We start from the raw sequence: 46,939 nt of genomic DNA on the forward strand, positions 1-46,939 counted from the left end.
AGCGCCCCGAGCACCTGACGGCTCGTCACCAGCACCGTACTGTCCGGCACGGCCGACAGCACCGGCCGGATCTGGGCCTCCGAGGCGGCGTCGTCCAGGACGATGAGCATCTTGCGGCCCTCGGTGCGCCGGTGCAGCAGTTCCGCGAGTTCCGCCTCGGACAGCGGCAGCGGATCCGCGCCGGAGTCCGTTCCCGCCGCTGCTCCTGCCCGCGGCCCGCGCAGTCGGCGCAGCAGCGTCGCCAGGGCGGCCCTCGGCTCGACGGGCCGCCCGCCCGCGTCCCGCAACGTCACGAGGACCCGTCCGTCGGGGAACCGGTCTCCGGCGTCATGGGCCAGTCGCACGGCCAGCGCCGTCTTCCCCGCGCCCGCCCGGCCCGACAGCACCAGCACCTTGTTCCGTACCGATGGATCGGACGCCAACAGCCGCTCTCCGTAGGCGAGTTGGCCCTTGCGCCCGGTGAAGTCCGACACGGCGGGCGGCAGCCACACCGTGGGCCCCGTGTCCCGGCCGCCTTCCGCGGCCCTGCCGGATCCGCCGACGCCGGATCCGCCGACGGGAGTGAGCCGGTGCGCGGGCTCGCGGTGCCAGGCCAGCGAGGGGTCGGAGGCCAGGACCCGCTCCAGCAGCCTGCTCAACACCGGGCCCGGCTCCACCCCCAGTTCGTCGATCAGCGACCGCCGCGCCTGGTGATAGACCTGGAGGGCGTCGGACTGCCGACCGCAACGGTAGAGCGCCACCATCAGATGGCAGTGCAGCGTCTCCCGGAGCGGATGTTCGTGCGCCAGGGCCATCAGCTCACCGACCAGTTCCTGGTGCAGCCCGAGCCGCAGTTCGGCGGAGATCCGCTGTTCCAGCACCTCCGCGCGCAGTTCGTTCAGTCTGATCGCGGAGGTCTCCAGCGAGGGCCCGTGCGGCACGCCCGACAGCGCGGGCCCCGTCCACAGCCCGAGCGCGCGGCTCAGCGCCTGCGCGGCGGCCCCGTACTCGCGGCGGCCGTACGCGGCCCGGCCCTCGGCGCGCAGCGACTCGAAGACGGTCAGATCCAGGTCCTCCGGGGCGATCCGCATCAGATAGCCGGGCGGCCGGGTCAGCAGCGGCTGCACCGGTCCCGTCTCCACCGCGGCCTCGCCGCTGTCCGCCAGCAGGGCCTTGCGCAGTTGGGACACATACACCTGGAGGGTGGTGGTGGCCGTGCGCGGTGGCTCCGCGCCCCACAACTCGTCGATCAGGGCATGGGTCGACACCACCGTGTTGCTCTGCACCAACAAGGTGGCCAGGACCGCGCGCGGCTTGGCCGCGGACGGCGTACGAGGGGTCATGCGCACGGGGCCGAGCACGCGGTATCTCATCGCGCGGCTCAGCAGTCCTGGAGCACGGACGCGGAGATACCCGCCACGACCCGGCTGCCCTGGAGGAACGACAGCCTGAGGCCGATCACCGGTCGGCCCGCCTCGTCGCGGGACACCCGCCCGTCCGTACGCCGTCCGTCCTCGCGCACCGTGCAGCGCAGCGGCAGGCCGGGCTCGGCGAAGCCGCGGAACGTGGCCTGCCAGCGGGACAGGACGGCGTGCGAGGGGACGAAGCCGCGCAGCTCCGCGGCGGCGAGCAGCCCGACCTGGCGGGACACCTCCAGGAACAGCATCGGCGGCATCTCGTCCGGCGCGTCGGGGGCGTCGAACCGCAACTCGGCGGCTGCCCCGGCGTCGACGGCGAAGGCCAGCCCCTCGCCGCCGTCCGCTCCGGTGCGCTCGGGCAGTCCGATGAGGACGTTACGGCTGTCCTCGTGCCCCACCTGTTCGGGCAGCGGTGCGCCAGGGGAGACCGGGACACCGTCCCCGGCCGCCTCGCCCTGTCGCCGCCAGGGCACGCGATGGCTGTCGTAGACACTCTGGGCGAGGAAGACCAGCCGCGCCGACGCGGCGCCGCAGCGTTCGCCGTCGATGAAGACGGCGGCCTGGCACTCCAGCCCGCGTGGCACACCGCCCGCGACGTCGAGTGGTGTCATCGCGAGTTCGAGCGCGATCCCGGCTTGTGTGTCGCCGCGGCGCCAGGCGTCCAGGGACGTGATCGTGGCACCGGCGGAGGCCACCACGGGGCGCAGGCCTCCCGGCACTCTGAAGTAACGGCGCGCGGCGAACAGCATCGCCTGGCGCAGTGACTCCATGGGGAACAGCAGGTCGTGGTACGGCGCGGCGGAGTCGCCGAACAGCGGGTGTTCTTCGGGGAGTTCGGCGGAGAAGGCGAAGTTCTGCCGTACCGGTGCGGCCATCTTGAGGAGGAACGCCTCGGGGCTGGCCGGTCGGTGGACCAGGTGGTGCGGTCCGAGGAAGGAGGGGGACGGCGCGGTGAAGGTGGTCATGGGGGGTCCTCTGCGGCGGTGTCCGGGTCGAAACGCGTGCGGGGGACGTGCGCTTGACGGGGTGCACACTGCCCGATTCCGCTGAAGGACCGGGGAAGCCGTACTGAAGAGTAGCCAGGCGGCGCCCGCTCCCCCCGACACGCGGCCCGCCTCGACCGAACCCCCACCGCGGTGCCGTCAGTGCAGCCAGTCCGCGTTCCGCGCGATCCTGATCGCGTCCACGCGGTTACGCGCGTTGAGCTTGGCGACGATGACGGTCAGGTAGTTGCTCACCGTCCCCGCCGACAACCGCAGCATGGAGGCGATCTCCCGCGCCTCCGCGCCTTCCGCCGCCAGCCGCAGTACTTGCGTCTCCCGGTCGGTCAGGGGACTCTCGGACTCTCCCCAGGCGGCCAGCGCCAGTTCGGGGTCGACGGCCCGGTATCCCGCTGCCACCCGCCGTACGGCGGAGGCGAGTTCGGCGGACGGGGCGTCCTTGAGCAGATAGCCGGCGACTCGGGCCTCCAGGGCCCGGCGCAGGGTGCCGGGGCGGCCGAGGCTGGTGAGGATGAGGGTGCGGCACTGGGGGAGCAGTTCGCGCAGTCGTGTGGCGGCCGACAGGCCGTCGAGGCCGGGCAGATCGATGTCGATAACGGCCACGTCGGGCCGGTGCTCGAGCGCCATGTCGACGATCTGGTCCCCTCGTTCGACCTCGCAGACCACATCGAGGTCGTCGTGGAGATTCAGCAGGGCGACCAGGGCGCCGCGGACCATGTTGACGTCCTCGGCGATCAGTATCCGGATCACTGGGCTTCCCTCCGCGGTGCGTGAGGGCCCGGATCGCGGCGAGGTGTCGTGATCCGTACCGTTCTCGAAGCGGTGCGCGATCATCTGCACGGCCTTTCGCCTATATGTGCGCCATCCCGCGTGAATGATAAGTCAACGGCGGTGCGGAAATCAGGCCGCGGTAACCACGAATGTGCAGACGCTCAACTCTTTGTACGGACCTATCAGTTCTCCCCGGGGGCATGGGTATGTCGAAAATCCAACCCTGACCCATTCGTTCCCGGAAGTGCCGCATACGAGAACGCTGATTTCGCCCTGCGTGTTACCGAGTTCGGGTCCGCTCCGGTCGATCGGGATCGGTATGCGGGCCGTCAGGGGCGTCCGCGGCTCCCCACCCGCCCTGCACAAGCGGCTCTTTAGAGCACCCTCGCAGGATTCGTGCGAACAGCACGCGTCGGCGTCGGGCCGACAGTCTCGGAGAGGTCAGCGATGCGCGTTCTTTTCACCATCTTTCCGACAACAGCACATCTCTATCCGGCCATCCCGCTGGCATGGGCGTTGCAGAGCGCCGGTCATGAGGTCGTGGTGGCGAGCCCCGAGGGTGTGGTCGACCCGAACGTGATCGACCACATCACCTCGGCCGGCCTCACCGCGGTGTCGCTGGGCGGCAAAGAGGAACTCACCGCCTCGCTGGCGCCGTTGATCGCCGGAGCGGGCCCCGACCGGCCCACCCTGGCGCTCGACCCCGACGACGAGAACGCCTGGCGCACGACCCGGGCCGTGCTCGCGGGCATGTTCCACGCGTACTACCCGCCGGAGTCGGTGCCTGGCGGACGTCGGCCGGTCCTGGACACGCTGGTGGAGTTCGCCCGCGAGTGGCGCCCGGACCTGGTGCTGTGGGACCCACTGGCACCGACCGGGGCGATCGCCGCGCGCACCTGTGGCGCGGCCCACGCACGCCTGCTGTTCGGCATGGACAACATCGGCCTGATCCGCGCCAGGACCCGGCAGGAGTCGGCCGATCCGACCTCCGGCCCGACCGAGGACCCCTGGATGTCCTGGCTGGGCCCGGTGCTGGAGCGGTACGGCCTCGACTTCACCGAGGAGACCCTGGTCGGCCAGTGGTCCCTGGACCTGACCCAGTCCCGGATGCGCAACCCGCTGGACCTGACGTATGTTCCGGTCCGCCGGGTTCCGTACACCGGGGCCGCCACACTCCCCCCGTGGCTGCACGCCCGGCCCGAGCGGCCCCGCGCGGTGCTCACCCTCGGGGTGAGCCGCCGACTGCTCGCCGGTCGGCACAGCGGCTTCCCGATGCGGGAGTTCTTCGACTCGGTGTCCGACCTGGACCTGGAACTGGTCGCCACCTTGAACAGCGAGCAGTTGGACGCCGTGGGCACGCTCCCGGACAACGTCCGCGCCCTCGCCTACGTACCGCTCGACCAGGTGCTGCCCACCAGCTCGGCGATCATCCACCACGGCGGTGGCGGGACGTTCGCCGCCGCCGTCGCGTTCAAGGTGCCGCAGTTGGTCGTGCCGCTCCCGATGTGGGACGAGACGGTCACCGCGCGGTACGTCGTCCGCCGCGGCGCGGGACTGGCCGCCGACCCGGCGGCGATCGACGTCGACAGCATGCGCAAGGACCTCGTCCGGCTGATCGAGGAGCCGTCCTTCCAGCTCGGGGCCCGAGCCCTGTACGAGGACATGCTGGCCGCCCCGGCGCCGAAGGACGTCGTCCCGGTCCTGGAGCGGCTGACCGCGGAACACCGCGACTGAGCGGCCCGGCCCGCCGGACCTTCGCAGCACGTCGAGTTCAGACAGAGAGGGCGAGCGAGCCGTGCGCATCGAGGAGACCGGCATCCCCGGCACCTATGTGATCGAGCCGGAACATCTGCCCGACGACCGGGGTGTGTTCTACGAATCGATGCGGTCCGACGAACTGGAGCGGTCCGCGGGGGTCCTCTTCCGGCCCCGTCAGATCAACTACTCGGTGTCCCGACGGCACACCCTGCGCGGCATCCACAGCGTGAGCATCCCTCCGGGACAGGCCAAACTCGTCACCTGCGTCCGGGGCGTGCTGCGTGACATCGTCGTCGACCTGCGGGTCGGTTCGCCCACGTTCGGCGCGCACCGCGTGACCGAACTGGACGCCGCCTCGGGCCGGTCCATGTACGTACCGGAGGGCGTCGGCCACGGCTTCCTCGCACTCACCGACGACACCTGTGTCTGCTATGTCGTCTCCACCACCTACGTCCCCGGCACACAGATCGACATCAACCCGCTCGACCCCGACCTGGACCTGCCCTGGGAGTGCGCCGGGACACCGCTGATCTCGGACAAGGACGCGCACGCGCCCCTGCTGGCCGAGGCCCTCGCGGCGGGCATGCTGCCCGACTTCGACATCGCCTGACCGGGCGTCCCTCCCGGTCCGCCGGTCTCCGCGCGGCCATGAACCGCGCACCGGGCCCGAAGGCATCAACACGTGAATCGAGAGGACCTCCCATGAAGGCTCTGGTGCTGGCCGGCGGATCGGGCACCCGCCTACGGCCGTTCAGCTACTCGATGCCCAAGCAACTCATCCCCATCGTGAACACACCGGTCCTGGAGTACGTCCTCAGGAACATCCTGGACCTGGGCGTGACCGAGATAGGGGTCGTCGTCGGCGACCGCGCCCACGAGATCCGCCAGGCGCTCGGCGACGGATCGCGGTTCGGGGCCTGCCGGTTGACCTACCTCCAGCAGGACGCCCCGCTCGGCCTCGCCCACACCGTCACCATCGCCCGCGACTTCCTCGGTGACGACGACTTCGTGATGTACCTCGGCGACAACATGCTGCCCGAGGGGATCACCGGCATCGCCGAGGAGTTCGCCGCACACCGTCCCGCCGCCCATGTCGTGGTGCACAAGGTCCCGGACCCGCGCGCCTTCGGCGTGGCCGAACTCGGGCCGGGCGGCGAGGTGTTGGGCCTGGTCGAGAAGCCGGAGCAGCCGCGCAGCGACCTGGCCCTGATCGGCGTGTACTTCTTCACCGCCGCCATCCACGAGGCGGTCCGGGCCATCGAGCCCAGCAGCCGAGGCGAGTTGGAGATCACCGACGCGATCCAGTGGCTGGTGGCGTCCGGCGCGGACGTGCGGGCCGGTCAGTACGAGGGCTACTGGAAGGACACCGGGGACGTCGAGGACGTGCTGGAGTGCAACCGGCACATCCTGGAGAGCCTGCGGCCCGCCATGGACGGCGAGGTCGACGAGGCCAGTGTGCTGACCGGCCCCGTCGTCGTGGAAGCGGGGGCACACATCGTGCGCTCCCGTATCGAGGGCCCGGTGGTCATCGGCGCGGGCACGGTCGTCGCGGACAGCCACATCGGCCCGCACACCTCCATCGGACGTGACTGCGCGGTCACCGGAAGCCGGCTGGAGTACTCCATCGCCCTGGACGGGGCGTCGGTCACCGGCGTCCAGGGGCTGCGCAGTTCCGTCATCGGCCGCTCCGCCCGCGTCGGCACCGTCGGGCAGAGCACGGACCGCTACCGCCTGGTCGTCGGAGACCACACCCGAGTGGAAGTCGCGGCATGAGGATCCTCGTCACCGGAGCCGCGGGGTTCATCGGCTCCCACTTCGTCCGCAACCTCCTCGCCAACAGCTACGCGGGGTGGCAGAACGCGCGGGTCACCGCCCTGGACAAGCTCACCTACGCGGGCAACCGGGACAACCTGCCCGCCTCGCACCCGCGCCTGGAGTTCGTCCGGGGCGACATCTGCGACCCCGGCCTGCTGCGCGACCTGCTGCCCGGACACGACGCCGTGGTGCACTTCGCCGCCGAGTCCCATGTGGACCGCTCACTGGAGGGCGCGGGAGAGTTCTTCCGCACCAACGTCCTGGGCACGCAGACACTGCTCGACGCCGTGCTGGCATGCGGGGTCGAGCGGGTCGTGCACGTCTCCACCGACGAGGTGTACGGCTCGATCGCGCAGGGCTCCTGGACCGAGGACCACCCCCTGCTGCCCAACACCCCCTACGCGGCCTCCAAGGCCTGTTCCGACCTGGTCGCCCGCACCTACTGGCGCACCCACGGAGTGAACCTCTCCCTCACCCGCTGCTCCAACAACTACGGGCCGTACCAGCACCCCGAGAAGCTCATCCCGCTGTTCGTCACCAACCTGCTCGAAGGCCGGAAGGTGCCGCTGTACGGCGACGGACGCAACATGCGCGAATGGCTGCATGTCGACGACCACTGCCGCGGGATCCACCTCGTCCTCGACAAGGGCCGGGTCGGCGAGATCTACAACATCGGCGGCGGCAACGAGCGGACCAACCGCGCCATCACCGAGCATCTGCTCGAACTCACCGGCTGCGGCGCGGAGATGATCCACCACGTCGCCGACCGCAAGGCACACGACCTGCGGTACTCCATCGACGAGTCCAAGATCCGCGACGAGTTGGGCTATGTACCGCTGACCGGATTCGAGGAGGGCCTGGCCGCCACGGTGGCCTGGTACCGCGACCACCCCGACTGGTGGAAGACCGCCAAGTACGGAGCCGACCATGCCGATCGCTGAGAACGGCACGACGGCCGGGCTGCGGGTCGTGGTGCTCGGGGGCACCGGCTACCTGGGCCGCCGCATCGGTGCGGCCTTCGCCGCCGACGGCGCCCATGTCCACCTGGTGTCCCGCAGCCCGGCCGAGGACCGCCCGGCCGACCCGCGCTTCGTCCTCATGGACCTGCTGGCGGTCGACCCGCACGAACTCGACCGGTTCTTCGCCTCGGTGCGACCCGATGTGGTGGTCAACGCCGTCGGCCGGGCCTGGCGAGCCGACGAGGCCGAGATGACCGCCAGCAACGCGGAACTCGTCGCCCGTATCACGGAGTCGCTCACCCGCTTGCCCCGCCCGCCCCGGCTGATCCAGCTCGGCAGCGTCCACGAGTACGGCGCCGGCACGCCGGGCACCGGAACCTCCGAGGACCACGAACCCGCCCCCGTCACACCGTACGGGCGCAGCAAGCTCCTCGGCACGCGGGCCGTCCTCCGGGCCGCGGCGGATGACGGCCTGGACGGTGTGGTGCTCCGCCTCGCCAATGTGATCGGCGCCGGGGGACCGGCAGGCAGCATCTTCGGCAGGGTCGCGGTGCACCTCGGACAGGCCGCCCGCGCCCGGTCGTCGGGCGAGAAGCCGGACGAGCTGAGGCTCCCGCCGCTGCGCGCCCACCGCGACATCGTGGACGTGCACGACGTCGTCGACGCCGTACGCGCCGCCGCCGTCGCACCGGGGACGGATGTCGGCGGCCGGGTCGTCAACATCGGCCGGGGCGAGGCGGTTCCGATCCACACGCTGATCGACCGCATGATCGAACTCAGCGGCGTGGACCTCCCGGTCGTCGAGGTCGCTGCCGACCCCTCCCCGCGCACCGATGTGGAGTGGCAGCAACTGGACGTCTCGCGGGCGTCGCGCCTCCTGGGGTGGCAGCCGCGGCGCACTCTCGACACCTCGCTGCGCGACCTGCTCACGGCCGCGCTGCCACCTCCGGTCAAGGGAAGGACAGGACGATGAGCGACAGCAAGCAGCGGGTGCTGGACGAGGTCCGCGGATACCACCAAGAGACCGCGCCCGACCGGGAGTTCATCCCCGGAGTGACCGAGATCTGGCCGTCCGGGGCGGTGTTGGACGAAGAGGACCGCGTCGCCATCGTCGAGGCCGCGCTGACCCTGCGGATCGCCGCCGGACCCAGCTCCAGGAAGTTCGAGTCCGCCTTCGCCAAGCGGCTGAAGCGACGCAAGGCCCATCTGACCAACTCCGGTTCGTCGGCGAACCTTCTCGCCGTCTCGGCCCTCACCTCGCACCAACTCGGGGACCGGCGGCTGAAGCCGGGCGACGAGGTGATCACCGTCGCCGCAGGATTCCCCACCACGGTCAACCCGATCCTGCAGAACGGCCTCGTACCGGTCTTCGTGGACGTGGACCTGGCGACGTACAACACCACGGCCGACCGCGTGGCGCGGGCGATCGGCCCCAAGACCCGGGCGATCGTCATCGCGCACGCCCTCGGCAACCCCTTCGAGGTCGCCGAGGTGGCCCAACTCGCCCAGGACCACGGCCTGTTCCTCATCGAGGACAACTGCGACGCGGTCGGCTCCACCTACGACGGCCGGATCACCGGCACCTTCGGCGACATGACCACGGTCAGCTTCTACCCCGCGCACCATCTCACCATGGGGGAGGGCGGCTGCGTCCTCACCTCCGACCTCGGCCTGGCCCGCATCGTGGAGTCGCTCCGCGACTGGGGGCGGGACTGCTGGTGCGAACCCGGCAAGAACAACACCTGCTTCAAACGGTTCGAGTACCAGATGGGCGACCTGCCGGCCGGCTACGACCACAAGTACATCTTCTCCCACGTCGGGTACAACCTGAAGGGAACCGACATCCAGGCCGCGCTCGGCCTCACCCAACTCGCCAAGCTGGACGGCTTCATCGAGGCCCGACGGCGCAACTGGCGCCGCCTGCGCGAGAGTCTGGACGGTGTGCCGGGCCTGCTGCTCCCCGAGGCGACACCCCGGTCCGATCCGAGCTGGTTCGGCTTCGTCCTCACCGTCGACCCGAAGGCCCCCTTCACCCGCGCCGAACTCGTCGCACACCTGGAGGAACGCAAGATCGGCACCCGGCGGCTGTTCGCCGGCAACCTCACCCGGCAGCCGGCCTACATCGGCCGTCCCCACCGCGTCGTCGGCGACCTCACCAACAGCGACATCATCACCGAGCACACCTTCTGGATCGGCGTCTACCCGGGACTCACCGACGCGATGCTCGACTACATGACCGCCACGATCAAGGAGTTCGTGGCCCAGCATGGCTGAGCCCGCGGAAAGGCAGGGAGTCCCTGCGATGTCGTCCCCCTCTCTCCAGACACGCGCGGACACGAAGGTGCCCGCCCGTATCGCCCGGTCGGCCGCCACCACCCGCGGCGCACATCTGCGCACCGAGGACTTCGGCGGCTGGCTGGCCGACCGGGGCAGGGCCCACGCCTTCCAGGTGGAGCGGATACCGTTCGCCGAGCTGGACGGCTGGTCGTTCCAGGAGTCCACCGGGAACCTCGTGCACCGCAGCGGCCGGTTCTTCACCGTCGAGGGCCTGCACATCACCGAGGAGGGAGAACCGTACGGCGACGGCCCGTACGCCGACTGGTACCAGCCCGTCATCAAACAGCCCGAGGTGGGTGTACTCGGCATCCTCGTCAAGGAGTTCGACGGGGTGCCGCACCTCCTGATGCAGGCGAAGATGGAGCCGGGCAACCCGAACCTGCTCCAGCTCTCACCCACGGTCCAGGCGACCCGCAGCAACTACACCAAGGCCCACCGGGGCGCGGACGTCAAGTACATCGAGTACTTCGTCGGACCCGGCCGCGGCCGGGTCATCGCGGACGTACTCCAGTCCGAGCACGGATCGTGGTTCTACCGCAAGTCCAACCGCAACATGGTGGTGGAGGCGGTCGGTGACGTACCGCTCCTGGACGACTTCTGCTGGCTCACCCTCGGCCAGATCAACGAACTGCTGCACCGGGACAACGTGGTCAACATGGACGCGCGTACAGTGCTGTCCTGCCTGCCCTTCGAGGACACCTCGGACGGCGCACTGCTCTCCGACGTCGAACTGCTCTCCTGGCTCACGGGGGAGCGCACCCGGCACTCGGTGCGGGCCGAGCGTGTCCCCCTGGACTCCCTTCCCGGCTGGAAGTGCGGTGAGGACGCGATCGAGCATGTGGCGGGCCGCTACTTCAAGGTCATGGCCGTGTCCGTCCGGGCGGACAACCGTGAGGTGACCGGCTGGACCCAACCCCTGTTCGAGCCGGTCGGCCCCGGTGTCCTCGCCTTCCTCACCCGCGAGTTCGGCGGTGTCCCGCATGTGCTGATGCATGCCCGGGTCGAGGCGGGCTTCCTCGACACCATCGAACTGGGGCCCACCGTCCAGTACACACCGGGCAACTACGCCCACCTGCCCGCGAGCGAGCGGCCCCTCTTCCTGGACACCGTGCTGCGCGCCCGCCCGGACCGCATCCGCTACGAGGCGGTGCACTCCGAGGAGGGCGGGCGCTTCCTGGGCGCCGAGAGCCGCTGCCTCATCATCGACGCGGACGAGGCCGACGCCCCGCTGGACCCACCTCCCGGCTATGCCTGGGTCACCCGCGCACAGCTCACCTCCCTGGTCCGGCACGGCCACTACCTCAACGTCCAGGCCCGCACCCTGCTCGCCTGCCTCAACGCGACGGAGACGAGGACCCGGTGACCGAACCCTTGCGTGTCGGAGTGATCGGATGCGCGGACATCGCGGTGCGCCGCATGCTGCCCGCCTTCGCCGCCTGCCCCGACATCCGCGTCGCGGCGGTGGCCAGCCGCGACCCGGCCAAGGCGCGGCGGGTCGCGGAGCGCTTCCACTGCCGCCCCGTCCACGGATACGGCGAGCTGCTCCGACTGGACGACATCCAGGCCGTCTACGTGCCGCTGCCCGCGGCCCTGCACGCCCGGTGGACCGAGGCGGCACTGAACACGGGCAGACATGTCCTCGCCGAGAAGCCCCTGTCCACGGACCACCGCCGCACCAGGGAACTGCTCAGACTCGCCGACACCCGTGGCCTGGTGCTCATGGAGAACGTCATGTTCGTCCACCACCACCGGCACAGGGACGTACGGCGTCTGCTCGCGGACGGTGCGATCGGTGAACTCCGCGCGCTCCATGCCGCGTTCACCATCCCCGCACCTCCGGACGGCGACATCAGACACGACCCGGAACTCGGCGGCGGGGCCCTGGCGGACGTGGGGATCTACCCGCTCAGGGCGGCACTGCACTTCCTGGGCCCCGAACTCGATGTCCTCGGCGCCCGTCTCGTCCGGGGCACGGGGCGGCAGGTCGAGACCTCCGGCGCGGCGTTGCTGAGCACTCCCGGCGGCATCACGGCGCAGCTCACCTTCGGTATGGAGCACGCCTACCGCTCGTCGTACGAACTGTGGGGCAGCGAGGGCGGTATCACCGTCGACCGGGCGTTCACCCCGCCCGCCGACCATGTGCCCGTGATACGCCTCCACCGCGGCGGCACGGCAGAGGAGATCCGGCTCGCACCGCAGGACCAAGTGGCGGCCACCGTCGCGGCGTTCGCAGCCGCGACTCGCGCCGGAACCCGCCCGGACACCGGCGACACGCTGCGACAGGCGGAACTCCTCGACGAAATACGCCAGTTCGCTTCGCGCAGACAACCCATCGGATCCGGCTGAACGGCCGTTGCCCGTCACTTCGGCCCGAAACCAGTCCCCCAACCGGCCGAAGGGCACACACATGCAGAGCTGGCAGAGCCAGGAAGGAGACATTCATGCGACATGACACCCGACGCCACATCGCCTTCTTCAACTTTCCGGCCGTAGGCCACGTCAACCCCACCATCGGCGTGGTCGGGGAACTGGTGAAACGGGGGTACCGCGTCACCTGCACAGCGACGGAGCATTTCGCCCCCATAGTGAAGGCCGCCGGAGCCGAACCGGTCGGATACGACTCGGTCTTCGGCGACTTCTACCGCGCCCCCCTGACCGCCGAGGAGAACGCGGGCGACGGAATACGGTGCCTGAACGAAGCCCTCGCCCTCGTGGAACAGACCGCACCGTTCTACGAGCGAAACAGACCCGACGTGATCGTCCATGACTTCATGGCCTGGGGAGCGCGGTTCTTCGCCGCCCGGAACGGCATTCCGCTGATCCGGACCTATCCGGTGTTCGGTGCGAACGAACACTTCTCGATCCGCGAGAAGTTCCCGGTGGCGGAGCTGAACGACCCGCGGATCATCGAAGCGGTGCGGAAGCTCGCGACCGTACTTCCTCAATTTGGCCTCCCTGCCGACCCGATGGGCTTCCTCTCGCACATCGAGAAGCGCGCTCTCGTCTTCCTCCCGCGCGAATTCCAGTACGCGGGTAAGACGTTCGACGAACGGTTCGTCTTCACCGGCCCGTGTATCGCCGAACGCCCCTATCAGGGCACCTGGCAGCCGGCTTCGGCGGACCGGCCCGTCCTGTTGATCTCGCTCGGCACATCGGCCAGGGGCTGGCCGGAGTTCTTCCGCATGGCCATCGAAGCGTTCGGTGACTCCGAGTGGGACGTTCTCATCACCGTCGGCGACCACACCGACCCCTCCGACCTCGGCCCGCTGCCCGCGAACGTCGACGTACGGCGCTACGCCCCACAGCTCGACGTGCTCGGCCATGCCCGGCTGTTCATCACCCATGGAGGGATGAACAGCGCCATGGAATCGCTGTACAACGGCGTGCCCATGGTGGTCGTGCCGCAGTCGAACGACCAGCGCGCGACCGCCCTGCGCGTGGCGGAGTTGGGCCTCGGCCACCATCTGGCCAAGGAGGACGTCACCGTGCGGAGCCTGCGTGAGGCCGCGGCGCGGACGAGCGGTGACGCGTCCGTGACCGACCGGGTGCGGGCCCTGCGGGAGCGCATGCGGTCCGTCGACGGTCCGGTCGTCGCGGCGGACGCCGTCGAGACGTACCTGGCCGAGCTGGGCTGACGGCCGCCGCCCGCGACGGGATTCGAGCCCCGGGCGGGCCGCCACCCATGACGATCGCCCGCGCCGCGCCGACGGCACCCACCACGAACCGGGGACGGTGACCCGACCTCCATGGACCATGTGGAAGAACTCAAGGAATTCGCCCGCCTGCACGCCCGAGGACAGGGCATGACGGCCGGGCATACCGCGCGCGTCCTCGCCCGGATCACCAACGACAACCCGGGGGACCCGCACTCCTGGGCCGCGGTGTGGACCGCCGAGGGCCGGGCCGCGGCAGCCCGCGGTGACCTTCTCGACGCGTGCCGGCACTACGCGCTCGCCCGCTTCCCGTACCACGGCGACGCCGATCGCGTACGAGCCCAGCGGCTCTGCGTCGACACCTTCGACCAGTGGCGCCGCGACCAACGCGGCATCGAACGCCTGGAGTTCGACCACCCCGACGGCACCGTCGTCTGCTGGGCCACCGGGCTCGATCGGCACCGTCCGCTGCTCGTCGTCATGGGCGGCATCGTCAGCGTCAAGGAACAGTGGGCGCCGCTGCTGCCCCTGCTGCGAAGACTCGGCTTCGCCGCCGTCGTCACCGAGTTGCCGGGAGTCGGCGAGAACACCTTCACGTACGGCCACGACTCCTGGCGCACCCTCGGCTTCCTGCTCGACCAACTGACGGACCGTGCCCGGGTGTTCGACACGTCGATGCTCGCCCTCAGCTTCAGCGGCCACCTCGCCGTGCGCGCCGCCGCCGAGGACCCTCGCATCCGCCGCGTCCTGACCGTGGGCGCTCCCGTCGTCGGCTTCTTCACCGACGAAGCCTGGTGGCCCCGCGTGCCCGGCATCACGGCCCAGACCCTGCGCCACCTCACCCGCAGCGAGGACGTAGGCCAACTCCGCGACCGACTACCACAGTTCGCGCTCATGCCGGAGCAGCTTCGGCGGGTACGGATCCCTGTCCGGTACGTCGCCAGTGGCCGTGACGAGATCATTCCGGACACGGAGCAGGCGCTGCTGCGGCGCACGCTCGATGACGTCCGGTTCAAGAGGTTCGACGACGTGCATGGTTCGCCCGCTCATCTCGGTGCGATGCGGCGCTGGCTCATGGCCCAGTTGCTGTGGCTGCGCGTCGCGCGCCGCGGGGCCCGGCCGATGTACCGGACCGGACCCGATGAGCCGAACCTCCGTTCCCGGAGCTGCGGCGCGCGATCAAGCGGCTGACCCCTTGGGCGGGAACACGACCTCCCGTACCTCCGCGTTCGTCTCCGGCGGCTTCCTCGCGGGGACTTCGGCCTGCAGCCGGAAGACGCCGTCCGTCCCGAGGTGCGACTCCAGCCGTCCGCCCACCGCGGTGATCCGGGCGTGCAGATTGCCGAGTCCGTTGCCGCCGTGCGGTGAAGGGTCGTGACAGGCGGGGTCCACGCCGTCGTTCTCGACCACCAGCCGGACCGATCCGCCCTGCTGGACGGCCCGGATGCCGCACCGTGAGGCGTTGCTGTGCCGCAGCAGATTGGTGACGGCCTCCCGCAGGGTGGTGGCGAGCGCGGTGTCCACGTGGGGGGAGAGCACCCCGAGGTCGACCTCGGCGCGTACGTCGATGCCGGCGGCGCTCAGCATCGACCGGGTCGTTCCGATCTCCTGCCGCAGCGACAGGTCGCGGAACCCGCTGGCGACCTTGCGGACATCGGCGAGAGACTGCCCGGCGATGGCCAGGACCTCGTCGACCTCCTTCAGCGCGTGCGCGGGATGGGTGGGAATGAGCCGGTGGATCAGCTCGCTCTTCAGCGTGATCGCGGACAGGCTGTAGCCGAGCAGGTCGTGCAGGTCCCGAGCGAAGCGCAGTCGCTCCCCGGCGACCGCCTGACGGGCCAGTTCACCACGGCCCGCGTGTAGTTGAGTGATCAGTTCCGTCAGCCGGGTGAGTCCGTAGAGGACGAGTCCGGCGAGCAGCGAGGTCTGGGCGAGGTGGATGCCGTCGATGACGGGACGGCCGTCGAGGACCGCCAGGACGAGCATGCTGAGCCCGACCGTCCCGTACAACGGCCAGGCCACCAAGGGAGGCAGGAGCAACAGCAGCGAACCGGCCAGGTAGCCGGTCATCGTCCCCCAGTAGGTCCGGAACAGCAGCAGCGGCAGGTAGGTCAGCAGCGCCTGGGCAGCAAGCGTCAGACACTTCCGCCCCAGCGGCGCCCGACTGCCGCCCACCGCGGAGTGCAGGAGTTGCAGGCCGAGGATCAACAGGAGCACGAGCACACCGGTCACCCGGGCCGTCAGGGACACATCGGTGCTGAGGATGTCGACGGAGGCCAGGAGCGCGTAGCCCAACAGCACGGCGACGATGAGGGCGTATGCCGACCGGGGCGCGGGAAGAACGCCGCTGTCCCCGGGCGGGACCGCCGCTTCGCGCTCGCCTCTCGACTCGTCCGCACTGCCGAAACGGTCTTGACGATCCGTCATCTGTACGGCCCCTCGCAACGATGAGCGCCACTTTGCGGGGATGATAAATCCAGACGGTGAATCCCACGCAACGGAAGAACCGGACGAACACAGCCCCCGGGTACAACTCCTGTTGTCGCGTGGGCCGTTCCCCCACGGGAAGCAGTAGGTAAATGTCCGACATGCTTGGCTTGCGCTGCGCCTGCGGGCCGACCTGAAGTCCGGCGAATGTGCGTGTCCACCGCGAGATGCTGCCCGAACGAACAGGAGTTGATGCCCACCTGACCTGCCAGGTTGCGGGCCGGTCGGGGAGAGTGCTGTGGTCGGCAGGGCCACGCGGTGAGAGCATGTGTCGGTGGGCGAGCTGACCGTGTTGGGGACCTGTGGCGCCTGGCCTGAGGCCGGGAGGGCGGCGAGTGGGTTCCTTCTGGAAGTCGATGGGTTCCGTCTGGTCATGGACCTCGGCTATGCGACACTTCCGCGGCTTCTGGGGCGGTGCACGGAGGCCGAGGTCGACGCCGTGGTCATCACCCACGAACACCCCGATCACTGCGCGGATCTGAGCGCGCTGTGCCGAGCGCTGCTCTTCGGCGGCGGGCGCGACGGCCGGGTGCCGTTGTACTGCCCTCCGGGAGTGCTCGGGCGGGTGCAAGCGATGGAACCGACCGAGGATCTCCGCGAGGTCTTCGACCCCTGTCCGCTTCCGGGCAGCTACCAGGTCGGTCCGTTCCGACTGGACGGGCGGCTCCTTCCTCACCACGTGCCGCACGCGGGGCTGCGCTTGACGGCCCCCGGACTGACCCTTGCCTACAGCGGCGATGCCGGTCCCGGCCACGCGCTCGATGAACTCGCGGCCAGGGCAGACCTGTTGATTGCCGGGGCAACCCTGCAAGGCCCGGCCGCCGACCCGTACCTGCTCAGCGCGGCACAGGCGGGCCGATGGGCCGCTCGCTCCGGAACGCAGTGCATGCTGCTCACCCACTTCTGGCCCGGCGTCGAGCGAAGCCGCTCCGTGGCGGAGGCGAGCGCCGCGTACGGCGGGGAGATCCTGGCCGCGCGCGAAGGGCTGACTCTCCAGGTCTGACCAGGGTCTGTTCCGACCTTCAGTCGATACAGAACTCGTTGCCCTCGATGTCCAGCATCGGGATGCACGCGTCGTTGCCGTCGTACAGCGTGCGTACGTGCACCGCGCCGAGCGGGACCAGGCGTGCGCACTCGGCCTCGAGCGCGGCGAGGCGCTCTTCGCCCACGAGCCCGGTGCCGACCCGTACATCGAGATGCAGCCGGTTCTTGGCGGCCTTCCCCTCGGGGACGCGCTGGAAGTACAGACGCGGGCCCACACCTGTGGGGTCGACGCAGGCGAACCATGAGTCCCGCCGCTCAGGCGGCTGCGCCTCCTTGAAGTCGTCCCACGTGGCGAACCCCTCCGGTGGCGGCGGTATGACGTACCCCAACACCTCGCACCAGAAGCGAGCGAGGCGCTCGGGTTCCGCGCAGTCGAAGGTGACTTGGAACTGCCTGATCGATGCCATCGGGTCACCATAGCGGTGAGGGATGCATCGGTCGCTGGGATTAGGTCCTGCGCCTCAGGCGTATGTCGCGCCTGCTTGGCTAGGGTCGGTCCTCATGAAGACCACGGGAATCGTTCGCCGCCCGACGGCGGAGCGTCTGCGCGACACCTTGGAGCGGCTCGCCACCGAGCGGGATGTGTGGGTGTCGACTGCTCACCCCGAGCACGGGCCGCACCAACTGCCGCTGTGGTTCCTGTGGGACGGGCAAGCGGTGTGGATGTGCACCAGCGCCACTTCGGTGACCGTGCGAAACGTCCGCGAAGAGCCGCGCGTACGCCTGTCGCTGCCGGACACCTTCGACGTGGTGCTCCTCCAGGGCGAGGCCGAGTGCTTCCCGGAGCAGGAGGTGCCCGGAGACGCGGCGGAGGCGTTCGCCGAGAAGTTCGGGTGGGATCCACGCGCGGAAGAGGGTGCGTTCGTGTACGTACGCGTGACCCCGAGGACCGTACGCGCTTGGCGCGGCGTGCCGGAACTACGCGGAAGGGTCATCATGCGTGACGGAACGTGGCTGGAACCACTCCCGCTTCACTGTTGAAGGAGGGCCCATGCCCTGGTACGCGCTTCTCGTCCTCGCGGTGGCGTGCGAACGGGTCGGTGAACTCCTCGTCGCCCGACGCAACGCGGCCTGGTCCCTCGGGCGAGCCGGTGTGGAACACGGCCGCGGCCACTACCCGGTCATGGTCGCGCTGCACACCGGCCTGCTCGTCTGCTGTCTGGCCGAACCCGTACTCCTTCACCGGCCGTTCCGGCCTGCCGTGGGATGGCCCATGCTGGTGCTGGTCCTCCTGGCGCACGCGCTGCGCCTGTGGTGCGTCACCACACTCGGCCCCCGCTGGAACACCCGGGTCATCATCGTCCCCGGAGTACCTCTGGTCACCACCGGCCCGTACCGGTTTCTGCGCCACCCCAACTACGTCGCCGTTGTCGTGGAGATCGCCGCCCTGCCCCTGGTGCACACGGCGTGGTTGACGGCGACGGCGTTCACCGTGGCCAACGCCGTACTGCTCACGGTCCGCATCCGCTGCGAGAACACGGCCCTGGCCACGGCGGCCACCCGCGACGGGGTGAGGTCGACGGGGGCCGTCAGCCGAACGCCTTGAGGAACGTGTCCACCGCCGCTTGCGCCACGGCGTTCCGTTCGGCGGTCGGGATCTGTCGGGTGCCGTACCGGGAACGGGTCTCCAGCGGGCTGGTGAGCAAGGCGATGAAGACGCCCCTCACCGAGCGGACCACGCCTGTCCCGCGCTCCTGACAGCCTGCTCGTACTCGGTGAGTTCGGCCAGGTCCTTGAGCGCTTGCTCGGCGTCGGCGGCCCTCGCGGCCAGGAGGGTGAACCCGGTGACGGACCTCAAGGCACGCCGTATCGCGGAGACGGTAGGGGCCCTGACTACTCGCTACGAAAGGTGACTTGAGTAGCTCAGTCGAGACAGAACTCGTTGCCCTCGATGTCCTGCATGGTGATGCACGACTCGTTCTCTTCGTCGGCGGGCAGCAGCGCCACGCGTACCGCGCCGAGTGCGACCAGGCGTGCGCATTCGGCCTCGAGTGTGGCCAGGCGCTCCTCACCCACGAGTCCGGTGGCGACCCGCACATCGAGATGCACCCGGTTCTTCGCGACCTTCCCCTCGGGAACGCGCTGGAAGTAGAACCGCGGACCCACGCCCGAGGGATCAGTGCATGCGCACCATGAACCCTGTTGCTCGAGCGGCTGCGAGCGATCGAATTCGTCCCAAGTGGCAAATCCCTTCGGCGACGGTACGACGTACCCCAACACCTCGCACCAGAAGCGGGCGACACGCTCGGGGTTTGCGCAGTCGAAGGTGACCTGGAACTGCTTGATCGATGTCATCGGGCCACCATAGCAAGGGGGTTTGATTTCCCAATTGTCTTTCGTGAGCCGTGTGTTGAGGTGCGGAAGGCGCCCGTCGGCGCCGTTCGGTATATCGTTCGGCACGTGAAGTCCAGTGCCCGCAGGCGCCTTCCGTCGAGTACTCGGGATCAGCGGTTCTCCCACCGCGCGACGAGGTCGCGGCATGCCCTTGCGTGCTCGTCGGTGACGAGCAGGACGAGATGGCCCGCGTGATCGCTGTACTGGGTCAGCACATTCACCCCCGCATCGCCCAACAGCCTTGCCAGCGCACCGAGTTGCCCAGGCGTCTCCTGGTCCAGCCGCGTCATGACGACGTCCCGGACGGTGACGGTGCCGAGCTCTGCTTCGGTGGCGGCCCGGAGGGCGAGCGGGCCGTTGTCGACGAGGTAGTGCGCGATGGCCCGGCCGTCGTGGGTGAACACACCACCGCCTTCCAGACTCACCCCGGCACGGCCGAGGGCTCGACCCAACTCGGCCAGTGCGCCGGGCCGATCGGGCAGGTGGACCTCGAGGTCCTGGAGGTGGGGACGGGCGGTCATGCGGTCACCACCGTGGTGGTCACTTCGACGGGCACGGACAGCGAGTTGGCGATGTAGCACTCACGGTGGGCCTGTTCAGCCAGCTCCCGGACCGCGACCTCGTCGGTTCCCGTGGCGACCGTGACGGTGGCGGCCAGACGGATCACGCCGAGGCGGGCGGGCCGGGCCGTCAGGTCGAGGTGACTGGTCGCACTGTCCTCGTAGGCCAGCACGACGACGCCCGCGCGGGCGGCGGCGCCGAGGAAGGACAGCATCTGGCAGGAGGAGGCGGCCATGACCACAAGCTGCTCCGGGTTGAGCAGCTCAGAGCTGCCTCGGAAGGCCGGGTCAGCGCTCAACGCCACTTCGGCGGTGGCGGGTGGTGCGGTGGCGACATGGTCGCGGGAGTAGGAGCGGATCCCGGCGGCGGTGGAGCCCTCCCAGCGAAGGCGGGTGGCGTAGGCGTGCGAAGTCATGATGCGACGGTAGGCCTGAGATGCTTCGGCGGTCGCCGAAACATCTTCACGCACCCGTCCGGGGACTGCGCTGACTACGGTGGTCGGTATGCATCAGGAAGAGAGCTTCCCGCCGCGCCCGCTCCGGGGCGTCCGCGCCGTGTATGCGCGGCAGGCAGGCTGTCCGGCAGACTTCGCGGACATCACCGTGGACTTCGAACCCTGGGAAGAGGGCATCGAGTTCGAGGTACACGCCGATCTGCGCACCCGCGGCTTCGTTGCTCCGGGCGAGTCGGCCGAGTACCAGAAGGCCGTCGCCGCCGGTGTCCAGGAGGAGTTGACCGCACTGGAGGCCAGGACCACGGTGGCGGTGGCCACCGTGCTGCGCGCCGTCGGCATCCACGAAGTGGACTCTCGCGCCGGGTCGTTCCACCACGCCGGACGACTGGCCGTCCGCCAAGCCCTCGTCCTCGCCTACGGCCCCCTACCCAGACCTAAACGGCACGCGAAGTCGGGCGCGGCGCGCAAGCGCCGCCCCGCGTAGCGGCGACGAGTGCTTCAGGCGCTGGAGCAGCGGGAGTTCGGGGACACGGGGGACGTATGTGCTGGTTGCGGAGAAGAGGGGAGAGGGGGTGAGATCAGGCGAAAGGGTGCGAGGGGTGAAGGGGGTGGGTGGTGCCGAGGAAGGAGCGACCGCTCGACGTGGGGGACAGTCCGCTGCTGCGGCTCGCGGAGGACCTGCGGCAGTTGCGGCGGGAAGCGGGGAGTCCGACCTACCGTGAACTCGCCCGGCGTACGCACTACTCGGCGGCGACGCTGTCCGCGGCGGCCGGTGGCCGGGTCCTGCCGACGCTGGCGGTGACGCTGGGGTATGTGCGGGGTTGCGAGGGCGATACCGTGCTGTGGAAGAAGCGCTGGCAGGCCGTCGCGGCCGAACTGGCCCGGGACGAGGCCGCGCAGGCGGCTCGTGAGCGGCAAGAGGCGCCGCCGTACGCGGGGTTGGCGGCGTTCCGGACCGAGGACGCCGAGCGGTTTTTCGGACGAGAGCGGCTCGTCGCCGAGTTGGCCCGGCGGCTGACCGGCGCGCGGCTGGTGACAGTGGTCGGAGCGTCGGGCGCCGGTAAGTCCTCGCTGCTGCGGGCGGGGTTGGTGCCGCGTCGGCGCACCGAGTACCCCGGGCATCCGGTGGTGGTTCTCTCTCCGGGCCCGCATCCGCTGGAGCATTGCGTGGCGTTGCTGGGTCCGGCTGATGCCGAGCGGGTGGACGGCGGTCCCGAGGGCGGCCCGTCCGAAAGGGACGCGGCATCGGAAGGTGAGCCGCCCGTGGGGCCGTCGGCCGCTCTCGACCAGGCCGTGCGCCGCCTGCTGGCCGCCTCTCCCGATGCGGCCGAACTCCTGTTGGTCGTCGACCAGTTCGAGGAGGTGTTTACGCTGTGCCGGGACGACGCGGAACGGTCCCGCTTCATCGACGCTCTGCTCGCGGTGGCCCTGGCCGCAGACAGTCGCTGCCGGATCGTGGTGGGCGTGCGCGCCGACTTCTACGCGCACTGCGCCGCCCACCCCGCTCTCGCGGCCGTCATGGCCGAGGCCCAGGTGGTGGTCGGCCCGATGACCTCCGACGAGTTACGACGCGCGGTGACCCGCCCGGCGACCCAAGCCGGCTGCACCGTCGAAGGCGCGCTGCTGGCCGACATCATGACGCAGGCCGACGGGCAGGCCGCGATGCTGCCGCTGGTGTCGCACGCCCTGCTGGAGACCTGGCGACGACGGCGCGGCAACACCCTGACGTTCTCCGGCTTCCAGGCCGCCGGTGGCCTGGACGGCGGCCTCGCCCACACCGCGGAGGAGGTCTGGGGCACACTCGACGCCGCGCAGCAGCGCATCGCCCGCCACGTCCTGCTGCGGCTCACGGCGCTCGGCGAGGGCACCGAGGACACCAAGCGCCGCATCCGGCGCGACGAACTCGACGCCGACGGCAGGGTCGATGCCGACCGCCGGGTCGACGCCGATGCCCGTACGGACGGTCGCCGGGACCCGGTCGGCGGGACGAGCGCCGACACCGCGCTCGTACTGGAGCGGTTCGCGCGGGCCCGGCTGCTCACGCTCGACCGGGACACCCTGGAGATCACCCACGAGGCACTCATCCGCAGTTGGCCCCGGCTGCGCGGCTGGCTCACCGAGGACCGCGACGCGGTACGCGTGCACCGGCACCTCACCGAGGCCACCGCCGACTGGGAGGCCGTCCAGCGCGACCCCGGCGCCCTCTACCGCGGCGTACGGCTGGACCAGGCCTGCGAATGGGCGGCCCGGACCGGCGCGGAGTCGCTCAGCTCCCGGGAGCGGCAGTTCCTCACCGCGAGCCGTGCCGCATGGGAGGGGGAGATGGCCGCCGCGGCGAGGGGCACCCGCAGGCTGCGCCGACTGGCCCTGCTGCTGGCTGTGTTGCTGACCGGTACCGCCGCCGCCACCGGCATCGCCGTGCACGCCGAACGGCAGGCGTCGCGGCAGCGCGACATCGCCGTCTCCCAGCGGGTCGCCCAGGACGCCGCGGCCCTGCGCCTGACCGATCCGGCACGCTCCGTGCAACTGGCCCTGGCCGCCTACCGGTTGGAGCCCACCAGCGCCGCCCGCAGCGCCGTACTCAGCTCCTACGCCACCGCGTACGCGACCCAGTTGACCGGCTCCGACACCGTCGAGGCGGTCGCCTACGCCCCGGACGGACGGCTGGCGGCCACCGCGGGCGACGACGGCACCGTACGACTGGTCGACACCGCCGCCCCCGACCACGCGCGCCAAGTGACCACGCTCACCGGGCACATCGGGCCGGTGCGCGCCCTCGCCTTCAGCCCCGACGGCCGGTTGCTCGCGTCAGCCGGAGCGGACGGCACCCTGCGCCTGTGGAACCCGCACGGCGCCCCGAAGGCCGCAGGGCGCGCGACACGCACTGCCGTCCGGCTTCCGGGATCGGCGGCGCCCCCCGCCCTGGTGTCGGTTGCCTTCAGTCCGGACGGCGCGACGGTGGCGGCGGCCGGTGCGGACGGGGTCGTCCGCGTGTGGCGCACCGCCGGGGAAGACAGCGCGCCGCCCGTCGTACTCGCGGAGGGCCAGGGCGAGTTGCGTGCGGTGGCGTTCGCGCCGGACGGCCGTACCCTGGCCGCCGCCGGGCCCGCCGGGACCGTACTGTGGCGGCTCGGCCCGAGTCCGGCGCGGGTCACCGCCCGGCTGTCGGCCGCCGAAGCGGTGGCCTTCGCGCCGGACGGCCGCACCCTCGCCACCGCCGACGAGGACCGTACGGTGCGCCTGTGGCGGCTCGGCGGCGACGGGCCGCCGAGCCCGCTGGCCGCCCTGACCGGTCACACCGACACGGTGAGGGCGCTCGCGTACAGCGCAGACGGCCGCACCCTGGCCAGCGGCGGTGTCGACGCGACCGTACGCCTGTGGGACGTCGCGAACCCGCGCGGCGACCGGCCTCCCACCGTCCTCGCGGGCCACACCGGTTACGTGTCCTCGCTGGCGTTCGCCCCCGACGGGCGCACCCTCGCGTCGGGCAGCAGCGACCGGACCGTGCGACTGTGGGATCTGCCCGTGCCCGCGCTCACCGGCCACACCAGCTCCCTGTACGCCGTCGGCTTCTCCCCGGACGGCCGCACCCTGGCCACCGGCAGCTACGACGAGACCCTCCGCCTGTGGGATGTGGCCGACCCGCTACGGCCCGCCCCCGGACCGGTGCTGTGCGGCAACCGCGCGGCAGTCAACGCGGTCGTCTTCGCGCCCGATGGCCGCCTCCTCGCGAGCGCCGGTCTCGACCGCACGGTGCGGCTGTGGGACGTGACGGACATCCGTCGTCCGCGTCCGACGGAGGTGACGACCGCCGGGTCGGACGCGGTCAACGCGCTCGCCTTCGCGCCGGACGGCCGTACCCTCGCCACCGGCGGCGCGGACCGCACGGTACGGCTGTGGGCGGTTGCCGGTGGGCGGTTGCGGCCGCTCTCGGCGCGGGTCGCGCACCGCGACCAGGTCGGCTCGGTGGCCTTCAGCCCGGACGGCCGACTGCTGGCCAGCGCGAGCCGGGACCGGACCGTACGGCTGTGGGCGGTCGCCGACGGTCGGCTTCGGCCGCTGACGGTGCTGACCGGCCACCGGGACGCGGTCAAGGCGGTGGCGTTCGCACCGGACGGCCGCACCCTGGCCACCGCGTCGGACGACCGCACCCTGCGGCTGTGGGACGTCCATGGAGTTCGGGACGGCATCCGGGACCGCCATGTCGCCCGGCTGCTCGCCGTGTCGGAGGGGCACACCGACGCGGTGAAGGCGCTGGCCTTCACCGCCGACAGCCGGACGCTCGCCTCGGGCGGTGCCGATCACAGCGTCCGGCTGTGGGACGTCGCGGACCCGCGTCGGCCCGCGCCGAGGGCGGTGCTGAGCGGGCACAGCAAGCCAGTGGACGCGCTCGCCTTCGCCCCGGACGGGCACACCCTGGCGAGCGGCGGTGAGGACTGGACCGCGCTGCTCTGGGAGACCGACACGGACCGGGTGGCCGCCCGGATCTGCCGGACGGCGGGTGCCTCGGGTCTGGCGCCCGCCGACCGGCACCGCTACCTGGCCGGTCTCCCGTACCGGCGGCCGTGCGGCTCCGCGCGGTGAGGGGAAGCGGTCAGCCCGACTGGCTGCAGTGGTTGGTCCAGCGGTGGGAGGAGATGTTGTCGTTGACCGACTGGCCGAAGCCGCCGAGGCCCGCGCCGTAGGTGAACTTCCACTGTCCCGACGGCAGGTTGTTCCAGGAGTCGCCCCGGCTGATGCAGGCGTGCGCGCCGGTGGCGTTCAGGCCCCAGTAGAGGTCGACGGCCTCGAGGTTGCCGGCGTAGCCGTTGTTCCAGATGTCGGAGGCCTTGTTCCGGCACGGGCCCCAGTTGTCGGCGTTCCCGCTCCAGAAGCAGGGTGTGCCGTGGCCGTAGGAGTCGGTCCAGGCGTGCAGCAGGCCGTCGGCCGCGGCGGCGCTGCGAGGGGCGGAGCCGGGGCTGTGCGCGGCCGACGCGGTGGACGCGGTCGAAGAGGTGGGGACGAAGACGAGCGCCAGGCCGGCGGCGACGGCTCCGGTGGCGATGAGTTGCTTGACTGACATGGTGTTCTCCTTGTCCGGCGGCTGATGCCGCGCGTGCTTCGGTGGCCTGTCGGCCGTCCCGCGGCGGGGCCCGCCGCGGAGGTCTGTGGGGGAGCGGCGGTCAGCCGCGGGCGACCAGGGCGCGGGCGCGGGGCAGCGCCGCGTTGGTCAGCCGGTCGAGATCGCCGTACGCGTCCGGGTAGCGCTGCCGGAGTCGCGCGCCGTGGGAGCGGTCGAGGGTGGTGGCGACCCGGGACAGCCCCGTGGACACCGCGCAGGTCGCCTCGGTGACCGCGAGCCGGATCTCCCGCGTGCGACTGACGCCCCGTTCGGGGTCGGCGGCGGCACGGCTGTCCTGGGGGTCGGCGTACGGAAGTCCGGCGGCCTTCATGCACCGCGCCCAACGGTCGCGGGCGGCACGGTAGCGCGGCTCCCGCTGGACCGCCGCCACGCGTTCGGTGGCCAGGAAGGAGGTGACCCGGGTGGCGCGGAACCAGGCCGCCAGGTCGCCGTAGAGGCGTCGTTCGGCCTCCGCCGTACAGCCCGTGTCGCTGTGGCTGACCTGGACGCCGTTCGGCAGGTCGGCGGTGAGCCCGCTGGGGCGCGGGCCGTTCAGCGTGGCGACCAGGGCGGTGCGGCGGTCCGGTGGCAGCGACAGCAGGTAGCGCTGGTTGGGATCGGCGGCGGCGCTCCGCCGAAGTGCCGCGCGCTGGTCGGCGCCGTAGCCGTGGCGCCTGGCCCAGCCGACGTCGTCGACCGCGTACGGGAAGTCGCGGCGCGATTCGGACGCGGTCGGCGGGACCACCCAGAAGCGGAAGCCGTGGCGGCGCATGCAGTCGCGTTCGAGCAACTGCTCGGCGACGTCAAGGACTTCCTTGGGGCCGGTCGCCTGGACGTTCGCCAGCGGCCGGCGGGCCGCGGCGTCGCCGGTGTGTCCCGCGCATCCCAGGAGCAGCGACACGGCCGCCGCCGCACCCGCCACCCTCGCTCCGCTCCGCGCCGCCTGCCGCATGCCCCGACTCCCTCCGCCGCCGTCCTGCTGTCCGGTCCTGGGAGGTGTCTAGCCTGGTCGCGTTGTTCGGTGTCGGCGGGGCGGGGCCTTACAAACAAGGCCTGGACAACGGCGTTCGTGGCATCTCTACGGGATCTACGGCATCTACGGCATCCTTCGACCCCGTGCCGTCACCGCCAGGCGGTCGCCTCGGTCGCGTGGATGCAGTAGCGCTCGTACGTGCTCTCACCACCGGCGCCGGGGATCGCACAGGCGGTGGCATGGAACTCGCCGTCGCCCACACGCACCATGCTGGTGAACTGATCGTCCCCGTACTCGATCTCGGCCGTGCGCCTGGCTCCGCCCGTGACCTCTGCCGTCACGAGATCTCCCGGGCTTCCCCGCTCGATCCGCGCCCATACCGCCTGGCATTCCTTGCTGTACCGGAGTTGAAGGACAGCGGGGTTGGCGACGGCGGGCTTGAAGGTGCGGGCGTCCTCGTAACACCCCTGACTCTGCGGGCTCTTCCCGTCGCAGGCTTCACCCGGACAGGTCGGGTCGTGGAGGAAGGCGTTCACTATGTGATCTCCGAGCGGGGTCACGACGGCAGCCACCACGGCGCTGACGACTGCCACGACGCAGGCCAGTACCGTCGCGCTGTTGTGCCAACGCCGCCATCTGCCTGCGGGCGGTTGTGGCTCGGGCTCAGACAGTTGTGCGTCGGGCTCGGACAGTTGGGAGTCGGGCTCAGGGGGCGCTGTGGAGTCGTCGCCGTTGCTTGATGTCATGGGGATCACCGCCTCGGTGTACCGACTGGAGGGACAGGGTCCACCTCTGTCGCCACAAGGGAAAGGCGCACGGGGGAAGCACGGAGGGCAAACGAGCCCTCCCCACATGCGCCCCTTGCCCAGGCAATGGCAACACCCGGACCGGACAAGAGCATTCGGTCGGAAGGCGGGGCGGGCGATCCCGCAGTTCACGGCCTGGCGTACCCGGAATCCCTTTGCCGCACCGCGACTCGGGGCCCAGACTGTGCCGGTGCTGATCCGACGCGAAACGCCTGCCGATGCCCCCGCCGTACGCGCCGTCACCGCGGCGGCCTTCGCGAAGCCGGAGACCCCGGTCCCGGTGGAGGCGACCCTCCTCGACGAACTGCGCACCTGCGACGGCTGGTTGCCGGAGCTGTCGTTCGTGGCCCTCAGCGGCAAGGACGAGGTCGTGGGCCATGTGGTCTGCACCCGCGGCCATGTCGGCACGGCCCCGGCCCTGGGCCTCGGCCCGCTCAGTGTGCACCCTGACCACCAGCGCCGCGGTGTCGGCCTCGCCCTTGTGCACACCGTGCTCGGCGCGGCGGACGCCCTGGGCGAGCCCTTCGTCGCCCTGCTCGGCAGCCCGGCGTACTACGGCCGTTACGGCTTCCGCACCAGCACCCACTACGGCATCACCGCACCGGACCCTTCGTGGGGCGAGTACTTCCAGGTCCGTACGCTGACCGCCCACGACCCCGCGCTACGGGGCGTCTTCACGTACGCGGAGCCGTTCGAGCGAATCTGACATCGGTGCGCGAACCCGTCGGGCGAGGCGGCTCACCCCGCAGGTGCCTGAGGCGGCGCGTCCGAGATCAGTGAACTCACCGTGGCGACGCGGTGGTTCAGGTCGGCGGCGGGGATGTCGATGAGCTCGTAGCCGAACGCGCGGTAGCTCTCTTCGTGGATCTTCTCGAACGCCAGTGAGTCCTGGAAGCTGATCCGCCGGGCCGCGGTCGGCTCGCAGAAGCCCAGATTGCGGACGAAGAGCACGTGGCGCTCGTACACCCCTTCCGAGCTGATCCGTTCGAGCTCCGCGGTCAGCGCCGGGGACACCGGCCGTCCCAAGTAGGTGGCGAGGGCATGGGTGCAGACCGGCGACCGGTCGAACACCTGCACAGATCCGGTGGCTTCCAACTGCCGTTGCCGTTGCAGAGCGACGATCTCGTCGATGAAGGACGCCCGTGTCCACGGCTCGTCCTCGCCCAGCGCCTGCCGTCGTGCGATGACCGCCGATGCCGCCTCCTCGACGACCCCGTACCCGAGTTCGGCCAGGCAGCGCAGGATCGACGTCTTGCCCGCGCCCGGCGTGCCGGTGAGAACGTACCGCCGCATGATTCGAGAACTCCTTCTTGTTCGTGCAGGTCGAGACAGGGCCATGGACCACCGCTTGGGCCTTGGACGGAGGCTGGAGTATGTTCTGTGGCCATGACTACCGGGACGGCGTCGCGCCACACACGGATCGGTGACCCGGTGCTCTTCTGAGCGCCGTACGGGCCCGTGTCGGCCCGCTGTCGGATCGAGGATCTCGCGCCGCCGCGCGGGCTCCGCCTCCGTCGTGTTGACCACAGGATCGACATGTCAACCACGACAGGAGAGTTCATGCCCATCAAGACGTTGCGGATTCCCACCGCGGACGGCCGGGCCGACGCGTTCGCCGCCTTCCCCGACGGCGGCGGGCGGCACCCGGGGGTGCTGATGTACGCGGACGGCTTCGGGATCCGGCCCGTACTTCGGGAGATGGCCCGCGAACTGGCCGAGCACGGATACTACGTGGTCGTCCCCAACCTCTTCTACCGGCATGGTCCCGCACCGCTGATCGAGCTTCCCGCGTACATCGGTGAAGAGGCCCGGCTCGCGGTCTTCGCCCGGCTGATGCCCATGATCGAGGCACACACCGAGGAACGTGCCCTGAGCGACGCCGACGCGTATCTCAGGTTTCTCACCGCGCAGCCCGAAGTCAGCGCCGGACCGGTCGCGGTGACCGGCTACTGCATCGGCGGCCTCCTGGCGACGCGCACCGCCGCGGCCCACCCAGGCCAGGTGGCCGCCCTCGCCGCGTTCCACGCACCGGTGGGCGTCGACGGACCCGACCGCCTCGCCGAGATCACCGCCGAGGTCCACTTCGGCCACGCCGAGACCGACTTGACGCCGGAGGCACTCGGTGAGCTGAACCAGGCCCTGGACGCGGCGGGTGTCGGCTACACCTCCGAGATCTACCCCGGCACCGTCCACGGCTTCACCATGTCCGACACCGACGCCTTCAACCCCGCCGCCCTGCAGCGTCATTGGGACCGCCTGCTGCCCCTTCTCGACCGCACCCTGACCAACGGCTGAGGCTCCGGCCCGGACTTCAAGCCCAGGTCACCGACTCGTATCGGCGGCGCAGGCCGCGAAGGGCCCGGCCCGCCCGGCCGCGCCAGTGGGACTTGCGGCGCTGCCAGGCCCGCGCGTGGCGGGAGGCGGCGAGTTCGGCGAACAGGTCCTCGTAGGCGTGGGCGACGGGGGCCGGGTCGAAGCGGCGGGCGGCGTCGCGGGCGGCTTCGCCCATCCGGCGGCGGCCCGGCTCGTCCGCGATCAGGTCGCACAGCGCGGCGGCCAGCGCCTGCCGGTCGCCCGTGGGGACCAGGCGACCGTCGACACCGTCGTCGACGATCTCGGCGGGGCCGAGCGGACAGTCGGTGGCGACCACCGGCGTGCCGCAGCGCATCGCCTCGACCAGGGTCATCCCGAAGGACTCGGCATCGGAGGCGGAAGCGACGATCGACGCCTTCGCGAACTCGGCCTCGATCGGGGAGACCACGCCCATCAGGGCCGCCCGGCCGCCCAGGCCCTGGTCGTCGATCAGGCGCTGGAGCCGCTCCTTGTCCGTGCCCGCGCCGTAGATACGCAAGGACCAGTCGGGGTGCTGGGCCGCGACATCGGTGAACGCCTCGATGAGCAGGTCGAACCGCTTGGCGCGTACCAGTCGCCCGGCCGCGGCGATGACATGGGCGCGGCCGTCGGCGGGCGACGGGCCGGGGTCGGGCACGCTGTTGGGGACGGCCAGGACCGATACTCCGGGCAGCCGCATCTTCGCCTGGTAGACGGCGGCGTCGGCCCGCGTGGTGGTGACCACGGCGTCCAGGTCGCGGTAGTGGTGGGCGAGTTGGGCGCGCAGCTTCTTGGAGTGGGTGTCGTGGGTGAGGTGCTCCTGGGCGACGCGCAGCGCCCGGGGCGAGGCGAAGCGGGCCAGGTACACGTTGACACCCGGGCGGGTGCCGATGACGACGTCCGCGTCGCAGGTCCGCAGGTAGTCCTCGGCGCGCAGGTCGGTGAGACGGCTGTACTGCGCGTACCGCTTCTCGGCGGTGGGGAAGACCTCGGCAGGCTGGTGCAGCAGCGGGTCGGCCGCGTCGGCGCTGTGGTCGCGCAGGTCGACCAGGGGTACGACCGTCACCCGCGGGTCGATGGCGAACCGAGGGCGAGCACGGTGGCGCAGCATCGACACGACGGTCAGCTCGTGCCGGTCGGCGAGCGCGGCGGCGAGATTGAGCGTGGTCCGGATGGTGCCGCCGATCCCGTACACGTTGTGGATCAGGAACGTGATCTTCATACGGCGGACTCCCGGTCGCCGGGCAGGGAGAAGCCGATCAGCGGATCGAGAGCCAGAGGCACCGCGGGGTCCTTTCCGGTCGCGCACCGCGAGGGCAGAGTCCTGCCCGGGCGCGGACGCATGGCACACTTGGGAGACATCAGCTTTTACACCAGTGTCGAAGTTCTACACGACTGTAAAAGATGAGGGAAGGAACGCCAAACCACATGGGTGCCCACACGACGGACACCGGCCCCAAGCGACCCAATGGCGCACGCGAGGCCGAGATCCTGGACCTGCTGCACAAGGCGGACAGCGCGCTGACCCCCGGTGAGGTCACCGAACTCCTCGGCGGACTGACCTACAGCAGCGTGGTGACGATCCTCACGCGCATGCACACCAAGGGGCTGCTCACGCGAACCCGACGCGGCCGGGCCTACGCCTACACCCCCGTGACGGACGACCCCGGCTTCGCCGCCCGCCGTATGCGCTCCGTCCTGGAGGAGCGGTCCGACCGCCAGGCCGTCCTCGCCCGCTTCGCCGACGGCCTGTCCGCCGCCGACGCGGACCTGCTGCGCCACCTGCTCGGCCCCGACCAGTAGGGAGACGCCGCCTCTCATGCGCATCGCCGTCTATCTCCCGCTGCTGCTGTCCCTGCTCGCCCCGCTCGGCGCGCGCCTGCTGTCGGAGCGGTGTGAACCCCGCCTGGCCACCTGGCTGCTCACCGCCTCGGCGTTCGTGCTGGGCACGGCCGGCACGATCTCGCTCGGCCTGCTGGCCGTCACGGGGCTGCTCCGTATCCGGGAGTTGGCCGTGCTCGGCCACTGGTCGGCGGGCACCGCGCAGCGTGACGACCCCACGCAACTGCCCGTGGCACTGATCGCCGGGCTGCTGGGCGGTGTCGCCGTCCTCATGGCCGTCCGTATGTTCTGGCGTCGCGCCCGCACCCTGGCAGCCGCAGCCCTGGAAGCGGCCTGCATGCCCGCGCAAGACGGCCTGGTCGTGATCGACGACGAGGCTCCCGACGCCTTCGCGATCCCCGGCCGGCCCGGCCGCGTCGTCATCTCCACCGGCATGCTGCGCGCCCTGGACAGGACCGAGCACGACATCCTGCTCGCGCATGAGCGCACCCATCTGACCGCTCATCACTATGCCTTCGTCGCCCTCGCGCAGTTGGGCGCCGCCGCCAACCCCTTGCTCCGCCCGCTGGCCACCGCCGTCACCTACACCATCGAACGGTGGGCCGACGAGAGCGCGGCCACCGCCACCGGCGACCGCACCCGCGTCGCCCGCACCGTCGGCAAGGCCGCACTCGTCACCCGCCCCGCCGCCGCCCGGACCCCGAGCGCCGCCCTGGGCATCCTCGGCCGCCGCACCTCGTCGGCCGGTGTCGGCCCCGTGCCCCGCCGTGTCGCCGCCCTCCTCGCGCCGCCCCTCCGCCTCCACCCCTTCCTCGCCGCCGCGACCGCGGTCACCCTCGCCGCCGCGACCCTCTCGCTCGCCGAAGCCGCCCACGACCTGCACCATCTGCTGGAAGCCGTCGGCATCTAGGCGGAGACAGCGGCAGACCTGCTACTGACGCGCAGGCGCGAGGGCGTCGGGCGCTGTCAGGAGGTGTTCGCGGAGCAGGGCCACGACCTCGGTGGCCCGCGGCGCCAGGAAGAAGTGGTCGCCGGGCAGGACGTGCAGGGAGAAGCCGTCCTCCGGGGCCTGTTCCTGCCAGGCGCGTGCCTCGGCCACCGTCGTCTTCGGGTCGTGGTCGCCGGTCAGTGCGGTCACCGGGCAGGGCAGCCGTTCGCCGGGTACGTGCCGGTAGGTCTCCACGGCCCGGTAGTCGCTGCGCAGCGCGCCGAGGATCATCTCCCGCAGCTCGGGGTCGGCGAGCATCTGCGGGTCGGTGCCGCCGAGGGACTGCAGCTCCTCGATGATGGCGTCGTCGCCCCGCAGGTGTACGTCTTCCACGCGGTGCCGGGTGGGGGCGCGGCGGCCGGAGACGAACAGGTGTACGGGCTGGCTCGGGGACGTCCGCGTGAGGCGACGGGCCACCTCGTAGGCCACCAACGCGCCCATACTGTGCCCGAAGAGGGCCACCGGGCGGTCCAGTTCACCCCTCAGGGCGTGGGTGCTGCGGTCGGCGAGCACGGTGAGGTCACCGATCCCCGGTTCGTTCCGGCGGTCCTGGCGGCCGGGGTACTGCACGGCCAGGACATCCACCTCCGGAGCGAGTGCCCGCGCGACCGGCAGGAAGTAGCTCGCCGCGCCCCCGGCGTGCGGGAAGCACACCAGCCGCACCGTCGGGGTGTCCGACGATTGGAAGCGCCGGAGCCACCGGTGTCCCTCGGATGTGTCGTCCATCAGGTGTTTGCTGCCTTCCCCTGTGGGAGAGAAACGATTTGGAGTGAATCCACCCACTTCTGCTGGCTGATAAACCGTGTGGAGCGGAACCAGTCGTACATTGGCCGATTTACCGCGCTCTCTGCGGGGTTGCTTCGGAAGTGGTTGTGGCGGATCGATCGCGCACTCTAAATTGCCGAGCGTGTCGATCTGGTAGCGCAGAGGTGGGGGGACACCTACCGCTCGGTCACTACGTAGCGGGTCGGCCAGGGGTCGCCCGACCGCCGCACCACTGAACCGCAGACCCAAGCGCCGCTGTGCGGGAAATCGAGGACGCCGTGAAGTTCATGATGCTCGGGCCGCTGTCCGTACGATCGGACGGGATCGAGCTCGAGATACCCGCGCCCCGGCAGCGGGTAGTCCTGGCGACGTTGTTGCTCAAGGCCAACCAGGTGGTGTCCGTCGACCGGATCTCCGCCTTCGTGTGGGACGACTGCCCGCCGCCCAGCGCGGTGGCCACCGTCCGCACCTACGTCATGCGGCTGCGCAGACTCCTGGGGAAGCAGGCCGGCGGCGCCATCGAGACCCGCGCTTCGGGCTATCTCATGAAGCTGGACGAGCACCAGAGCGACCTCGGCAGCTTCACCGCCCACCGCGAGCGGGCCGCCCGGCATGTGGAGGCCGGCGCGTTCGACCGGGCCTCCGCCGAGCTGAGCGCGGCGCTCGGCCTCTGGCGGGACGAGCCCCTGCTCGACATCCCCTCGCACACCCTGCGCGAGGTCGAGGGCCAGTATCTGAAGGAACTCCGGCTGCAGACCCTCGAATCCCGGCTGGACCTCGATCTCGCCCTGGGGCGGCACGCCGAGATCATCCCCGAACTGTGGCGGGCGGTGCGTGAACAGCCACTGCGCGAGGCCTTGGTGGGCAGGCTCATGCTGGCACTCTTCCGGGCCGGTCGGCAGTCCGAGGCGCTGGCCGTCTTCCAGCGCGCCCGGACGCTCCTCATCGACCAGTTGGGTGCCGAACCCTGCTCGGACCTGCGCGAGATGCAGCGGCGGATTCTGGCCGCGGACGATCCGCTGCCGCCCGGCGCTTCCGTGATGGACACCGTCGTCGCCACCCCACCGCCCGTGACCGTGCGCGGGGCCGGTCCGGCGCCCGAGGAACAGCACCCCGTCCGGGTCCGCCCGGCCCAACTGCCCGCCCAGATGGTCGAACCGGCCGGGCGTGACATCGAACTGAGCTTCCTGAACGGCTGGTTGACGACCGACCGGGCATCGAGCGAGCTGTCCGGTGTGGTGGTCGTCACCGGCGGGGGCGGCACCGGCAAGAGCACCTTGGCGGTGCATGCCGCCCATGCCGTCCGCGGCCACTTCGAGGACGGCCAGCTCTACGCCCGACTCGGCGGCTCCGACGCTCCGTCGGAACCCGGCCGCGTACTCGGCCGGTTCCTGGCCGGACTCGGTGTGCCGCCCGAGCGCATACCCGCCGACGAGGAACAAGCCGCCCTGCTCTACCGCTCGTTGACCGCCGACCGCCGCATCCTGGTACTGCTGGACGACGCGGTCAGCGCCGCCCAGGTCCGGCCGCTCATCCCCGGAGGCGGCGGCAGCCGGCTGATCGTCACCAGCCGGGAGCGGCTGGGTGACCTGGACGGCGCCCGCACCATCACCCTGGCGCCGTTGGCGCGGCGCGCGGCCCTGGAACTGCTGGGGTCGATCATCGGACACCCGCGGGTCGAGGCCGAACCCCGGGCCGCCCGCGAGGTGGTGGAACACTGCGCCGGGCTGCCGCTGGCGATCCGGATCGCCGGGGCCCGCTATCTGGGGCGCCCGCACTGGGACCTCGCCCGGCTGGCCCGCCTGCTGGTCGAATCGCCGCAGCTGCTCGACGAGTTACGCATCGGCGATCTCGCGGTCCGCACCAGCCTGGACGCCGGATACCGCGGCCTGAGCGACCGGGCCACGGGCGGCACCGACCCGGCTGCGGCGTTCCGGCTGCTCGGCGAGGTCGGCGTCGACGAGACCGACCGGGTCCGCGCGGCCGGTCTGTTCGGCTGCTCGGCCGCCGAGGCGGAGAAGGTGCTCGAGGCACTCGCCGACGTCCACCTGCTCCACGCCGACCGGGTCGGTTGCTTCCACCTCGACCGTCTGCAGCGCTCGTACGCGAAGGAGCGGGCGGCGGCCGAGCCGTCGCCGGGGATCCGGGCCCTGCTCTCGGGCGCGCAGTGAATCCGTACGTACCCCCGAGCACGTCGACCCATGAAGGAGAAGCGCATGGCGCAGCAAGTGGCGGCCACCGAACAGCTCTTGGAGTACGTACGGGCGGTGTCGCTCCGTGACGAACCGCTCCTGGCGGAGCTTCGCCGGGAGACCGCCGAGCTGCCGGCGGGCGAGGCGATGCAGGTGATGGCGGAGGAGGGGCAACTCCTCGCGCTGCTGATCGGTCTCACGGGCGCCCGCTCGGTGCTGGAGATAGGCACCTTCACCGGGTACAGCACCCTGTGCATGGCCCGAGCGCTGCCCACCGACGGCGAGTTGGTCACCTGCGACCTGACGGACCGCTGGCCGTCGATCGGCGCCGAGTACTGGAAGCGCGCCGGGGTCGCGGACCGGATCACGCTGCGGATCGGGGACGGGACGGAGACGCTGGACGCCCTCCTGGCCGAACGCGGCCCGGAATGCTTCGACTTCGTCTTCATCGACGCCGACAAGGCCAACTACTTGTCGTACTACGAGCGTTCGCTCGGCCTCGTGCGGCCCGGCGGGCTGATCGTGGTGGACAACACGCTGTACTTCGGCCGGGTCGTCGACCCGGACGCCGCCGACCAGGACACCGTAGCCGTACGCGAGTTGAACGCGCGGCTGCGGGACGACGAGCGAGTGGAGCTGTCGCTCCTGGTGATGGCCGACGGCATCACCCTGGTCCGCAAGAGGCCGTGAGTCCGGGTGGTGGCGCCCCCCCGAGGAGGCGCCACCACCCGGCTCAGGCCGCGTCGGAGAAGCGCCGGACCAGTTCCCGTTTGAGCACCTTGCCGCTCGGGCCGAGAGGGAAGGCGTCCACGAACTCGACCCGGCGCGGGTACTTGTGGCCGCCCATCCGTTCCCGGGCCCAGACGACGAGTTGCCGGGAGAGCGCGGGGCCGGGCGTCGTGCCGGGGCGTGGCACCACCACGGCGCACACCTCCTCGCCGTGGCGTTCGTGGGGGACTCCGATGACGGCGACCTGGGCGATCGCCGGATGCCCCAGCAGGACCTCCTCCACCTCGCGCGGGTACACGTTGTATCCGCCGCGCAGCACGATGTCCTTCTTGCGGTCCACGATGGTGAGATAGCCCTCGGCGTCCTTGACGCCGAGATCGCCGGAGCGGAACCAGCCGTCCACGATCACCTCGGCGGTGGCCTGGGGCCGGTTGAGATAGCCCGCCATCACGTTGTGGCCCCGGATGACGATCTCGCCCACTTCGCCGGGGCCGAGCAGTTCGATACGGCCCTCGACCTCGGCCCGTGCGATCTCCGCCGTGACGCCCCAGATCGGCCGGCCCACCGTGCCGGGGCGGCAGGGCCAGGCCCGTTGGTTGTACGCCACCGTCGGAGAGGTCTCGGTCAGCCCGTACCCCTCGTAGATGGTGCAGCCGAACGTCTCCTGGAACTCCTCGAGCACCCGTACCGGCAGTGCGGAGCCGCCCGAGAACACCCGGTCGAGCGGGGGGCGCCGCGGGTCGGTGCGGGCCTCGGCGAGCAGGGCGAGCAGCATCGTCGGAACGCCCATCAGCAGCGTGCAGTTCTCCCGGACCATCAGGTCGAGCGCCCGCGCCGCGTCGAACCGCTCCATCAGCGCCATGGTCGCACCGGCCCGGAAGCAGGTGCTCATCCCGCATATCTGGCCGAAGCTGTGGAACAGCGGCAGACAGCCGAGCAGGACGTCGTCGGGCCGGAAGTCGAAGGGCGACAGCATCGAGGTGTCGACGTTCATCACGATGTTGAGGTGGGTGAGCATCGCCCCCTTGGGACGGCCGGTGGTGCCTGAGGTGTAGAGGACGACCGCGACGTCCCCCGGATCGCGGGGGACGAAGTGCGCGATGGGGGCGGCCTGTTCGGCGAGCCGGTCGAGCCGCACCCCGGTGCTGTGCTCGCCCGTCACGGTGAACAACGGTGTGCCGACGGCCTCGGCGGCCTTCGCGCCCTCGTCGAGGAGCGGTGCCGCGCAGATCAGCGCCTTCGCCTCGGAGTCCTTGAGTACGTAGCCGATCTCGTCGGCCCGCAGCAGGCCGTGCACCGGCACCGTGACCGCGCCGAGCGCTAGCGCGCCGAAGTACACCATCGGGAACTGCGGGGTGTTGGGCAGCAGGAGCGCCACCCGGTCCCCGGGTCCGATCCCGTGTCGGCGCAGGACCGCCGCGTAGCGCCGGGCACCGTCCCACAACGTGCGGTAGGAGAACCGCCGGGAGTCGAAGACGATCGCCGGGTGCTCCGGCCGCCGCAGCGCGGACTCGGCGAGTATCGCGGCTACCGAAAGAGACATGTCGGCCTAGCCCTTTCGCGCGTCCGCCGCCAGTCGCGCCCGGTCCGGCTTGCCGATACCGGTGAGCGGCAGTTCGGCGCGGATGTCGATCCTGGCCGGGGCGTGGTTCGGGGTGAGCGCGGCGGCGACATGCTCGCGCAGCCCGGCGGCGGTGGCCGTGGCGCCGTCCCGCAGGACCACCGTGGCGTGGATGTGCTCGACGCGGTCCTCGTCCGGTGTGCCGAACACCGCGGCCTGGACGACGTCTTCGTGGGTGAGGAGCGCGTTCTCGACCGCCGTCGGATGGACCTTGATCCCATTGGCCTTGATCACGTCGGCCATGCGGCCATGGATGTGGAGATAGCCGCGGTCGTCGAAGCGGCCGAGGTCGCCCGTGTGCAGCCAACCGTCCCGCAGCGTACGGGCGGTGAGTTCGGGGTCGGCCACATACCCGCGCATCGCCAGCGGCGAGCGCACACAGATCTCGCCGATCTCCCCGGCGGGCAGCTCGACTTCGCCGTCCTGCCCGATGATCCGGACCTCGCCGAGCAGCGGGCGGCCCGCCGTGCGGCGCAGCTCCGCATCGGCGTGCTCGGGCGGCATCAGGATGGTGACGGCGCCCGCCTCACTGGTGCCGTACACCTGGATGAGCGCCGCGCCGAAGACCTTGACCGCCTCGGCCAGCCGCTCCGGGGAGGCGGGGCAGCCCGTGTAGCAGAGCATCCGGAGGCTCGACAGGTCGGTGGTGCTCAGTCGCGGGTGGTCGAGCAACTGGTAGAGCTGGGGCGGCGAGATCAACAGCCGCGAGATCCCGTGGTGTTCGACGGCGCTCAGCACCGCGCCCGGCTCGAAGCCGTCGTGCAGGAACACCGTGCCGCCCGAGGCGAGCGAGTCGTCGGTGGTCGCGCCGCTCGAATGGCTCATCGGCAGGGTGGCGAGATAGGCCGCCCGGTAGCCGGTCTTGAGCCCGGCGGAGATGAACCAGCCACGGGTGCGGAAGTCTACGGCGATCCCCTTCGGCCTGCCCGTGGTGCCGCTGGTGTAGGTGACCACGGCGGTCCGGTCCGGGTCGACCTCGATCCCGGAAGGGTCGAAGGCGGCGGCGTCGCCCGTGGTGAGGTCGAGGACGTCGGGGCCGAGGGGGCCGAGGCCCGCGAGGACGAGCGGGGTGGGCATACGGTCACGGAGCCGACGGGCGACGGCGAGATGGTCCGCGTCGACCGCGAGCACCGTCGCGTCGGTCTCCTTCAGGATCCGCAACTCGGCGTCGGCGGTGAGCCGGTCACCGGGATCGACCGCGTTGGTCGTGTGGAGATGGACCACGGTCGCGCCCGCGAGGTTGGCCGCATACCGGAGAAGCAGGGTGGCGGGTGTGTTGGTGGTGGTCAGTACGGCGACGACGGGCGCCTCCCCGCCGTCCGTGTGCCGGTGCAGCGCATGCGCCGCGGAGCGGACGGAATGCGTGAACTCCGCCGCGCTCAACGATGTGTCACGCCAGGACAGCACCGTCTTCTCCGGGTCGGCGGAAATCACCTCGAGGATTTGCTGAACATACGTGTCGCACGCGGACATCCGTGGTCTCCCATCGAGCGCTTGGCAGGGCATTGTGGAATGTGTACGGTAGGGCGTTGAATGTGACCCTGGCATTTCGTGTGCGCCGTCCGGCGATTACTCTTCCATCGCCTTGACGGCCGGAAAGCGAGCGGACGTCATGAATCCTTACCTTGAGTTATTCAGCCAACACATGGCTGAATTCGAAGCGGCTGGCAGCAAGCGGGATTTCCTTGAGATCGAGCGGGTCGCCGGGCGGTTCCCGGCCGCCCGTAGCCATCGGGACGGCGAGGCCGCCGAGATCAGCGTCTGGTGCAGCAACGACTACCTCGGCATGGGGCAGCACCCGAGCGTGCTGGCGGCGATGAAGCGCAGCATCGACGAGTACGGCGCGGGCTCGGGAGGCTCCCGGAACATCGGCGGCACCAACCGCTACCACGTCCTGCTCGAACGGGAGTTGGCGGACCTGCACGGCAAGGAGGAGGCGCTGCTCTTCAGTTCGGGCTACGCCGCCAACGACGGCTCCCTGTCTGTTCTCGCCGGTCACATACCCGACTGTCTCGCCTTCTCCGACGCGTCGAACCACGCGTCGATCATCGACGGACTCCGGCGCAGCGGCGCCGAGAAGCGGATCTTCCGCCACAACGACGCCGACCACCTCGAGGAGTTGCTCGCCGCCGCCGACCCGGACCGGCCGAAGCTGGTGGTCCTGGAGTCCGTCCACTCGATGGTGGGCGACGTCGCACCGCTGGCACGGATCGCCGACGTCGCCAGGCGGTACGGCGCCATGACCTTCCTCGACGAGGTGCACGCGGTCGGCATGTACGGACCGCAAGGGGCCGGAATCGCCGCCGACCTGGGCCTGGCCGACGAGTTCACCGTCATCATGGGGACGCTGGCCAAGGGCTTCGGTTCCGTCGGCGGCTACATCGCGGGCCCCGCCACGCTGATCGAGGCCGTGCGCAGCTTCTCCCGCTCCTTCATCTTCACCACCGCACTGCCGCCGGCGGTCGCGGCGGGCGGCCTCGCGGCCGTCCGGCATCTGCGCGACTCCGAGACGGAGCGGAACAGGCTGCGGGCGAACGCGGAGTTGATGCACCGACTGCTCAAGGAGCGCGGGCTGCCCGTCCTCTCGGACGAGTCTCATATCGTGTCCGTTCTCGTGGGTGACGAGAGCCTCTGCCGGAAGGCGTCCGACCTGCTGTTGACCCGGCACGGCAGCTACGTCCAGGCGATCAACGCGCCGAGCGTCCGGGCGGGTGAGGAGATCCTCCGCATCGCACCCGGCGCGGTGCACCACCCCGACGACGTAAGGGAGTTCGTCGACGCGCTGGACGAGTGCGCACGGCAACTGGACGTGCCGCGCGTCCCGGCGGGCGCGGTCCCGGCCTGACGGAACGGGTGCGGCCGGTGCCGGGGTCGGTGCCGGCCGCACCGCACGGACGCCGTACCGCGCTTCGGGGACCTCGCACCCCACCGTACGGACACCGTTCGATTCCCCGCCGCGGCGGTCAAGCGCCATGGCATTCCTCTATCGCTCCGTGAATATCGTTCGGGTCGTTCGAGTTGCTCGGGTTACTCGGGTTGCTCAGGTCGTTCGGGTCGCTCGGCTGAAATACGTGTCGCCCGCTGCAGGCATTGTCCAGCAGCCGCATATCGTCTCGATAGCGCCGCCCGCGACTCTCGCCCTCTTCTCCGGAACACGAGACACCCCCTGGCTGTCCGCCCATTTCCCGGAGTATGGTCGAGCCGCCGACCGGCATCAAGCGCAGTTCGAATTGAATTCCCAAACCGGAGCCCATCCACTCCGGTTCGCTCTCTGGAGACGTATATGACTCTGGGTTATCTGCTCGGCGGCGGCGTGGGCACCGAGCCGCACGGCGTCGAGCTCTACAAGGCCTACCCCGTGATGCGGGACCTGTACGACCAGGTCTCGGGGTGGACCGGCCTCACGGTCGGCCAGATCCTGGAGGAGGAGCTGCCCACCGCGCTGGAGGAACGCCAGAGCACGGGCACCGTGCGGGAGGCCGCGCTCGCCATGGCCGTCCACGACATCTTCGCCGAACAGGGGCTGCGCCCCGACGCGATCGGCGGGTTGAGCCTGGGCGCGATGACGGCCGCCGCCCTCGTCGGCGCGGTGAGCCGCGAGGAGCTGTTCCGGATGCTGGTCCACAGCCGGCACGTCCCGGAGCCTGCGCCCGACGCCCCGCGCCAGGGGATCGCCCTGGCCTTCGTCCCCGCCGGGGCGCCCGAGACGGACCACCCCGGCCATGGGCACCCCGACATCCACCCCTCCGGCGACTTCGGCGTCACGAGCGATGGGTCCCAGCGCATCCTCATGCTGTCCGGCCTCGCCGCGGCCCTCGAACAGGTCGCCGCCGCGGCCCCTCCCGGCACGGTCGTCCCGCTCCCGGACCGGCTGATCGCCGTCCACTCGCCGCTCCGTCAGCCGTACCGCGACTTCATGGCGCCGCACATCGATGCCATGACGTTCGCCACCCCCCGACTCCCGCTCCTCTCCTGCCTGGAGCAGCGGGCGCTCGCCTCGGCGGACGACGTCCGCGACCTGTTCCATCGCAACGCCACCGACCCGATCAGCCTGGTGGACGTCTACACCGGGATGAAGGGACAGGGCGTCGACCTCGCCTTCGTCATGGGCCCGTCCATACCCGAGGGCATACTCGACTTCCCGTTCCCGGTGGTCCACGTCGACAAGCCCGAGCACATCGAACAGGCCGTCACCACCGCCTACGAGCTGGGCATCGACCTCACCACCCCACCGGCCACGCGATGACCGTCGCACCGGGCCTGCCCGCCGTCGCACGGGACGCCCAGATCGAGGAGTGGCTCGCCACCGACCTCGACCACTGGTGCCGCAGGGTGGTCCAGCGCCACTTCCACCCCGAGACCGGCAGCCCGTACTGGCTCCGACGGGCCGCCGAACTCCCCTTCGACCCACGGGACATCACCCGGTACGAGGAGCTGACCGAACTCGGGCCCTTCACGCTGGACACACTGCGGACCGGTGATCCCGGCGACCTCGTCCCACGGGCCGTCCCGCGCCCGCTGGCCGGCCGGGTCTGGGAGAGCGGCGGCACCACCGGGACGCCCTGCCGGGTCTTCTACACCCCGGACATGGTGCGGCACCGGGGGCTCTGGCGGCGCTGGTCCTTCGTCACCGAGGGATTCCAGGAAGGCCGTTCCTGGCTCCAGGCGACGCCCACCGGACCGCACCTGATCGGCAACGGGGTCTGGGAGGCGGCCGAACTGTTCGCAGGCCAGGTGTACGCCATCGACATGGACCCCCGCTGGGTGAAGCGGCTGATCCGCGCCGGACGGCTCGCGGAGGTCGGCGACTACACCACACACCTGCTCGAACAGATCGCGGACGTACTGGGACCGGGCCGCGTCAGCTACCTCAACACCACACCGGCACTGTTCCAGGCGCTCCGCCAGCGCCACCCCGAGCTGGTGGCCGGGCTCGAAGGCGTCCGGCTGAGCGGAACACAGATCACCCCCGCGATGTACCACACCTTCCGGGAGTCGCTCGGCGGCGGCATCTGCGGCATCAGCTACGGCAACACCTTCGGTAACGCGGCGAGCCTGCCCGTGGCGCCGGATGCCGGGCTGATCGGGTACGTCCCCAACTACCCCCAGGTGACCATGGCGGTGGTCCGCAAGGACGACTGGACCACCCCGGTCGACTACGGAACGGTGGGGCAGGTACGGCTCACGGTGCTCCACGAGGACCTGTTCCTCCCCAACATCCTCGAGCGCGACCAGGCGGTGCGGCTCCGCACCGAACACTGGCCGTGCGACGGAGTCGCCAACGTCCGCCCGCTGCAGGAGACGAGTTCGGCTCCCGAAGGCCTCTACTGAGCGGGCTCGTACGGGATCGGCTCGTACGGGAGTCGGCGGTCGGTCGGTGCCCCTGTCCGGGCGTCGGCCGACCGCGGGTCGTTGCCGGGGAGACCACCGCTGGTCAGACGCAGGTAACGCGGAAGCCGTGTCGCGTCATGCGATATCGCGGCGCTATACCGGCGCGGAAGCATGTGACGGGCAGGGGGGCACCGGCACATTCCCGATTCCCGCGCCTATGACACCGACTGATGGCACCGACAGATGGTCAGACACGTCCGGAAGGATTCGTGAGGCACGATGGCGTATGGAACCGGTGTGCGCACCCCGGCGCTCTGGCTGCTGTCCGCCCGCAGCGGAGCAGCACTGGCCGCCCAGGCCCGACGCCTGCACACCCACCTGGCGGGCCGCGCACACTGGAGTCCGGCGGACATCGGCCACGCACTGGCCGCGCTGCGGCCCGAGGAGGGACGCCGTGCCGCCCTCGTCGCCGAGGACCGCGAGGGCTTCCTGGAGCGACTGAGGGCACTGGCCGACGGCAGCGGTACGGCCGGACTGCTGACAGGGGGCGGCCGAGGAGGTGAGGTCGCGTTCGTCTTCCCCGGCCAGGGCTCGCAGTGGCCCGCCATGGCCGGCGAACTCCTCGCGTCCTCACCGGTGTTCCGCCAACGCATGGACGAGTGCGCGCAGGCGCTGGAGCCGTTCGTCGACTGGTCGCTGCCCGATGTGCTGCGCGGTGCCCCCGACGCCCCGGAGCTGGAGCGGGCCGACGTCGTACAGCCCGCGCTGTTCGCCGTGACGGTGTCCCTGGCCGCGCTGTGGGAGTCCTACGGTGTGCGGCCCGGCGCGGTGCTGGGACACAGCGTCGGCGAGATCACCGCCGCCGTGGTCGCCGACGCGCTCGGCCTGGACGACGCCGCCCTCGTGGTCTCCCGATGGAGCCAGGCGCAGGCCACCCTCGCCGGACGAGGCGAGATGGTCTCGGTGATGGCCTCCCGCGACCAGCTCCGGCCGCATCTGGACCGCTGGGCCGGGCGCCTGGTCGTCGCCGCCGTCAACGGCCCCGGTTCGGTGATCGTGTCAGGGGACGCGGACGCGGCTGGAGAGTTGCTCGCGGAACTGGCCGAGGCGGGCCTGCACGCCCGAAGGATCGCCGTCGGCCTGGCCGCCCACTCCTCGCACATCGACGAAATCGTCCCGCGCATGCGCGCCGACCTCGCTTTCGTACGACCCCGGAGCCCTCGTCTTCCCTACTACTCGGCGCTGACCGGCGGTCTCCTCCGGGACACCCCGCTGGACGCCGAGTACTGGTGCCGCAATCTGCGCGGCGAGGTGAGGTTCCACCAGGCCACCCGCGCCCTGCTGGACGACGGCTACGGCGTGCTGCTGGAGGTCAGCCCGCACACCGTACTGACCTCGGCGATGCAGGAGACCGTCCAGGAGCACGGCGCCGAGGCGCTGGTCACCGGCTCCCTGCGCCGAGACCAGGGCGGGCCGGAACGGATGCTGCTCTCTCTCGGGGAGCTGTGCGTCCATGGTGTGCTCCCGGACTGGGCGGCGGTGCTCGGCGAAGTCGCGGATGACGGCGAAGTCGCCGGTGACGGCGGAGAGTTGCCAGAGGACCTGCGCGCCGACGCGGCGGACGACACCGACACCGAAGCCGTACCGGATGACGCGACCGAACGGTTCACCGGCCAGTCGCCGGTGGAGCAACGGGCCACGTTGCTGCGGCTGGTGGGCCGCGAGGCAAGCGCCGTACTGGGAGCGTCCGCGCCGACCAACCCCCAACGCCCGTTTGCGGACGTCGGGTTCGACTCGGTCATGGCGGTGGAACTGCGCAACCGCATCGCCGCCGCGACTGGACTGACGCTGCCCGCCACGGCCGTGTTCGACTATCCGACGCCCGAGGCGCTGGCGGACTTCCTCCTCGTACGACTGCGAGGCGGCGCCGAGAGCGAGAGCGAGTACGGCGCGGACCGGCTGGACCCCGGTGAACCGGTGGCGATCGTGGCGATGGGCTGCCGCTTCCCCGGCAGCGCCAACAGTCCCGAGAATCTGTGGAAGTTACTGGCCGAGGGCACCGACGCGGTGTCCCCGTTCCCCGACAACCGCGGCTGGAACACCGCAGGAACATACGAGCCGCAGCCGGTCGGACCCGGACGCTACTACCAGCGGGAGGCCGGATTCCTCCCGGAAGCCGACCAGTTCGACGCCGAGTTCTTCGGCATCTCGCCGCGAGAGGCCCTGGCGATGGACCCGCAGCAGCGGCTGCTGCTTGAGGTCACCTGGGAGACGTTCGAGCGGGCCGGCATCGATGTGACGACCCTGCGATCCAGCCGGACCAGCGCCTTCATCGGCGCGATGACCATGGACTACGGCCCCCGGCTGCACGAGGAGTCGGAGGTCGGCGGCCACCTGCTCACCGGCAACACCGGCAGTGTCGCGTCCGGCCGCCTCGCCTACGCCCTGGGGCTCGAAGGCGCGGCCGTCACCGTGGACACGGCCTGCTCGTCCTCCCTGGTGGCCCTGCACCTGGCCGTGCAGTCGCTGCGCAACGGTGAGTGCACGCTGGCACTGGCCGGTGGTGTGACGGTGATGCCGACGCTGGGCATGTTCGTGGAGTTCAGCAGGCAGGGCGCACTGGCCCCCGACGGCCGCTGCAAGGCGTTCGCGGACGCGGCCGACGGCTTCGGTCTGGCCGAAGGTGCCGGGATGCTGCTGCTGGAGCGGCTGTCGGATGCGCGGCGGCTTGGGCATCCGGTGTTGGCCGTGGTGCGGGGCAGTGCGGTGAATCAGGACGGTGCGTCGAACGGGCTGACGGCGCCGAATGGTCCGTCGCAGCAGCGGGTGATCCGGCAGGCGTTGGCGAACGCGGGGTTGGTGCCCGGCGAGGTGGACGCGGTGGAGGCGCATGGCACCGGTACCACGCTCGGTGACCCCATCGAGGCGCAGGCGTTGCTGGCCACGTACGGTCAGGACCGGCCTGCCGAACGTCCGCTGTGGCTGGGCTCGTTGAAGTCCAACATCGGCCACGCCCAGGCCGCCGCCGGGGTCGGTGGCGTGATCAAGATGGTGCTGGCCCTGCGGAACGAACTGCTCCCGATGTCCCTGCACATCGACGCCCCCTCCCGACATGTGGACTGGTCCGCGGGGAACGTCCGCCTGTTGACCGAGCCGACCCCTTGGCCGAGTGCCGATCGGCCGCGCCGGGTGGGTGTGTCGGCCTTCGGCGTGAGTGGCACGAACGCGCATGTGGTGTTGGAGGAGGCGCCGGGGTCGGAGTCGGTGGGGGAGCGGGTCGATGATCCAGGTGTTCCCGTGCCTTGGCTGTTGTCGGCGAAGAGTGTGGATGCGTTGCGGGAGCAGGCGCGGCGTCTGCTGGATGCGGGTGTTGAGCGGGCGCGTGCGGTTGATGTGGGGTACTCGCTTGCTGTGACCCGGGCCCGGCATGCCCATCGCGCGGTGGTGGTGGGCACGCGGCCTCAACTGCTGGCCAGGGTGGAGGAGTTGGCGTCCGGTACGGGGGTGACGGGCACTGCTGTGGGGGATGCGCGGACGGTGTTCGTGTTCCCTGGGCAGGGGTCGCAGTGGGTGGGGATGGCGCGGGAGTTGCTGGAGTCCTCGGAGGTGTTCCGGCAGCGGATGGTCGAGTGCGCCGATGCGTTGGCGCCCCATGTGGAGTGGTCGCTGCTGGATGTGGTGCGTGACGG

The 46,939-nt window shown here is 70.9% G+C and carries 43 protein-coding genes (1 of these 43 running past the window's edge); 25 read left to right on the top strand and 18 right to left on the bottom strand.

From position 1 onward, the window contains the following. From NGF19_RS16650 to NGF19_RS16660, 3 genes are all read right to left on the bottom strand, one after another. Positions 1-1,340, bottom strand: partial view of an AfsR/SARP family transcriptional regulator gene (locus NGF19_RS16650; RefSeq protein WP_252425712.1) — the beginning only. The gene continues 1,405 nt to the left of window position 1, outside the view; only the first 1,340 of its 2,745 coding nucleotides appear in the window; the start codon lies at positions 1,338-1,340; its stop codon lies beyond the left edge, outside the window. A gap of 20 nt (positions 1,341-1,360) precedes the next feature. Beyond that, entirely contained in the window at positions 1,361-2,362 is a 1,002-nt protein-coding gene (locus NGF19_RS16655) for an AfsA-related hotdog domain-containing protein (protein ID WP_252425713.1), read from the bottom strand. A 177-nt stretch (positions 2,363-2,539) separates the two neighbouring features. Further along, entirely contained in the window at positions 2,540-3,148 is a 609-nt protein-coding gene (locus NGF19_RS16660) for a response regulator transcription factor (protein WP_252425714.1), read from the bottom strand. A gap of 468 nt (positions 3,149-3,616) precedes the next feature. Between NGF19_RS16660 and NGF19_RS16665 the strand changes: the two genes are divergently transcribed. From NGF19_RS16665 to NGF19_RS16710, 10 genes are all read left to right on the top strand, one after another. Next, complete coding sequence (locus NGF19_RS16665) at positions 3,617-4,903, top strand: activator-dependent family glycosyltransferase (RefSeq protein ID WP_252425715.1); 1,287 nt, start codon at positions 3,617-3,619, stop codon at positions 4,901-4,903. A 61-nt stretch (positions 4,904-4,964) separates the two neighbouring features. Beyond that, positions 4,965-5,537, top strand: coding sequence for a dTDP-4-dehydrorhamnose 3,5-epimerase family protein (locus NGF19_RS16670; RefSeq protein ID WP_252425716.1), 573 nt, complete (start codon positions 4,965-4,967; stop codon positions 5,535-5,537). 92 nt (positions 5,538-5,629) lie between these two features. Further along, entirely contained in the window at positions 5,630-6,700 is a 1,071-nt protein-coding gene (locus NGF19_RS16675; RefSeq protein WP_252425717.1) for a glucose-1-phosphate thymidylyltransferase, read from the top strand. Beyond that, a complete protein-coding gene (rfbB, locus tag NGF19_RS16680) occupies positions 6,697-7,683 on the top strand; it encodes a dTDP-glucose 4,6-dehydratase (RefSeq protein ID WP_252425718.1) in 987 nt (328 codons plus the stop codon). Before NGF19_RS16675 ends, rfbB begins: the two co-directional genes overlap by 4 nt. Further along, entirely contained in the window at positions 7,670-8,674 is a 1,005-nt protein-coding gene (locus NGF19_RS16685; RefSeq protein WP_252425719.1) for an NAD-dependent epimerase/dehydratase family protein, read from the top strand. The genes rfbB and NGF19_RS16685 overlap by 14 nt, the downstream gene beginning before the upstream one ends. Beyond that, complete coding sequence (gene rfbH, locus NGF19_RS16690) at positions 8,671-9,975, top strand: lipopolysaccharide biosynthesis protein RfbH (RefSeq protein ID WP_252425720.1); 1,305 nt, start codon at positions 8,671-8,673, stop codon at positions 9,973-9,975. Before NGF19_RS16685 ends, rfbH begins: the two co-directional genes overlap by 4 nt. A gap of 28 nt (positions 9,976-10,003) precedes the next feature. Then, positions 10,004-11,401, top strand: a complete 1,398-nt coding sequence (locus NGF19_RS16695; protein WP_252425721.1) for an NDP-hexose 2,3-dehydratase family protein — start codon at positions 10,004-10,006, stop codon at positions 11,399-11,401. After that, on the top strand, positions 11,398-12,384 hold the full coding sequence (locus tag NGF19_RS16700) for a Gfo/Idh/MocA family protein (protein WP_252425722.1): 987 nt from the start codon (positions 11,398-11,400) through the stop codon (positions 12,382-12,384). Before NGF19_RS16695 ends, NGF19_RS16700 begins: the two co-directional genes overlap by 4 nt. 95 nt (positions 12,385-12,479) lie before the next feature. Continuing rightward, positions 12,480-13,673, top strand: a complete 1,194-nt coding sequence (locus tag NGF19_RS16705) for a macrolide family glycosyltransferase (RefSeq protein ID WP_252425723.1) — start codon at positions 12,480-12,482, stop codon at positions 13,671-13,673. A 111-nt stretch (positions 13,674-13,784) separates the two neighbouring features. Continuing rightward, entirely contained in the window at positions 13,785-14,882 is a 1,098-nt protein-coding gene (locus tag NGF19_RS16710) for an alpha/beta hydrolase (protein ID WP_252425724.1), read from the top strand. Here NGF19_RS16710 and NGF19_RS16715 read toward each other — a convergent pair. After that, on the bottom strand, positions 14,871-16,118 hold the full coding sequence (locus NGF19_RS16715) for a sensor histidine kinase (protein ID WP_252425725.1): 1,248 nt from the start codon (positions 16,116-16,118) through the stop codon (positions 14,871-14,873). The genes NGF19_RS16710 and NGF19_RS16715 overlap by 12 nt on opposite strands. Before the next feature lie 349 nt (positions 16,119-16,467). Between NGF19_RS16715 and NGF19_RS16720 the strand changes: the two genes are divergently transcribed. After that, positions 16,468-17,181: an MBL fold metallo-hydrolase gene (locus tag NGF19_RS16720; protein ID WP_308288496.1), complete on the top strand. Its 714-nt coding sequence runs from the start codon at positions 16,468-16,470 to the stop codon at positions 17,179-17,181. A gap of 19 nt (positions 17,182-17,200) precedes the next feature. Here NGF19_RS16720 and NGF19_RS16725 read toward each other — a convergent pair whose 3' ends face one another. Then, positions 17,201-17,629, bottom strand: coding sequence for a VOC family protein (locus NGF19_RS16725; protein WP_252425727.1), 429 nt, complete (start codon positions 17,627-17,629; stop codon positions 17,201-17,203). 94 nt (positions 17,630-17,723) lie between these two features. Between NGF19_RS16725 and NGF19_RS16730 the strand changes: the two genes are divergently transcribed. After that, positions 17,724-18,203, top strand: a complete 480-nt coding sequence (locus NGF19_RS16730; protein ID WP_252425728.1) for a pyridoxamine 5'-phosphate oxidase family protein — start codon at positions 17,724-17,726, stop codon at positions 18,201-18,203. A 10-nt stretch (positions 18,204-18,213) separates the two neighbouring features. After that, positions 18,214-18,768 carry an isoprenylcysteine carboxyl methyltransferase family protein gene (locus NGF19_RS16735; RefSeq protein ID WP_252425729.1) on the top strand — a complete coding sequence of 185 codons (555 nt, stop codon included), beginning with the start codon at positions 18,214-18,216 and terminating at the stop codon, positions 18,766-18,768. On the opposite strand, the gene NGF19_RS16740 is transcribed toward NGF19_RS16735, so the two are convergent. The 5 genes from NGF19_RS16740 to NGF19_RS16755 form a co-directional block, all read right to left on the bottom strand. After that, positions 18,752-18,901, bottom strand: a complete 150-nt coding sequence (locus tag NGF19_RS16740) for a TetR family transcriptional regulator C-terminal domain-containing protein (RefSeq protein WP_252425730.1) — start codon at positions 18,899-18,901, stop codon at positions 18,752-18,754. The two genes, NGF19_RS16735 and NGF19_RS16740, sit on opposite strands and share 17 nt — an antisense overlap. Continuing rightward, complete coding sequence (locus NGF19_RS30710) at positions 18,886-19,020, bottom strand: hypothetical protein (RefSeq protein ID WP_289735166.1); 135 nt, start codon at positions 19,018-19,020, stop codon at positions 18,886-18,888. The genes NGF19_RS16740 and NGF19_RS30710 overlap by 16 nt, the downstream gene beginning before the upstream one ends. 65 nt (positions 19,021-19,085) lie before the next feature. Then, the gene (locus NGF19_RS16745; protein WP_252425758.1) at positions 19,086-19,517 is read right to left on the bottom strand and encodes a VOC family protein; all 432 of its coding nucleotides are present in this window, start codon (positions 19,515-19,517) and stop codon (positions 19,086-19,088) included. 149 nt (positions 19,518-19,666) lie between these two features. Beyond that, positions 19,667-20,077, bottom strand: coding sequence for an ACT domain-containing protein (locus NGF19_RS16750; protein WP_252425731.1), 411 nt, complete (start codon positions 20,075-20,077; stop codon positions 19,667-19,669). After that, positions 20,074-20,532 (bottom strand): OsmC family protein, encoded by a 459-nt coding sequence (locus tag NGF19_RS16755; protein ID WP_252425732.1) that lies wholly within the window; start codon positions 20,530-20,532, stop codon positions 20,074-20,076. Before NGF19_RS16755 ends, NGF19_RS16750 begins: the two co-directional genes overlap by 4 nt. 88 nt (positions 20,533-20,620) lie before the next feature. Here NGF19_RS16755 and NGF19_RS16760 point away from each other — a divergent pair, with 88 nt between their 5' ends. Further along, positions 20,621-21,055 carry a hypothetical protein gene (locus tag NGF19_RS16760; RefSeq protein ID WP_252425733.1) on the top strand — a complete coding sequence of 145 codons (435 nt, stop codon included), beginning with the start codon at positions 20,621-20,623 and terminating at the stop codon, positions 21,053-21,055. A gap of 158 nt (positions 21,056-21,213) precedes the next feature. Then, positions 21,214-25,155, top strand: a complete 3,942-nt coding sequence (locus NGF19_RS16765; RefSeq protein WP_252425734.1) for an nSTAND1 domain-containing NTPase — start codon at positions 21,214-21,216, stop codon at positions 25,153-25,155. Positions 25,156-25,165: 10 nt separating this feature from the next. Here NGF19_RS16765 and NGF19_RS16770 read toward each other — a convergent pair whose 3' ends face one another. The 3 genes from NGF19_RS16770 to NGF19_RS16780 form a co-directional block, all read right to left on the bottom strand. Continuing rightward, positions 25,166-25,633, bottom strand: coding sequence for a hypothetical protein (locus NGF19_RS16770; RefSeq protein WP_252425735.1), 468 nt, complete (start codon positions 25,631-25,633; stop codon positions 25,166-25,168). A 100-nt stretch (positions 25,634-25,733) separates the two neighbouring features. Next, positions 25,734-26,624, bottom strand: a complete 891-nt coding sequence (locus NGF19_RS16775; RefSeq protein ID WP_252425736.1) for a hypothetical protein — start codon at positions 26,622-26,624, stop codon at positions 25,734-25,736. A 170-nt stretch (positions 26,625-26,794) separates the two neighbouring features. Continuing rightward, entirely contained in the window at positions 26,795-27,238 is a 444-nt protein-coding gene (locus tag NGF19_RS16780) for a DUF2690 domain-containing protein (protein WP_252425737.1), read from the bottom strand. Positions 27,239-27,641: 403 nt separating this feature from the next. On the opposite strand from NGF19_RS16780, the gene NGF19_RS16785 reads away from it, so the two are divergent. Continuing rightward, positions 27,642-28,157, top strand: coding sequence for a GNAT family N-acetyltransferase (locus tag NGF19_RS16785; protein WP_252425738.1), 516 nt, complete (start codon positions 27,642-27,644; stop codon positions 28,155-28,157). A gap of 32 nt (positions 28,158-28,189) precedes the next feature. Here NGF19_RS16785 and NGF19_RS16790 read toward each other — a convergent pair whose 3' ends face one another. Beyond that, positions 28,190-28,744 (bottom strand): ATP/GTP-binding protein, encoded by a 555-nt coding sequence (locus NGF19_RS16790; RefSeq protein ID WP_252425739.1) that lies wholly within the window; start codon positions 28,742-28,744, stop codon positions 28,190-28,192. 267 nt (positions 28,745-29,011) lie between these two features. On the opposite strand from NGF19_RS16790, the gene NGF19_RS16795 reads away from it, so the two are divergent. Continuing rightward, positions 29,012-29,746, top strand: coding sequence for a dienelactone hydrolase family protein (locus NGF19_RS16795; RefSeq protein WP_252425740.1), 735 nt, complete (start codon positions 29,012-29,014; stop codon positions 29,744-29,746). 16 nt (positions 29,747-29,762) lie between these two features. On the opposite strand, the gene NGF19_RS16800 is transcribed toward NGF19_RS16795, so the two are convergent. Further along, complete coding sequence (locus NGF19_RS16800) at positions 29,763-31,004, bottom strand: glycosyltransferase family 4 protein (RefSeq protein WP_252425741.1); 1,242 nt, start codon at positions 31,002-31,004, stop codon at positions 29,763-29,765. Between the two features lie 206 nt (positions 31,005-31,210). Between NGF19_RS16800 and NGF19_RS16805 the strand changes: the two genes are divergently transcribed. Together NGF19_RS16805 and NGF19_RS16810 are read left to right on the top strand one after the other, a co-directional pair. Further along, the gene (locus NGF19_RS16805) at positions 31,211-31,585 is read left to right on the top strand and encodes a BlaI/MecI/CopY family transcriptional regulator (RefSeq protein ID WP_252425742.1); all 375 of its coding nucleotides are present in this window, start codon (positions 31,211-31,213) and stop codon (positions 31,583-31,585) included. A 16-nt stretch (positions 31,586-31,601) separates the two neighbouring features. Continuing rightward, positions 31,602-32,534, top strand: coding sequence for a M56 family metallopeptidase (locus NGF19_RS16810; RefSeq protein WP_252425743.1), 933 nt, complete (start codon positions 31,602-31,604; stop codon positions 32,532-32,534). Positions 32,535-32,555: 21 nt separating this feature from the next. Here NGF19_RS16810 and NGF19_RS16815 read toward each other — a convergent pair whose 3' ends face one another. Next, on the bottom strand, positions 32,556-33,338 hold the full coding sequence (locus NGF19_RS16815; protein WP_252425744.1) for a thioesterase II family protein: 783 nt from the start codon (positions 33,336-33,338) through the stop codon (positions 32,556-32,558). Positions 33,339-33,664: 326 nt separating this feature from the next. On the opposite strand from NGF19_RS16815, the gene NGF19_RS16820 reads away from it, so the two are divergent. Both NGF19_RS16820 and NGF19_RS16825 read left to right on the top strand, forming a co-directional pair. Next, positions 33,665-35,548 carry an AfsR/SARP family transcriptional regulator gene (locus NGF19_RS16820; RefSeq protein ID WP_252425759.1) on the top strand — a complete coding sequence of 628 codons (1,884 nt, stop codon included), beginning with the start codon at positions 33,665-33,667 and terminating at the stop codon, positions 35,546-35,548. 45 nt (positions 35,549-35,593) lie between these two features. Further along, the gene (locus NGF19_RS16825) at positions 35,594-36,259 is read left to right on the top strand and encodes an O-methyltransferase (RefSeq protein WP_252425745.1); all 666 of its coding nucleotides are present in this window, start codon (positions 35,594-35,596) and stop codon (positions 36,257-36,259) included. Positions 36,260-36,302: 43 nt separating this feature from the next. Here the strand turns inward: NGF19_RS16825 and NGF19_RS16830 are convergent, their stop codons facing one another. Together NGF19_RS16830 and NGF19_RS16835 are read right to left on the bottom strand one after the other, a co-directional pair. Continuing rightward, positions 36,303-37,841, bottom strand: coding sequence for a long-chain-fatty-acid--CoA ligase (locus NGF19_RS16830; RefSeq protein ID WP_252425746.1), 1,539 nt, complete (start codon positions 37,839-37,841; stop codon positions 36,303-36,305). Positions 37,842-37,847: 6 nt separating this feature from the next. Next, positions 37,848-39,353 carry an AMP-binding protein gene (locus tag NGF19_RS16835; RefSeq protein WP_308288495.1) on the bottom strand — a complete coding sequence of 502 codons (1,506 nt, stop codon included), beginning with the start codon at positions 39,351-39,353 and terminating at the stop codon, positions 37,848-37,850. Positions 39,354-39,531: 178 nt separating this feature from the next. Here NGF19_RS16835 and hemA point away from each other — a divergent pair, with 178 nt between their 5' ends. The 4 genes from hemA to NGF19_RS16855 form a co-directional block, all read left to right on the top strand. Further along, positions 39,532-40,764, top strand: coding sequence for a 5-aminolevulinate synthase (hemA, locus tag NGF19_RS16840; RefSeq protein ID WP_252425748.1), 1,233 nt, complete (start codon positions 39,532-39,534; stop codon positions 40,762-40,764). 438 nt (positions 40,765-41,202) lie between these two features. Continuing rightward, positions 41,203-42,165 (top strand): ACP S-malonyltransferase, encoded by a 963-nt coding sequence (locus tag NGF19_RS16845; protein ID WP_252425749.1) that lies wholly within the window; start codon positions 41,203-41,205, stop codon positions 42,163-42,165. Further along, positions 42,162-43,250, top strand: coding sequence for an arylcarboxylate reductase (locus NGF19_RS16850; RefSeq protein WP_252425750.1), 1,089 nt, complete (start codon positions 42,162-42,164; stop codon positions 43,248-43,250). Before NGF19_RS16845 ends, NGF19_RS16850 begins: the two co-directional genes overlap by 4 nt. 279 nt (positions 43,251-43,529) lie before the next feature. Beyond that, the coding region (locus NGF19_RS16855) for a type I polyketide synthase (RefSeq protein ID WP_252425751.1) at positions 43,530-46,939 on the top strand (3,410 nt) is incomplete at its 3' end.

This window comes from Streptomyces macrolidinus (assembly GCF_023887685.1).
Lineage (GTDB): Bacteria > Actinomycetota > Actinomycetes > Streptomycetales > Streptomycetaceae > Streptomyces > Streptomyces macrolidinus.

Coding starts and splice junctions, on each gene's coding strand:
- NGF19_RS16735 (WP_252425729.1), top strand. CDS start 18,214: ATGCCCTGGTACGCGCTTCTCGTCCTCGCGGTGGCGTGCGAACGGGTC.
- NGF19_RS16715 (WP_252425725.1), bottom strand. CDS start 16,118: ATGACGGATCGTCAAGACCGTTTCGGCAGTGCGGACGAGTCGAGAGGC.
- NGF19_RS16790 (WP_252425739.1), bottom strand. CDS start 28,744: ATGCGGCGGTACGTTCTCACCGGCACGCCGGGCGCGGGCAAGACGTCG.
- NGF19_RS16685 (WP_252425719.1), top strand. CDS start 7,670: ATGCCGATCGCTGAGAACGGCACGACGGCCGGGCTGCGGGTCGTGGTG.
- NGF19_RS16705 (WP_252425723.1), top strand. CDS start 12,480: ATGCGACATGACACCCGACGCCACATCGCCTTCTTCAACTTTCCGGCC.
- NGF19_RS16755 (WP_252425732.1), bottom strand. CDS start 20,532: ATGACTTCGCACGCCTACGCCACCCGCCTTCGCTGGGAGGGCTCCACC.
- NGF19_RS16730 (WP_252425728.1), top strand. CDS start 17,724: ATGAAGACCACGGGAATCGTTCGCCGCCCGACGGCGGAGCGTCTGCGC.
- NGF19_RS16695 (WP_252425721.1), top strand. CDS start 10,004: ATGTCGTCCCCCTCTCTCCAGACACGCGCGGACACGAAGGTGCCCGCC.
- NGF19_RS16825 (WP_252425745.1), top strand. CDS start 35,594: ATGGCGCAGCAAGTGGCGGCCACCGAACAGCTCTTGGAGTACGTACGG.
- NGF19_RS16795 (WP_252425740.1), top strand. CDS start 29,012: ATGCCCATCAAGACGTTGCGGATTCCCACCGCGGACGGCCGGGCCGAC.
- NGF19_RS16750 (WP_252425731.1), bottom strand. CDS start 20,077: ATGACCGCCCGTCCCCACCTCCAGGACCTCGAGGTCCACCTGCCCGAT.
- NGF19_RS16815 (WP_252425744.1), bottom strand. CDS start 33,338: ATGGACGACACATCCGAGGGACACCGGTGGCTCCGGCGCTTCCAATCG.
- NGF19_RS16830 (WP_252425746.1), bottom strand. CDS start 37,841: ATGTCTCTTTCGGTAGCCGCGATACTCGCCGAGTCCGCGCTGCGGCGG.
- NGF19_RS16770 (WP_252425735.1), bottom strand. CDS start 25,633: ATGTCAGTCAAGCAACTCATCGCCACCGGAGCCGTCGCCGCCGGCCTG.
- NGF19_RS16675 (WP_252425717.1), top strand. CDS start 5,630: ATGAAGGCTCTGGTGCTGGCCGGCGGATCGGGCACCCGCCTACGGCCG.
- NGF19_RS16760 (WP_252425733.1), top strand. CDS start 20,621: ATGCATCAGGAAGAGAGCTTCCCGCCGCGCCCGCTCCGGGGCGTCCGC.
- NGF19_RS16800 (WP_252425741.1), bottom strand. CDS start 31,004: ATGAAGATCACGTTCCTGATCCACAACGTGTACGGGATCGGCGGCACC.
- NGF19_RS16725 (WP_252425727.1), bottom strand. CDS start 17,629: ATGGCATCGATCAGGCAGTTCCAAGTCACCTTCGACTGCGCGGAACCC.
- NGF19_RS16805 (WP_252425742.1), top strand. CDS start 31,211: ATGGGTGCCCACACGACGGACACCGGCCCCAAGCGACCCAATGGCGCA.
- NGF19_RS16655 (WP_252425713.1), bottom strand. CDS start 2,362: ATGACCACCTTCACCGCGCCGTCCCCCTCCTTCCTCGGACCGCACCAC.
- NGF19_RS16710 (WP_252425724.1), top strand. CDS start 13,785: ATGGACCATGTGGAAGAACTCAAGGAATTCGCCCGCCTGCACGCCCGA.
- NGF19_RS16775 (WP_252425736.1), bottom strand. CDS start 26,624: ATGCGGCAGGCGGCGCGGAGCGGAGCGAGGGTGGCGGGTGCGGCGGCG.
- rfbH (WP_252425720.1), top strand. CDS start 8,671: ATGAGCGACAGCAAGCAGCGGGTGCTGGACGAGGTCCGCGGATACCAC.
- NGF19_RS16820 (WP_252425759.1), top strand. CDS start 33,665: ATGATGCTCGGGCCGCTGTCCGTACGATCGGACGGGATCGAGCTCGAG.
- hemA (WP_252425748.1), top strand. CDS start 39,532: ATGAATCCTTACCTTGAGTTATTCAGCCAACACATGGCTGAATTCGAA.
- rfbB (WP_252425718.1), top strand. CDS start 6,697: ATGAGGATCCTCGTCACCGGAGCCGCGGGGTTCATCGGCTCCCACTTC.
- NGF19_RS16665 (WP_252425715.1), top strand. CDS start 3,617: ATGCGCGTTCTTTTCACCATCTTTCCGACAACAGCACATCTCTATCCG.
- NGF19_RS16850 (WP_252425750.1), top strand. CDS start 42,162: ATGACCGTCGCACCGGGCCTGCCCGCCGTCGCACGGGACGCCCAGATC.
- NGF19_RS16810 (WP_252425743.1), top strand. CDS start 31,602: ATGCGCATCGCCGTCTATCTCCCGCTGCTGCTGTCCCTGCTCGCCCCG.
- NGF19_RS16745 (WP_252425758.1), bottom strand. CDS start 19,517: ATGACATCGATCAAGCAGTTCCAGGTCACCTTCGACTGCGCAAACCCC.
- NGF19_RS16845 (WP_252425749.1), top strand. CDS start 41,203: ATGACTCTGGGTTATCTGCTCGGCGGCGGCGTGGGCACCGAGCCGCAC.